Raw genomic sequence first — 57,671 nt, forward strand, 5'->3', positions numbered from 1 at the left:
CGTGTTGATGCCGTTGCTGTTGCTGGTGGTCGTCGCGGTCGGACAGTTTGCTTCAGTGTTGAAACAAATCGACGCGGGCAGTTTGAAGCGGGCGATCGAACGAGGCCGCGAGCAAACGGCTTTGGCGGTGCCGCATCCCGAATATTTCCGCCGCCTGGATGAAATTGTCATCCGGTTGCAGTCCAGTGAGCCACAGCGAATTGAAACGTCGGAGGTCTTGCAGGCCAAAGATATCCTGGGGTCGCTGCAAAACGATGAATCAATCAGCCAGTCGGCACGCGACGCCGCCACACCGGCCGCGGTGTCCGCCGCCGAGTCGCTGGATGAATTGTTGAGCGAGATCAAAGGCTGGCAGAACCGGGAATTTGACGATCCCGTTGCCCGGTCCTATGTCGAAGATTTGGATCTGATGGCCCGTCTGCAACAACTAAGCGACGACGCAGGATCCAAAACCCGACGGTGGATGCAGGAGGTTCTGGGGGGATCGATCTGGGGTCCCATCCGCTTGGCGGCCAACCTGAGTGATGACGAAATCGACCGGATGATTCTTAGCACTCGAGACACGCTGCAACCCTGGTTTGTTCAGTTTACCAGTCGCACCGGCGGGTTTTTGGTGACTCTGGGGATTGGCACCCTGATCATGGTCATCTCGGTCTACTTTTTCTTGATCGATGGTCCAGGGATGGTCCACACGCTGATGCGGCTAAGTCCCATGGATGACAACTACGAACGTCGACTGTTGATGGAATTTGATCGGACCAGTCGTGCCGTCGTGCTGGCATCGGTGCTAAGCGCACTTGCCCAGGGCGTCTTGGCGGCAATCGCGTATTTCTTTCTGGGGTTTTCCGGTTCGGTCGTGCTGCTGTTCTTGGCGACCACGGTCATGGCCCTGGTGCCGTTCCTTGGGGCGGCGTCCGTTTGGGTGCCCTGTGTGGTTTGGCTGGGGCTGGTAGAACGCCAATGGGGGCAAGCCATCTTTCTATTGATCTATGGCACCTTGGTGATCAGTTCGATTGACAACGTCATCAAAGTCTTCGTTTTGCACGGGCGGTCACAGCTGCACCCGCTGTTGGCACTGCTCAGTGTGCTCGGCGGCGTCGGCGTCTTCGGTCCCATCGGAATCCTGGTCGGTCCCATGGTCGTGGTGTTCCTGCAAACCCTGTTGGAGATTCTGAATCACGAATTGGCCAAGGGCGACTTTCACATTCGGCCGAGCGATGGGGCGGACGAAACCACCGCGTAGAAGATTGGGGGGATACGGTCCGCGTCCCTTGCCGGCTGTCCCTCGGCAACGGTGGGGCAGCTCATCACGACTTCAGCAGAATCGCACAGTTACGTTGGCCGGTTGCTACGTTGGCCGGTTGCCGAGCCACGTGCGAAGTTGGCTTCGCAAATTGATAGCGTCAGTTGATTTCGTCGTAGACCAGGGTCTCGCCCATCCAGATACGAAATCGTCGGATCCATAGGAATCGAGAGAAGTCGATTTCCATTCGGCATGATCGCTGTTCGGGATCGACCGCTGGGGGAAGACGGAACTCCGCTTTGCGGTGGATGATCAGCCAGCTGATTCGAAACCAAACCAAGTGTCCAGCGAATTCGATCTTCTGCCGAAACCATCGGCCGTCATACAGCAGTGTTCCCGAGAAGGGGCCCATGACGTTCAAGCGGCGGTAAAGAAAGGTTTTGCCCTCGCATTCCGCCAATTCCGTGAAGATGCCTTGGCGCTCCTCGGGCAGATTGATCGTCGGTGCGAAAGGATTGATCGTCGGTGGTGACATCAGACCGACTCCAGGTGGCAGTAAGAATGGAGGGTTTGGTGTGCGGCAAGTGAGCGTTTTCGTGTTCTGCTGCGGCCATTTTGACCGCAATCCTGAATTGCTGCGACGCCTATTTGTTCACCGTCTAGGGGGTGGCAAAGGCGACGGTGGGAACTCGAGAAAAATCGAGTTTTTGACGAAAATTCAAAGAACTACCCGATGGGGGAATGCATCCAATGAGGCCGATAGTAGCGGTATTTTCGCGTTTTCTGCTCGTCGTCCACCCTCGTGGGGGTGCCGGTTTTCTTCATTATTCCGATTTCGTTGTCATTCGGTCGTTGAAATCCGTTGCGTCGCAGAATATCATCCATACCGCTTACCTATCTTCACAAGAGTTACACCCCCCGCTTGATCGACGATTTCGAGGTAAACCTCCAATGCAACGGCTTTTCTTCGTTCCTTTGCTGGCACTGTTGGGCATGATCACGCCCGCATTCGCAGTGCAGCTGACGCGGAACCATCTGACTTCGAATCAGTGGGTGCGATCCACCGCTGATGGGCACTTGGTCGGACGAATTGTTCTGCCCACCGAGAACGGAACGTCGCAAGCCGTCGAGGCTGCGGCGCTGGCGTTGACCGGACCTGCCGGCCAAACCGTCACGGTTCAAACGGACGAAACCGGACGCTTCCAGTTCGATAACGTCGCCCCCGGCGTTTATGCCCTGACCGCACGCGGCGAAGGCATCTTCGCGGTTAGCGCGATGCACGTCGTTGCGAATGACGCGGCTGGGTATCCCGAAGAAGTTGAACTGGCCGCGGCCAACGTTGACCACGAAATGGTCAAGATGGCGTTGGTTCGGTACTTGCCCGCCAGTGCACAGCGTAACAGCAGCACCATGGACAGCGTCGATCTGGAAAAGCTGGCCGCTCGCGTGATCGGCGAAGGCTTTTCGCGGGTTGCACAGGACAACGGTGGGATGAGCGGTCAAATTCACATGGCAGGTGCCGAAGGCGGCGAGCTGAAGGCCGCACCGTCGATGAACGTTTTTGTTCTGCGTAACGGTGCCGAAGTCGCTCGAGCCGTCACCGACGAGAACGGCCAGTTCCATATTGACGCGTTGACCCCGGGTCAGTACTCGCTGATGGCCGTCGGAACCGCCGGTCTGGGACTGACCGGTTTCGAATTGGTCGACGAAAACGAAATCGATCGCACGACCTCGGTCAGCAGCAACGGTGAAACCCTGGTGGGTCTGCTGGGACATCACTGTTGCCCCCAATTCGAAATGCAATGTGCACCGGCTCCCGAAGTCGTCACTTGTGTCGAGGAAGTCGTTGTAGAAACAGTTCCGGCTTGCTGTGAAGAAGAAATCATCATCAGCGACGAAGTGATCTCCGAAACGCCGATCGGCGGTGAGATTGTTGACTGTGGCTTCGGTACCTCCGCCTGTGGCTGCGGTGGCGGCGGCGGCGGATACGCTGGTGGATACGGCGGCTACGGTGGTGGCGGCGGATACGGCGGCGGATGGGGCGGTGGCCTCGCTGCACTGGCCGGTATCGGTGCGATCGCCGCGATCGCTGACGACAACGACGGGAATAACTTCCCCTTCGTTCCGGTTCCCCCGCCGGTCAGCCCCGCATCGCCGTGATCGGCGATCATCTGGGCCCCTGACGTGGGCCTGATCGAAAATTTGAAATGACGGAACCGCGGCTCGATGAGTCGCGGTTTTCTTTTGTTTTTTTGCTAGCATCCCGAAAGATTGTTGAAATGCCGGTGGGGGGATTTATCATCAATCTGACGAATTTGTGGGCCGGCGGTCTGTTTGCATGCACCCCGTCGGTGGCACCAGCTTGATTGACACCTTGAATATCTGACGTCGTTTCCACCCTGGGAAGGCATGAATCTAATGAAATCCGCATCGTTGGCTGTTGGTGCAGCCTTGTTATTCTGCAGCAGCGTGTTTGCCCAAGGCAGCGGGCTGCGGCAGTGGGTCCGCCTGACCGATGACGGTCGCCTGCAGGGGGAGGTGATGATTCCGCAAAACGGAAACATCGACCAAGCCGTCAGCCGTGCGGATGTTCGCCTGGTCGACGTCAATGGTCGGGTTTGGGAAGCCAAATCCAGTACCAAAGGACGGTTTACGCTGCGTGATGTCCCGCCGGGGGCTTACGCCTTGTCGGCACGTGGTGAAAACGTCTGGGGAATCGCCGCGGTCCACGTGATCGCCTCGGATGCAAGCGATTCGGCCGTGTATCCCACGACGGCCGCCCTCAGCGTTGCATCGATTGATCGCGCATTGGTTCAGCAAGCGGTCGGACGTTACGTCAGTGCCGCGTCGACCGGCCAAGACCCGATGGCATCGGTGGATTTGACGCGTTTGTCGAAGCAAGTCGCCGCCGGAGTGTCGTCGCGAGTCCGCCGTATCGGAGGCAAGCTGCACGGCCGCGTTTATCTTCCAGGGGCTGTTGGCGACAAGCTGATGCCCGCGGTCGACACGAACATCTTTATCTTCCGCGAAGGTGCCGAAGCGGCCAGAGCCGTGACCGATTTGGATGGCAAGTTCGAGATCGAAGAATTGCCGCCGGCTGCCTACGCTCTGGTTGCCGCTCGTTCCACCGGTGTTGCCGTTGTTGGTTTTGAATTGGTCGATGGCAGCGACAAACAGGCACGAAGCAGTGCATCTTCGAAAGCCCAACTGGTGTCATACTTCGCCGAGCCGATCGCGGATGAGTTGGTGGTTCAATTGGCACCTCCCGGCACCATCGACCCGGTAGTCGACACATCGGACGACGGACCGAGCGACGGGACCGATGATGCCATCGAGGATGAAGTCGTTGAGGAAGGTTTCGGTTCGGCTTTGACGATCCCACCGGGAACCTACGTCGCCCCCAGCGGCGCGGGCGGTGGCGGCGGATTCGTCGGTGGCGGCGGTGAATTGATCGGCTTGGCCGCGATTGCGGCGATCGCTGCGGCATCTGACGACAATGACAACAACCAGCCGTTTGTGCCGGTTCCTCCACCGGTCAGCCCCGCGTCGCCCTGATCGCCCGCTGGGTGAGATCGCGGATCTTGGCGATGTACCGAGACTGCCGGTCACCTATCGAAATCACGTTGCCACCGTCGGCTGGAATGTCGTCGGTGGCTTTTTTTTGCCGACGCCTTGTTGGTTCTGTGGGCGGCTGCGGTTGTTGATCGGACGTTCAGCGTTTGGCGACCGCGCGGCTCCGAAGATCATTCACGGTTGAAGGGCGTCGTCGCCGATCGGTCCCAACGCTTCGGGTTTTCTGGTCGCGGCGTTATCGTCAAGTGCTTCCCGAGTCGACATACTGTGTAAGACGTCCAGGGACGTTCCTGCCCAACCCCTTCACCCGCCCTACCCCCGTAGCGAGAGCGTTGATGAGTACTGCCGAATCTGGCGTGGATCCCGAGATCCAAAAGAAGGTGTCTGAAGCCCGTGACCGCTTGAACGAACACACCCTGAAGACTGTTCATTGGCACTTCAGCGACGATACCGGCAGTCCGTTTTGGTTGGAAAAGAAACGCGAACTGAACTTCGACCCGCTGACCGACGTGAAGGGCTTTGATGATTTGAAGAAGTTCCCGCACTTCGAGGACGAATGGTTGCGTGGCGGCCCGGTGACTCGCTGGGTACCCAAGGGCCATCAAGGCAAGCCGACCTACGTTTTCGAAACGGGCGGCACGACGGGGATCCCAAAGAGCCGCGTGGTGATTGAAGACCACTGGAAGGATTACGAGCTGTTCAGTGACACCCTGCCGGAAAAATACTTTCCCAAGGGCGCGAACTGGTTGATGCTGGGACCCAGCGGACCCCGGCGTTTGCGATTGGCCGTGGAGCACCTGGCGCAGCACCGTGGCGGGATTTGTTTCTGTATCGATCTGGATCCCCGCTGGGTGGTCAAGCTGATCAAGAAGGGCTGGATGGAACACCTGGAGGAATACAAGAAACACTGCATCGACCAAGCGATCACGATCCTGACGGCGGGTCACGATGTGAAGTGCATGTTTGCAACGCCAAAGTTGTTGGAATCTCTGGGCGAAGCTCTTGAAGAGCGTGGGACTAGTTTGGGCGAATGTGGCATCACCGGAATTTTTTCCGGCGGCACCGAGTTCACGCCCCAGTGGACGCGATTTTGTGTTGAAGAATTGCTGGATGGGCCGCCGGAAGAAAGTGGCATCTACATGACCCCGACCTATGGCAACACACTGATGGGGTTGGCATGCAGTAAACCGGTCACTGCCAGTGATGGTTACAAGATCAGCTACTATGCACCACAGCCACGTGCGGTCACCGAAGTTGTCCAGTTCGAGGATTACGATAGCGTGGTAGGCTACGGCGAAACCGGTCGCGTGAAGCTTTACACATTGACTGACGAGTTCTTCGTCCCCGGGTTCATGGAACGTGACGAAGGCGAACGCGAAATGCCGTTTGATACGTATCCCTGGGACGGTGTCAGCGGAGTGCGGCCGTTTCATGAATTGGCCAGCGCGACGACCGTCGGCGTCTACTAAACCGCGGTATGGTTTCGCCGGTCGGTCACATCGGATTGGCGTCGTAGCTGCGATGGACTTGTGAACAACGCGTGGCATCGAATCACGCTTTTAAGATCGCTGTGCATTGCAATGCGACCATCGGCCGCCGATGCAATCAATCGACGTTGTTTGCAACGCTGGCGATTGACGGTTTTTTCGCCGTACAACGCCGGCTTGGGATTTGACGCCGGCTTGGGATTTTGGGCTTGTTGCATTTTGTCCCGTGACGCCGGTCCTCACCTTTGTCAGACCGGACCAAGCCGGTCGTCACCGTTCTAACTTCTGACTTTCATTCTGTTTGAGATTGGATCGATCATGATCACGCTTAGTCCGCTGCGTTGGGGGAAGCCGTACGAATCGTTGGAGTTCAACGATGTCGTGCACTTTGATACCGGTGAACCCATTGCCAAGGTCGGAACCGTTGGCGGCGGGATCGTCGGACGCGACATGCGAAAAGCTCACAAGGCTCGTGAAGCGCTCTTGCAACTTTCGCCTGAAGACTTGATTGAAAAGTGTAAGCAGGCGGCGCAGCTGTTTGAAAATGCCGACTTGAAAGTGGGCGACAGCGTGCAGACGGTCGACGACTTTGTGCATCAGCAATCCGCCAGTACCGGACTGCCCGAGCACATGTGCCGTTCGAATATGACCAAGAACAGCTTTGTGTTGTCCAACATGGACCAGATCTTGGATTGCCTGACCCGCGGTCTGGATCTTTCGATCTTGGCACGTGGGTATGGCGAAGAAGGTCGTGGCGTCACCGTCAGCTTTCAGGCACAGACTCCGGTGCTTGGTGCTGTGTTGCCTAACAATTCACCCGGGGTTCACACGCTTTGGCTGCCCGCGATTCCGTTGCAGGTTGGTCTGGCGTTGAAGCCGGGGTCACAGGAACCCTGGACGCCCTATCGAATGGTCGCGGCTTTCATGCAGGCCGGTGTGCCAGCCGAAGCGTTTGGTCTTTATCCCGGTGGCCATGATGCGGGTGGGGCCATCATGACCAAGACACCACGCAGTATGATTTTCGGTAGCGCCCAAACGGTCGCCCAGCACGCCGGCAATCCCCGTGTGCAGCCTCACGGTCCTGGATTTTCCAAGATCTTGATTGCCGATGATGTGGTCGATGATTGGGAACAGTACTTGGACGTGATGGTGGAGAGCGTGCTGAGCAATTCCGGACGCAGTTGCATCAATTGCAGCGGCATTTGGGCCAGTCGTCACACCAAAGAGATTGCCCAAGCATTGGCCGAGCGATTGGGGCCTGTCGATGTCCGGCCGCCCGCCGATGACGAGGCACAATTGGCCGCGTTCACGGTTCCCGCCATGGCGACCGGCACTCACGCGATGGTCCAGCAAGATTTGGCCGAATCGGGCGTGACCGACATGACGGCATCGTTCGGTGAAAAACTGATCGAGCGTGAGCATTGTGCGTACCTGCGGCCGATGGTGGTCCACGCCGATTCGCCCGATCGTGGTGTGGCAGCCAAGGAATACATGTTCCCGTTCGTCAGCGTCGTTGAATGTCCGGAATCGGAGATGTTGCGACGGATCGGACCGACATTGGTCGGGACCGTTTTGACGGGGAACGAAAAACTGCAACACGCCGCCGCGAACTGTGTTGAGATTGATCGGTTGAATATCGGTCCGATTCCAACCAACCGCTTGAATTGGTTGCAGCCGCACGAAGGAAACATCATCGATTTCTTGTTCCGCTCGCGAGCCTATCAAATCGCGCCGATGCCGGTTGCCGCAGCGGGTGCATAGAACAGATTCACGGGATCATTGCTTGCTTCGTTGATTGCCGACAAAAAAACGGCTCGCTCGAAGGTGATTCGGGCGAGCCGTTTTGCGTCACGGTTTGTCGTGCTTAATGCTGCCTGTTTGACATCATGAATCCTTTTCCGGACGCAGCACGGGGAACAGAATCACGTCGCGGATCGACCGCTTGTTGGTCAGCAGCATGACCAGACGATCGATGCCGACGCCCAGTCCGCCTGCCGGCGGCATCGCGTAACGAAGCGCCCGGATAAAGTCATGGTCCATCTTGGCCATGCTATCTTCGTCGTCTTGACCTTGCAATTGCGTTTCGAACAACGCTTGTTGCAGGTCCGGGTCGTTCAGTTCGGTGTACGCGTTGGCCAGTTCCATTCCATTGATAAACAATTCAAAGCGTTCGGCGATCTCCGGTTGATCCGCTTTGCGTTTGGTCAACGGGCAAATGCTGGCGGGATAGTCGATCACAAAGATCGGACCTTGCAGCGTATCTTCCACCTTCTCTTCGAAGATCTCGTTGCGGACGACGTCCGGATGTTTGCCTTCGGTTTCTAAACCCAGTTTCTTGGCCAGTTCGATGACCGCGGATTCGTCCGCCGGATCGACATTGGTGGCCTTGGCGAACAGTTCGGCATAAGTGGCACGTTGAAACGGTGGCGTGAAATCGATGTCCACGTCGCCAAACGGCCGGACGTAACCGCCACCGATCGCGTCGATCGCATCGACGATCAACCGTTCGGTCAGGTCCATCATCGTCCCGTAATCGCCGTAGGCTTGATACGCCTCCAGCATTGTGAATTCCGGGTTGTGCCGCGGGCTAATGCCTTCGTTGCGGTACACGCGTCCGAGTTCGTAAACACGTTCCATGCCGCCGACCATCAAACGCTTGAGATGCAATTCGAGCGCGATCCGCATGTACAACGGCATGTCCAGTGCGTTGTGATGCGTGGTGAAAGGTCGTGCCGCCGCACCACCGGCGACCGCGTGAAGTGTGGGCCCTTCGACTTCGCAAAACTGTTGATCGTCCAGCGTTCGGCGAATCGACTGGATGATCTTGGTGCGGGCCATGAAGGTTTCCATGACGCCATCGTTGAACGCCATGTCGGCGTAACGCATTCGCTGTTTCAGATCCGGATCGGTCAATCCCGCGTGTTTTTCCGGCGGGACTTCCAGCATCTTGGTGTGGAAGAACAGCTTTTCGGCGAACACGGTCAGTTCGCCTGTGTTCGTGCGTCCCAGTCGTCCTTCGGCGCCCACCAGGTCGCCCAAGTCAAACAGTTTGGCGAGTTCAAAATCGTCGCCGACTTGCTTCTTGCCGATGAAGATCTGGAGGCTGCCGGTCCAGTCTTTGATGTTCAGAAAGATCAGTTTGCCGGTCGGTCGCGCAAACTGAATGCGTCCGGCGACACGAACCTTTGGGCCAATTTCTTCGCCCGGGCCGTGATCGGTTTTCCATTGTCGATAGTCCACCGAGTCATCATTGAAATCGGGCAGATCAATCGTTTCGCCTTCCGCGGTCCGGAATTTGACCTGATCGCTCATCGCATGACAGTCGCCGATCCAGGTTCGGTCGTCGAAACGGCCGCCGAACGGATCGATCCCCATGTCCGTCAATTTTTGTAGTTTCGACCGACGTGCCACACGTGGGTCGGTGAAATCATCGCCGTTGTCGGGGTCGGAAGCCGCTGTTTGATTCATCGCTGACGAAGGTTGTGGGGAACGAGTGCCAAATGTCTCAGACTGTGAATTTTGGCGGCTGACGTCGACTTCTGGTAGGTGACGGCACCGCTTCGTCGACTGTCGGTGTTTTTTGCCCGTTGCATCGGCGTGACTTCCACGCTGGGTAGATCAGAAACAACCACGCCGGCAACCGAGCAGATCGCGTTTCGGCGTCTAACTGAACCCTGTCCGCATGGGAGAAACCCGATGAAACGTCTGTTCGCTGTACTGTGTTTGTGTGCTCTGGCTTGGACCAACGCACCGGCCCAGTCGATCGTTTACGACGAAGTCAACCAAATCGTCACGGTGACCGGCACCGATCTGGACGACGAGTGCAAGATCTCGATCGACGGAGATGAATTCAAAATCAAGTTGACCTACGCCGAACCGGACGACTGGAACCACACCGACAACATCAAACAAGAGTTCGAGTTCGACGAATTGGTCTTGGTCATCTTCTTCGGGCTGCGAGGGGACGACGTCTGCTTCTTTGACGACGTCGAGGAATTTGTGGACGAGGGAGCCGACCACTTGGTCAGCGTCCAGTACGGCGGCGAGGGCGAAGACATGCTGTTCGGCGGTCCCGCCAGCGATTATTTGGACGGCGGCGACGACAACGTTGTTGATGTGTTATTCGGTGGTGGTTCCAACGACACGTTTGTTCGCTATTACATCAACAAGAAAGTCGATGCCGATCACGGGACGCTGGAATCGGCAATGCAGAAACCCAAGTTCAGTGCGAAAAAGAGCTTCATGCGTAATGTCGAGCCCGAGCCGGAGGTCAAGGTGATCAAGATGCCGCTGGTCGACAAAGTTGTGGACTTCAATGAAGCGGAATCGGACTTTATCCATTGGCAACTTGCCCAGCCGGAATAGTCCGGGCGGCAACCGACGCCACGGAAAGGACATCAGCCGGCGGTGTCGCCCGACACCCCGGCAAGATTGTAAAGATGGTTTTGGGCGATTGGTTGGGGACAGCTCCAAACCAAAAAAAAGAGAGCTTCGCGGCACCAGCGTCCCACCGGATGGCCTTCGACAAAACCCGCACCCTTGGCCGCGGTCATCGCGGCTTGGGTGCAACGCATGACCAAGTCGTTCGCCCGGCCTCGGATGGCCATCGGATCGCTGGGGATTTTAGTTTCCGGCTGCAGATGTTGGTCTTCGCCCGGCGGGTTGGCGGCCGCCAGCAGATTGTCCAGTTGTGCATCGCATTCACGTTGCAGCTGATCCGCAATCGGTGCCAGGTCGGGTCGTGCGACGGATTCATCGGCCAAGAAATCGATGGCCGCCGCCGCCAGTCCCAAAGCCAGTGCGGATGTTTGCAGCCCGCCGGTTCCCCCGCCCGACCCGGTCTTCATGACGTCTTCGACCGGACCGGCGACGATCATCGATGGTGAAACGACGACGTCATCGAGGCGGACCATGTCGGTGCAGCTTGCCGATAATGCGATCATCGAAACTCCTGGGCCGCAGTGGACGCCTGGCAGGTCGGTGGGCACCGCCACCAAGGCCTCTCGGCCGTCATCCAGCTTCGCACCTAAAACGATCACTTCGGCGTGAGCGGCACCGGTCACCCATGGTGCGACGCCGGAAAGAATCAATCCACCTTCATCGGTTTGGCGGGCCGACAGAATGGGACGGTCCAAGTGGCGTCGGCTTGTGGTCAGATGGCTGATCCCGACGGTTCCGAAGCGATCACCCGACAGCAAGGCTTCCAGGTGCTGGGCACGAACCGCCGCGTTCTCGCTGCCCGCAATGCGACGGCAGGCACCGGCGTACTGGGTCAGGACGAACGTCGTTGTCAGATCGGCCTGAGCCAGTCGCAGGTAAGCCAACAACTGACGGTCCGGCGGCCAATCAACACCGCCATGGTCGGACGAAAGTGTCCATCTTAAGGCACCGGACGCGGCGCACTGGTGAATCGGGCCGCCGGGCCAGTGTTCCGGAGCGTTCCATAGGGAAGCTTGGGCAGCCAAGTCATCACATAGCGAACCAAATTCGGGGTCGCTTAGACGTGTGATGACCGGCGGAGATGTCATTGGGCGCGTCGACGTGCCATGGATTCGGCGTATTCACGAATCGAAACGCGACCGTCGCGGTCGGTGTCCGCACCGGTCGGCTTCATCAGCATCTTCTCATATTCCGATGGCACCAACACCCCGTCACCGTTGGCGTCGTATCGCTTCACAATGCGTTCGGCATAGGCCATGTCACGGTCGCTGACCTCCACATCGCCCGCTGTCGCGGTGGCGGTAGACGACGAACTGGATGATGAACTTGCGATCGACGATGGGGCGGGTGATCCGCCGTCGGAACTGACCGGGCCGCGTTCGACACCGATCCTGGCTTCATCACTCGTGATGGTTCCGTCGCCGTTTCGGTCCCAACCGTTGAATTCTTTGACCACGGCGTCGGTCCATTCATTGGTGTATTCCGACATCAGCACCTGACCGTCCTTGTCGCCATCGCGGTCGATGAACCAGCCCGGCAATCCGTCGGTGCCATCCCCGGCGATGATTCGATACGACTTTCGACCGTCATAACGATCCACCGGTTCGGAATCGTCTCGATCATCAGAGCGACGACGATCACTATCGCGTCTTCGCTGATCGTCTTCGCGGGCTTCGCGACGTCTGGCGTAGCGAACGGCCAATTCATCCAAGCTAAGCTTGCCGTCCTTGTTTCGGTCAAACGCCATGGGATCGCCGGAAAAGCGTTCCATTTCATTGCTGCTAAGAAAGCCGTCTTTGTTGCGGTCGTATCGCTGCATCCGTTCGGTCGCTTCGCGTCGATCCGCGTCGCTGACCGGGACGGCCATCATTTCCGCGTTGGGTCCGAAGCCCAAAATGGGATCGAATTCGACCACGGCGTCGAATCCAGGCACCAACAATTCGACCTCCATTGCATCGTTGGCGGGATCGCTTCGCGAATCACGACGGTCACGCGAATCACCGCCGCCCCCACGCATCTTTTCAAAGGCACTGGTGACCTTGGAAAGTGGAATGGGGGATCCGGGACGAATGCTGGAGTCTTCGCGTTGCAACCGACCGATCAGGAATTGGGCAGGACCCTGTTGTTCGTCGGGATCCAAGACGCCGTTTCCGTTGCGATCCAACCGGCTCAGAAAATCACTCGGTCCGCCGCCGCCGCGACTGCCTCGATCACCGCCGCCGCGACTGCCTCGATCGCCACCGCGGTCCCCAAAACCACCGCCGGGAGGTCCACCGCCGCGTCCACCGAACCCGCCGCGGTCACCAAAGCCGCCACCGGGAGGTCCACCGCCGCGTCCACCGAACCCGCCGCGGTCACCAAAGCCGCCACCGGGAGGTCCACCACCGCGTCCGCCAAAATCGCCCCGGTCACCGCCACGTCCGCCAAAGGGCGGCTGGGCGCAAAGCGTCGTTGCCAGAATCATCGGGGCGGTCAACGCCGCCAGAATTCGGAATGTGTTCATACCATTGAAACCACTTGCATGCGTCAATGTTTCGGTCGGGCACCCTGATGCTGCGGTCTTGATCGCCTGGCAAACCGACCTTCGGCACACACATCTGAACAACATTCTAGATGGCGCCGGAGAAATTGGAAAAAACTCCACACCAAATTGGATCGGCGTTCACGCGGCGATCGGATGGTGTCCGCATGTGGGCAGATGACGATGGCCGCTGGCTCTATGCGCCCAATCGACGCACCATGCCGGGCCGCCGGCAAATCGCAAACATTCAGGCCTTGTCGGAATCCCACGCGGGGTCGTCACCGTATCCCAGTCCGTTCCCCGCCAGTTTTGCGGTGGGCACTCGCCCGTCACGGATTTCGAAGAATTCGCCGAATCCTTCCATCCACCGCTGGTTTCCCTGCGGGCAATATTGGCGACCGTTGCTTTCGATCGCCGTCACGCCCGGAATGTGTGCCGCCAGAGACGCAGAATGCAACAGCGATGCGCCAACGCAAGTCAGGTCTTGGACGCACAGATAAAGGCCTTCGCGAACGGCCACCGCGCCCAACAGGATCGCTTCGCAGTGGCCCTTGCAGGCCTTCAACGCGATCCCCGAATAACCCTGGTCCATCGCCGTCCGCAGACTGTGTAGATCCACCAATGATTCGTCGATCACGACCGGCAGGCTTTCTGCGACACGGTGCATCGTGATCGCCGGTCGCCGCGTTAAATCGCGGTGCGTCGGCTGTTCGATATAGCCCACGCATTTCAACGCGTCGGGGGCCTCCTGTTGCAGCAGGTCCAGCATCCGCAAGACGTAATTTTCGTCACGGCAGCGTTCGTTGAAGTCCAACGAGAACGACCAGCCGTCGCCCAGATCAGGACGTGTTTGCGTGGCCACTGCATGAACGCGAGCGACACGGTCGGCGTCCCACTGCAGATCGTCACCGTCCAGTTTGATCTTCAGGTGCGTCAGCCCGTTTCGCTGAATCCATTGCCCCAGCGTCTCGGGCAACCCATCGCCCACGGGCGTGTCGACGTCAGCGTTGGTCAACGGGTCCAGCGCACCAACGAGGTGGTACAGCGGCAACTGATCCACCGGCTGGGGGCGGATCAGTTCGTCAAGGAACACATTGCGGTAATCGTCACCCAGAAAACGTGACAGATCCCCGGGAAGATGGTCCCGGCCCAGCAAAGCGTAACTGCTTTGCCCGTTGGACTTGCCATGAGCATCGAATATCGCCGCCTCGATGGGCGAAGCGGCCAGCAATATCGCCAATTCTGGGATCGTTTCGCCCAGTCCGCGTTCCATATAGATCTGGTCCGCGATGGCGGATCGCTGTTCGGCCAACTGGTGGCAGATGTCCAGCGGGTGGCCCGCCAAGGCCGAATCGTTGAACAATTCGACCAGACGTTCCATCAACTCCAGAACGATTTCTAGCTTCTGGTCTGCCGTCAGATCGGGGTCGGGCCAAGCCCAGGCGACCCCCATCGTCATCGAACCGAAACCCGTTGCACTGCCGATCGACGTTTCCGCCTGGCAATCGACCGAAGCCACGGTCACGTCATTCACCACCCGGCCGCCGAATTTCATCGGCGTACGGTAATCGTACCTCTCGGTACGCATTGACAGCCGAAACGACCGCAACGCCGTTTCAGGCATTCCCAAATCCGGCATTGTGGAATGCCCTAATCAAAGTGGTGGATCGATCAGACCAAGTTTTTGCGAACGGCCCAAACCGCGGCTTGCGTACGGTCGGAAACGCCGATCTTTCGCAGGATGTGCTGGACGTGTTCCTTGACCGTTTCGTAGCTGATTCCCAGCATCTTTGCGATTTCCTTGTTGGTCAGGCCGAGAGCCATTTGACGCAGGACTTCGCTTTCGCGTTGGGTCAACGGAACTTCGATGTCTTGGCTCATTCGCGGCGTTGCCAGCGCGCCGGTGACGCGTCGCAGTTCTTCGCGGGTCCAAGCCGATTCGCCGGCCAAAGCCATTTGCAGGGCTTCGATCAGGCGGTCGTTCGATGCCGACTTCAGCACGTATCCGGCGGCACCCAATGCCACGGCGCGAGCGATGTAGGTCGGGTTGTCATAAGCGCTGAACAACATGATCGGCAGATCCGGGTGGTCCAGCTTCAAACGGCCCAAGGCGTTAAGCCCATCGCCGCCGTCCATCCGGATGTCCAACAGGACCGCGTCCGGGTTCAATTTTTCAACCGCTGCTAGCCCCTCAGCAGCCGACGCCGCTTCACCAACGATCTGAATGTCGGTGTCTTGCAGCGCAACTTTCAGCCCCATGCGGACGATCTCGTGATCGTCGACGATTAATAGGTTCTTGGTCATTCTCTGACTCCTCTTTCATTTTGATGGGTGACACTCTCACCCCGACATTGGCGGACACTGCATGTTGCGTGCCACCAATAGGGAGGCTTAAGTTCCCCACCAGTCACGGCCACGTGATACCCCTCACACACCTCACCAAGCCATCACCGACGCTTTTCGGACACCCCAAATTTGGAATTGTCCGTGGCACATCACGGTGGCAGGTGAATCACTTTCCTCCAGTGAGGGATCGGATGATCCCCGCGTCGGGTCCCTTAGGATGACGCGGAAACGAGCCGAAAAACAGCACTGAAAAAAAGTCCCCTTTCAAGGGGTAATACAGTTTACGCGAGTAGGGTAGTGCGAGGCTGATAATTGAAGGGCAAAATCCATTAGTAAGTGTAATTATGGTGGGATTCATCCATCTGTGGAACCCCGCCTTGCCCCTTGAATTGGTCTGTCAGTCTGACGGTAGTCCCGCGCCGGTGGATCGTTTTGCGATCACCATCTCGCGAAACTGCTGTCGCAGCCCCTTCAACCAGAAGACCAAGTAAACGTTACCAACGATTGATAGCAAGAGGAACGTGGTGAAGAAAGGTTGCGCCGCGATCAATTTCTTTGCCCGTGGATCGACCTCTTCCACCTTTGACGGTTGTACGTTGGAGGTTCGGTCGCTGGGGCTGGGGGATTGGCCGGCGGCCACACGTGGCGGCAATGCCGAGTCATTCGCGGTCGGTCGGTCACGAGCCAAGCCAGTGCCCGCGTCATTCCGAGACGACGAAAGCCGGTCTCGGTAAGAAGCGTCAGCATCGAAGCGGCTGTCACCACGGTCCAATTGAGCGTATCGATCGCCACGATAAGAGTCCGATATCGAATCGGAATTGTCACGACGGGGGATCCGGCGATCGTCCGAATATCGGGAATCCGAGAAGCGGCTGTCGCGATAGCGATCGTCCAAACGCGGATCGCCGTCGCGGGGATCCAAGCCACGCGATCGACTGTCGGCATATCGCGGATCGGCATCATCACCGAAGCGGTCGGTCGGATAGTCACGATCACGGGCATACCTGGAATCGGCATACCTGCCATCTGCGTCACGCGGGTCGCCGGAGCGTCGACGTGGATCGGTGGTCGTTGCATACGGGTCGCTGGATTGATAGCGATCTTTCGCCGGGTCGGATCCCGGAAATACGGGCGGTGGCAAGATGTCGGTTGGTGAACCGCCATTCGCGTTGGTGCCGGGTCTGGATGCGTTGCCGCCTTGGGCGAACAAGGGATTGTCGTAGCTGGGGACGCGTCCAGCCGGTGCGCCGGTCGATGACGGTGCGCCCGTGGAAACGCCGGTCGCGGGCGTTGCATTTCCGGCGCTGGCCAATCGAGGCGTCACGTATTCCAAAGCGACTTGTTGGTTGGACACCGCTTGGTACTGGGCGTTGATGGGATAGCCCTGCGGATTGACGGGCAACGCGTTCTTGTAGAGATGACCGCCCTGCAAGCGAAACTTTTCGAACGTCTCCGGGGTCCATCCGTGGTTCATGTTCCACTGGATGTCGGTTGGATTCATTCGGTTCCACGTCGCCGAAATTGTGTCCGTGCGATAGGGATTGGGGGCCTCGGTGGCCGTGGTTCCTGGCGCGCCGGTACCAGGGGGATTGCTGTTCGGGTTGGAGCCGGCGCCGTAGCCGGTCTGCGAAGACGGAGGTTTGGGGCCCAGGTAAGGTTCCGTGCTGCGGTAGGTGTAGGCGTCGGCACTGGAATTGGCGGCCGTGTTGCGATAGCCGTTGATGTTCAAGTTATCCGGCACTTGACCAAACGACGAAGCGGAACCGGTCGGCGATGCGGCGCCGGTTCCAGGACCGGTCGATGTGGTTGACGGGGCAGGCGGCAGAACGGGAGTCGTGTTGGAAACCTGCTGAGTCGTTTCTGGGCCGCCTGTTCCGGGGTAACCGGTCGTATTGAAGCCGTTTGACGGTTGGGTGCTGGGTTGCGAGGGACCCGAGGACGTTGGGTTGTTGCGTGGCGTCGTGCCGTCGGGCAGCCAATAGTTATTCGGTCCGGTGGACGGGGCCGTGCTGGGACCGCCGGCGCGGGGCTGGGCCGTTGCGGCGCGACTGGGTGACGGTGGTGGAACCACACCGGAACGCGGGTCGGCGGCCGTATTGGCGTTGTTCGCTTGGCTGTTGGCGGAGGTTCCAGGGAAATTGAAGCCGCCGAACTGTGGATCGGGCTTCATCACCCGAGTCGTCGGATGATCAGACGATTCGGCGGAATCAGATGATGCGAGGTGATCCGTTTGCCCTGAAGCCTTGGAAAGGTTTTCGGATTGGCGATTGCCTGTGCCGAATGCATTGTCCGAAATCGTGGGCGCGGGCATCGCGTCCAGGTCGTCGCAATCGACGACGGTGGGAATCACGGGGCCTTCGCAAACCACACCAAAACCGCCGGCCGGTTTTCGGACGACGACTTCTGGGGTGTCCCGCGGCAGCGGATCATCTCCGACTCGGATCACGACTTTCGTGACACGACCGTGCAATTCCGCCGGCAAGGTACTGGTGATCTCGCCGGCCCGACGCACGTCATCCCACTTGTCCGGTTCGACCTGGATGATGTATTGCGTGTCGCCGTTTTCGTCGCTGCACCAGCCGCTATCCATGCCCAATGCGGCGACCAACAGTAGCACCGGGACTCCGCCCATGGTGAATTCCTTATTCGACCGTCCGTGATTGCCGCGGGGCCGGATCCAGGCCGATCATTAGGCTGATGATCTGTCCACGCGGGAGTTTCACCGCCAATGTTAGCGGCCAGGCCGGTTGGGGGTAAAGACAAGTTTCCCGCGCCGGCGGTTGACCACCTATTTTCCCGAATTTTCCAGCAGCGTCACGAATTCACGCATCCAGGCAGGGTGTGCCGGCCAGGCCGGTGCGGTGACCAGATTGCCTTGAACATGGGCCGAATCCATGGTCGGGGCCGGATCGACGTATTGGCCGCCGCCGACAGTGACTTCCGCCGCCACCGCGGGATAGCAGCTGCACTGACGCCCCTGCAGCACGCCGGCGGCTGACAGAATCTGTGGTCCGTGACAGATCGCGGCGACGGGCTTGTCCGTGTCGAAGAAGTGGCGAACCAGTTCCAACACCCGATCGATCATCCGCAGGTATTCCGGTGCCCTGCCGCCCGGGATTACCAACGCGTCGAAGTCCGCCGGGTCGATCGACGCGAAATCACCGGTGATGGCGAAGCGGTGTCCCGGTTTTTCGCTGTACGTTTGGTGACCTTCGAAATCGTGGATCGCGGTGACCACGAAATCGCCCGCCTTTTTGTCCGGGCAAACGGTCACGACGTCCTGCCCCAGCGTTTGCAAAATCTGCAGCGGCACCATCGCTTCATAGTCTTCCACAAAGTCGCCGACGATCATCAGGATGCGGTGGGGGGCCAGGTTCATGATCTGAATAATCCGTACAAGTCGTGCCAGGGGTGCGGTCGTGACGGTCGGTCGCTCCGCGTGACTCGCCGCCGGGGGGCTTTGATTCGCGACGGGCGACTAAGGCAGTTAGACTACGATCTGGTCAGTCGTCGTCAACGCGTGGCGGAACCGGTTTCGCCATGTGTCGTTCGGCCCGTGTTGTGCGGCCATGGTCGATCCCGTCACGATCGTCTTTCCGCGATTCAACCGGCCAAAGTCTTTTCCATCCCCTTCTTGCCCTTCGTGGATGATCTCGTGCAGTCGATTCCTGCGTTCGGTCCGTCGTTTTGCGTGTCCGCCCCGACCCGCCTTGCCATGCCTTTGCAACGCGGCTTGCTGGTCCTGGCCGGATGGTCGGTTCTGGCGGCGGTTGCCGGTTCATCGGCGTCCGCTGACAACTTGATGCCGCCCGACACGGCGTCGTCTTATGGCTTGGTTCAAGTCTACCAACACCAACTGAGCGTGGCGTTGGGCGTGGATTCGGTCGTCGACCAGAAGCTACACGTCAGCCGAACGGATACTCGTCAGTACGTCGAACTCGTTCAAGTCGACGGCGATGAAGCAACGCCGGCCGGTGATGAAGCCGTAGCGGATGATGGTGGGGCTGCGGCGGACGGCGAAGCGACGGATGATGCCGGCAAGCCATCGGGCAAAGTGGTCGCCCGCTTTGCTACCGACCAGACCAACTTCAGCAATCATTTGACGGGGATCGAAGAGGCGACCCGACAGGCCAAGAATCAACAACGGCGTTTGCGCCGCTTCGGAATCGAAACCGAATTGCGAACCGTTGACGTGCCTCTGGTCCGACTGATCACGTTGACCGATCGCGGTCAGTTGGAAGTCTTGGACGCGGAGTCGGGGCAAACCCTGTGGCGGGAAGACGTCGGCGACCCCGGACGCCAGTACTATTCGATCGGTTGCAGCGACAAGTATGTCGCCGTGGTCAACGGATCTCAGTTGTTCGTGTTGTCCATCGAAAACGGTGCCTTGGTCAAGCAAGCCGAATTGGAGCGGCCACCGTTGTTCGGTCCCGCTATCGCGGGTGAATTGGCAATCGTGCCGGGGTTGTTGGGATCGATCGAAGGCGTTTACGTGACTGACGTTAAACGTGATGATTTTGTGTTGATGGCCAGCGGACCACCTGCGGCACCGATGACCGGAGCGGTCGAGACGGACAAGATTGCGATTCCCACTGAAACGGGATTCGTGTTTGTGGTTCACACCGACGGAAGACCAGGTGCTGATTTTCGGCTGGCCACTTCTGGCAAAGTCGTCGCTCCGCTTGCCGTGGGCACGGGCGAACGGTTCTTCTTTGCGACGACTGCCGGCCAAGTCTACGGCATGCAGGCGACCAAGAACGGGCGCGTGCTTTGGACCGTCCCGCTGGGTGAACCTGTCAACGAACAAGTCTTGTTGGATGGCGACCGCGTGTTCGTCTGCACCGCCTATGGAAACGTTTTCGCACTTGATGCGTCATCGGGCGAATTGCTGTGGGATGCTCCGGCGCCAGGTGCCCGAGAGATCTTGGGCGTTACCGCCGGCCACGTTTACGCCCTTCGCAACGCGGGCGGCACCAGCGTGATCGATGCCAACAACGGCAAGGTCGTTCGCAATCTGTATGGGCTTCAGCCCGCGGGCGCGGTCCACAACAGCCTGACCGATCGGCTTTATCTGGTTTCGCGTCGTGGCACGCTTCAGTGTCTGCGTCCGGAAATCAGCGAGTTGCCGGAATTGAAACAGATGCCGCCGGTTGAAACGAAGCCGGAAGAATCGGAAACCGCCGAATCGGAATCCGAAAGCGAAACGGCTGAGACGCCCGTCACCGGTAATCCGTTCGGTGGGGCGGTGGACGATGATCCGTTCGGCGGTATGGGCGAAGATCCCTTCGGCGATGCCGGCGGCGACAACCCGTTCGGCGGCTTCGACGACGACAATCCGTTCTAACGCGTTGGCGTTTCACTGGAACGAAAGCGGTTCGGGGGTGTCGTGTCCGTCGGCGCCTCGGGATCCATCCATGCTAACGCTCCGCGGACTCCTGCGCTACAATTCCGGCCATGAAACAGGACGGGAACGAAGAAGCCGCTTCGCAATCACGGCCCTCTGACACCGCCGACACGCCGCAGCGAGGCGATGCTTCGTCCGGAATGTCGGCGACGCGACAACGATCGCCACGTGCAAACGCGGCGTCCGATCGGTTGGCGCGTTCCCAGCGGCCACAAAATCCTGGCGTGCGTCAAACGCTGTACGACGTGATCTTCGAAGCCGACACGCCATTGGGACGGTGGTTCGACATTGCTTTGTTGTTGGCCATTTTGGCCAGCATCACCTTGGTCGCCTGGGAAACGGTTCCCGGATTCCGTAACAACCCCGACACCAAGCCCTGGTTCATTACCGGCGAATTGATTCTGACCGGGCTGTTCACGATCGAATACGGCTTGCGTCTGTACTGTGCCCGGCGACCTTGGCGGTACGCATTTAGTTTCTGGGGCATCATTGACCTGCTAAGCATTTTGCCGACCTACGTTGCGCTAATTCCGTCGACCGTGAATTCTCGATCGTTCGTGATCTTGCGCAGCATTCGCTTGTTGCGTGTGTTTCGTGTCTTGAAGTTATGGCGGATGATGAGCGAGGCGGACGACCTGTCCGCGGCAATTTGGCGGGCACGTGAAAAGATCATCGTTTTTCTGGTCGTCGTTTTGGTGGCGGTGACCATCAGCGGCACGTTGATGTATTTCGTCGAGACCGAATTGTGGGAAGAAGCCGGCGCGACGGCGGATCAACAGAGCGATTTCACATCGATCCCCCAAGCGATGTATTGGGCGATCGTAACGATGACCACCGTGGGCTACGGGGATGTGGTGCCACACACCGCACCTGGCAAAGTCATCTCCGCCGCGTTGATTTTGTTGGGATACAGTTTGATCATCGTGCCGACCGGTTTCGTCAGCGCCGAACTGACATCGTCAAAGCAGGTGGAACGGGAATATCATCCCTGTCATCGCTGTGGTGCCGACCGGCATCGTTTGGAAGCCAGTTTCTGTTACCGCTGCGGCGCGGCCTTGCAACAGTGACCCCGCCGGATGCCAAGGTCGGATTCGTTTCGTATTTTCCACATCCGGCACAACACGCCCGACCACATGGCGGTCCTTGACGCCAAGCATTCGGTGCGATCGAAATAGACGCATGGACATCGAACAGCAACGTGTGCAAGACGATCTACGCGGCGTGATCGCGGGCGATGTGTTGTGTGATCCGCTCAGCACGCAACTGTACGCATCGGATGCCAGTATTTATCAGGTGCGACCGTTGGGCGTGATCTGCCCCGCCGGCGTCGCCGACGTTTTGGCCACGGTTCGTTATGCCTGTGAACACGACATTCCGTTGCATCCACGCGGGGCCGGCAGCGGAGTCGCCGGCGAATCGCTGGGACGCGGGTTGATTTTGGATTTTTCCAGACACATGCGTCGCGTTACCGCATCGACCGATGCGGAAACAATCACCGTGCAAAGTGGCGCAGTCCTGGCGGATGTGAATCGTGCCATTCAAAACACCGGTCGCATGTTCGGCCCCGATCCGGCCACCCGCAGTGTGACCACGATGGGCAGCGTCGTGGCGACCAACGCATCGGGCAGCCACTACCTACGCAGTGGCGCCGCACGTGACACTGTCGAATCGGTGCGAGTGGTCACGATGGACGGCGAACTGGTCGAATTAAAACCACGCAAACCGTCCAGCGATGACTTGGCCGGCAAGTATGCGTTGGGCCTGAACGAAATTCGCCATCGCTTTGCCGATTTGATTCAGCAATCCACCCAGTCGCCGCCCTCGCGTGGCGGCTATCGTCTGGACGATGTCTTTGCCGACGACGGGACCGTTCACTTGGGACGGTTTTTCGCCGGCACCCAGGGGACGCTGGCAATCATGGTCGACGCGACGATGCGGACCGAAGCAACGCCTAAGCACCGCGGTGTTGCGTTGTTGTTCTTTCATCGTGTCGATTCGGCGGCACGCATGGCGGTCACTGCGCTGGATCATGGACCGGTCGCTTGTGACTTGATGGACCGGCGGTTGCTGCAAATCGCACGCGAAACCGAACCCGGGTTTGCCGACCTGTTGCCGATCGAAGCCGAAGCAATGCTGTTGATCGAGGTCCAAGGGGACGTGGAGGCGGAACTGGAAGACCGACTGCGGTTGATCTATCGAAACTTGTCCACCGGACACGACGGCGCTTTTGGATTCACCTGCACCACCGACGAAGTCGAACGCAATCGTTACTGGTCACTTTGCCGACGTGTCGTGCCACGCCAGTATCGCGTCCGCAGTTCCGAAGCCCCACTGGCTTTCATGGAAGATTTGGCCGTGCCGGTCGGTCGATTGCCTGCGGTGCTGACCGAAATCCAGGACGCCTTGAAACGTCACCACACGACCGCCACGGTGTTCGCCCATGCCGGACACGGCCAACTACACATTCGACCATTTTTGAACTTGGCCAACCCGGATGACCGTGACAGGTTGATGCGTCTGAGTGAAGAAACGGCGGAGGTCGTTTGGAAGCACGGCGGCGCGATCAGTGTCGAACATGCCGCGGGGCTCAGCCGGTCTTATCTGATGCCCAAACAGTACGGTGAACTGTGGCAGGCGATGGGCCAAATCAAACGCCTGTTCGATCCGCTGCATCGCTTGCATCCGGGAAAATACTTCGGCGCGATTCTGCAAAAGCCCAACGAGAATCTTCGCCCCGCCGACCAAACCATCGAAATCACGTTTGATGGTCGAACGGTTTTGCAGGCCGATACGGGATCGTCGGGACGTTCCTTGGAAGGGGAACCGTCGATCCCGCAACTGGAAGTCATCCAGCATTGGCCGGGCAATGCCACCATCAGTCAGGTCACCCGTGCCTGCAACGGATGCGGGCGATGCCGAACCAATTCACCGGCCGAACGGCAATGCCCGGTGTACCGGGCGTCGTTGAAGGAATCCGCAACGCCACGCGCCAAGGCCAACCTGTTACGGGGCGTGATCAGTGGCCAATTGCCGGTGGATTGTCTGACCGATGATGCGGCCAAGGCGGTCGCCGATTCGTGTTTCAATTGCCACCAGTGCCGTGTGGACTGCCCCGCGTCGGTGAACATCCCCAAGATCGTCGGCGAATTGAAGTCCCAGTACGTCGCAACCAACGGCTTGCCGCTGTCGGATTTGATGATGGGACGAATCGACACCGTCGCCGCGATTGCATCACGGTTGCCTTGGTTGTCCAACCAGTTGCGACGCAGCGTTCTGTTTCGTTGGGTGGCCGAACGTATGTTGGGACTGGCCGCGGCGCGTCCCCTGCCGCCGGTGCAAAGCGAAACTTTCTTGCGATTGGCGTCCAAGCGGCGATGGAACAAGGCCACGCCCAGCGGCGGTTTGAAAGTCGTCTACTTTGTCGATCACTATGCCAACTATCACGACCCAGACATCGGTCGCGCGCTGGCCGAAATCCTACAACAAAACCGCATCGGCTTGTTCGTGCCGACGTCGCAGGTCACCAGTGGGATGCCAAGGATCACAAGCGGTGATTTGAAGGGTGCGCGCAAGATCGCGCGTCGCAATGTCCGGATGTTGGCTGAACATGTTCGCCAAGGTTACACCGTTGTTGCCACCGAACCGGCCGCCGCCCTGTGCTTGAAATACGAGTATCCGAATCTGTTGGACGACGAAGACGCCCACTTGGTTGCCAAGCATTCCTACGAGGCTTGTTCGTATCTGTGGGAATTGCACCAAGGCAATCGTTTGTCGACCGAGTTCAACGACGTGCCGTTGCACGTGGCCTATCATCAACCCTGTCATTTGCGTGTGTTGGATCCGGATTGCACGACACCTAAATTGCTGTCGGTGATTCCCGGTGTCAACGTCCGTCACATCGAAGCGGGCTGTACCGGTATGGCGGGAACGTGGGGCCTGCAACGCAAAAATTATCGGAACAGTCTGCGGATCGGTTGGCCATTGATCAGCGCCATGCGTTTGGCCGATCGCAGCGTGGCAACGACCGAATGCAGTTCCTGCAAAATGCAAATCGAACACGGGTCGGGACGTGAAACCGTGCACCCGCTGAAGTTGTTGGCTCATGCCTACGGCCGCATGCCGAAGATCGCGGAACACTTGGAACAGGCCGAAGACCAGTGACCATCACCGTTCGTTTCTACGCCGGAATTCGCCAAAAGTGCGGGCTGGATCAGGCGGAGTTTGTATTGCCCGAGGGCGCCTCGGCGACCGATCTGTTTTCGGCCGTTGCCCAGCGTTGGCCCGACACCGCCCCGCTGATTTCGTCCAGTCGATTGGCGGTCGATGACCAGTACGTCAACAGCGATCATCGCTTTACCGGCGACACGGTTTGCGACTTGATCCCACCGGTTAGCGGAGGATAAGGTCGATGGTCGATCACCCGAGTTGGTCACAATCACACTGCGATTCCAGCGGTACTGAAATCCATGTTGCCCTAACCGATGATCCGATTGCAACGGAAAAATGGATGAACCGTTTAGGCGGTCCCGATGTCGGGGCGCATGCATGGTTCATCGGCGTGACTCGCGGGCAAACCAAGGCGTCGGACCAGAACGACGATGACAAGACGACGCTGACGTTGTTTTATCAAGCTCAACGCACGATGGCGGTGGCGGAAATGCGGCGTCTGGCTCTGGCCGCGGTTGACCAGTTTGGTTTGCAGGGTTTCGTATTGGTTCATCGTTTGGGAGAAGTCCCCGTCGGCCAAGCCAGCGTGTTGCTGGGATGTTGCAGCCCGCATCGCCGTGGATCGCTGGATGCCCTGCCCTGGGTGATGGACCAGCTGAAAAAAACGGTTCCCATTTGGAAGCAAGAACACTACATCGATGGGGTGACCGAGTGGGTTCACCCCGAAAGCTGAGAATGTATTGACGGACAGCGAGCGGTTGTATTTGGATCACGCGGCGACGTCCTGGCCCAAGCCGGCCGGCGTGATGCAGGCGGTTGCCGATTTTGCGTTGAACTGTGGCGCCAGCGCCGGCCGTGGCGCGTATGCATCGGCGCAAACGGCCGGCATGATTTTGGCAAGGGTACGCCGTGACCTCGGGCGTCTGATCAATGCACCTTCGCCCGACGACATCAGTCTGCACGCCAGCGGTACTTTGGCGCTGAACGCTGCAATCGCCGGCGTGCTGCGGCCCGGCGATCATGTGGTGGCGACCGCGACCGAACACAACAGCGTTTTACGGCCGTTGCATCATTTTTGCACGCATCGTGACGTCGATTGGACCGTTGTGAAATGCGATGCCGCGGGTCGCATCGGTGCGTCGTCGATCATCGATGCGGTGGAGCCGCGGACTCGGCTGGTCGTCGTCAGTCACGTCAGCAACGTGACCGGCGCCGTGCAGGACATCAGTACGGTCGCTGATTCGCTTTCCGGGCGTGACGCATTGTTTCTGGTTGACGCGGCACAGTCGTTGGGCTGGGTTCCGGTGGATGTCCAGGTCGGCATTGATTTGTTGGCCGCCCCCTGTCACAAGGCCCTCGGTGGCCCAGCCGGAACTGCGATGTTGTACTGTGCACCCGCGGTTCAAGCTCAGTTGAACGCGACGGTCTTTGGCGGGACCGGTTCCTATTCGGAATCGTTGGAAATGCCGACACTGTACCCGGATCGGATGGAAGCCGGCAGCGTGAACGTGCCCGCGTTCGCGGGAGTGGCCCACGCGGTTAGCCGATTGCGAAGCGACCACGAAAACAAGTTGATGAACGCATCGTCGATCGGCCGCCAGTTGTCCGAACGACTTCATGCGGGGCTTCACTGTTTGCCGGGGGTCACCGTGCTGGGAACCCCGAGCCCGGTTCCCGTTGTCAGCTTTGCCATTGACGGTATGCCGCCCGCCGATGCGGCGGCCGTCCTGGATGCCGAGTTTCAAATTGAAGTTCGCGCTGGCTATCACTGCGCCGCACTGATTCACTCGCATCTTCCCACCGGCGACCTGGGAACCGTTCGCGTCAGTGCCGGGCACGAAACCACCACCGACCAGATCGACCGGTTCCTGCAAGCGGTGGAGGCAATCGCTGGTTCAATGCAGTCGTAGCGGCAAGATCGGCCGTTCGAAACCTTCAACTTCTCCGTCTTAATCTATGATGAATGTGAAGCGGGGGGCCGGCGATCCATGGAATTTGCCATAACGCCGGCCATGAACCGCAATCAATCCATCACCAGGTGAATGTGTTTTGATGCTTACGATTCGATTCCGACGTCCGATGCGTCGCCCGCTTGCTTGGCTGATGGTCCCGGCAATTTTGGGTGGCGGAATCGTCGTGTCCGCACCGCCGCCGGATTTTGATCCTGATGAAGTTCGCAGCGTGTTCTTTGAATCGCTGGATGATGCGATCCGCGGCCAGCGGCCGAAGTTGGGCGAAATGGGAACCGGGCCATCAATCGCAAAGTCCACGGCAACCGATCGGTCAGCCGACTCGGGCAACGACGACGGCAAGTCGGTTTGGAATGTGGGTGCCGACGCGGTGTCTTTGGAAGACGAAATTAAACGTGTGCGGTTACGGTTCGAACAAGGGATCACCACCCCCGGTGCGTTTCGCAGCGGTGGGTATCAAGACGCTCGGTTGGATTTGACCGTGCTAGCAACATGGTTCGCCGTGATCAACGAATTCGAAGGCGATGTTCGCTGGAAAGACGACGCCGCCGTCGCACGCGACGTGTTGGCCCGCACCGCTCGCAACACCCAAAGCGGGACGATCCAGGTGTACAACGAAGTCAAAAAACGTGCGGCGGATCTGCAGGATTTGGTTTCAGGATCAGGTTTGGCCGCCGCCAAAGCCGACCCGGACAACGATTGGGCCACCATCGCGGATCGAGTCCCTTTGATGACGTACGCCGAACAATTGCTGGACGATCTTTCCGACGCCACATCGGATGTGGCGACGGCCAAAGAAGAAGCCGAACTGGTGTCTCGCAACGCCGATCTGATTGCGTTGCTGGGCGTTGTCTTGACGCGCGAGGGCTTGGACGAAGCCGATGACCCCGACTACGTCGAATTAGCCGACGCGATGACGGATGCGGCGCGATCGGTCAAACAGGCGATTCGGCAAGATCGATTGAGCGACCTTCGATCCGCGGTCGGCGAAATCAGCAAGACCTGTGCGAATTGCCACGAGCAATATCGCTGAATCGGTTTCGCCAAATCGCCGAACTTGGGTTCGCACGCGGCTGATCTTGACTCGTTCCGTCGCTCGGGTGCAAAGGTCTGTGTTTCACCTAGATGGACGTGCTGCTCTTGAGCACCGGAACCAGAAGCGCCAACACGACGGCCAGAACCAAAATCGCCATGATCAGCAGCATCAGCGGTTCCAACAGACGGACGAACAAGTCCAGGCGTCGGAAGGTGCGTTTTTCCAGCGAATCAGCGATCTCGGGCAACACCGTGTCCAGCGAATTGCTTTCTTCGCCCACGCTGATCATTTCCACGACGGCGATTGGGAAATAGCCGCTGCTGCGCAGTGGTTTGGCCAGACTTTCACCGCTGCGGATGTTCTCGGTCGCATCGGCGATCGACTTGCTAAGCAGCCGGTTGCCGGTCGCAGATCGGCTGATTTCCAGCGAACGCAGGATGGGGACCCCGTTGCCAAGCAAGGTTCCCAGCACACGGCAAAACCGCGCGACGGCCAGGTTCATCAGGATACCGCCCAGCACGGGAATCTTCAGCTTGACCTTGTCGGCCATGTCCTTGCCGGAATCCGTGTTCAATTTCAATTTGATCAACACGCCGACGATCACCAACGCCACCAGGATGACCCAACCGTAGTCTCGCAATAGATTGCTGAACGCCAACAGACCTTCGGTCATCGCCGGCATTTCACCTTTTTCACGTAAGCGGGCGAACAGTTGATCGAATTTGGGGACAAAGAAGACCAGCAGTGACGTGACGACAACCGTGCCGACGCAGAACAAGAAAACGGGATACGCCATCGCACTGACGGTTCGCCCTTTCAGGTCTTCCTGCAGTTCGGTGAACGTCCCCACGCGGTCCAGAGCGTCCTCCAAAAAACCGCCTTCGGTTCCGGCGCGGACCATGTTGACCGCCATGTCGCTGAACGCCTTCGGGTGGCGCGCCATCGCATTACCGATCGGTTCCCCGTCTTCGACTCGGTTGCGGATGTCCTTCAGGATTTCGCCCAGCGCCGGCGTCGATGATTGATCGGCCAGCACATTCAGTGCGCGAATCATGGGGACGCCACTACGCAGCAGCGACGCCAGTTGCCCATAGAAGGTCGCCATCGTCTGGCCTTTGACCTTCTTGTTGGATCCGACCGTCAACGATGTCAGTGCACCACCGGCCTTGGCGTCCTTGATGCTGACGGGGAACAATGATTTTTCGGCCAGGATGGAACTGGCTTCACGTTCATTGCCGGCTTCCACTTCACCGGTGATCGATTTTCCCGACATGTCACGGGCGGTGTAGGCAAACGTCGGCATCGCGAACAGTCAGGGTGTTGGGAAAGGAATGTGTCGTTGAAAAGAAAGACGATGGTTCGATCGTCGACGAATCAGATGGCGTCGCCCTTGGTCACACGCAAGACTTCGTCCACGCTGGTGGTTCCGACGACGGCTTTGTCCCATGCGTCCATCCGCAGGGTTCGCATTCCTTCCTTGACCGCTTGTCGCCGGATGTCCCAGCTGCTGGCACGTTCTTGTGCTAGTTCGCGAATCGCTTCGCTTGTCACCAGCAACTCATAGATCCCCATTCGCCCGGTGTAGCCGACGTTGCGACATTCGCGGCAACCGACCGGACGATACAGCGGGCGGCCTTCCAACGCGTCGAACGGGAAATCGCGGGGAAGATCTGCCTGATGCGGTTGGTATTCTTCGCGACAGTGGACACAAAGGCGACGCAACAGACGCTGGGCCATCACGCCTTCGACGGTTCCGGCGACCAGGAATGGTTCGACGCCCATGTCGCCCATCCGTGTGAACGCTCCGGCGGCATCGTTGGTGTGCAGCGTACTGAACACCAAGTGACCGGTCAGCGATGCCTGCGTGGCGTTTTCGGCGGTCTCAAGATCACGGATTTCCCCCACCAGCACGATGTCGGGGTCATGCCGCAGAATGCTTCGCAGCGACGCGGCAAAGGTCAGGCCGATCTTGGAATGCACCTGGATCTGGTTGATCCCGTCCAACTGATACTCGACCGGGTCTTCGGTCGTGATGATCTTGTTCTCGGGGCTTTTGATTTCCAGCAAGCTGCTGTACAGCGTCGTCGTTTTACCCGAACCGGTCGGCCCGGTGACCAGAATGATGCCGTGGGGCAAACGGATCAGTTCGCTGAACCGACCGTAGATCTCCTTGGACATCCCCAAGCCTTGCAAGTCGAACACCATCGACGACTTGTCCAGCACCCGCATGACCAAGCCTTCGCCGTGGATCATGGGGATCACGCTAAGCCGGATGTCGACCTCGCGTCCGTGGACCCGCAACTTGATGCGTCCGTCCTGGGGCAAGCGTTTTTCGGCGATGTTGAGCCGAGCCATGATCTTCAAGCGGCTGATGATCGCGGCTTGGAACCGATTGATCTCCGGTGGAACCGGTTGTGTGTGAAGGATGCCGTCGATCCGGTATCGAATGACCAGACCGTCGGATTGCGATTCGATGTGAATGTCACTGGTTCGCGTTTCGATCGCTTCGATCAAGATTTCGTTCACCAGGCGAACGACCGAGGCCTCCTGGGCCATTTCGCTCAGTTCGCTGCCGTCGGTCTCGATTTCTTCCAGCAGTTCGACGTCGTCTTCGTCACCGACGTTGGCGATCAGGTTTTCCACCGTTTCGCTGCCGACGCCCAAATGCTTTTTCATCAGCCGCGCGATTTCGCCGCGTTCGGCGACGACGGGGATGACATTGCGACCGGTCGCGGCGCTGGCTTCGTCCAGCGGATAAAGATCGAACGGATCGGACGTGGCGACCACGATCGATTCGCCTTCAAAGCCGATTGGGAACAACGACTGGCGATAGATCAGCTTTTGCGGAAAGCCTTCCAGCGCCGACAGATCGACTTCGTGCAGACGAAGATCGACGAAGTCCAGGCCCACTTCTTCGGCCACGGCGCTCAGGGCGTCCCGTTCATCGACGTATCCGAGCGACACCGCCGCTTGCAGCACACTGGGGGAATCGTCGGCGGCACTCTGGCGAAGCTGTTCTTCGGAAATCAGTCCTCGACGTTTAAGAATTTCGCCTGCGTGCATGATCATCTTCGTAATCCGAATGTCAGTGATCCGCGTCGTGGGGACGTGGAGCCCATGTCCGGCGGGCCCGCGTCAGCGGATCGTTGAAGGTGGGACCGTCCATTGTCGCCTATCGCGACGTCGGCGAAACGATCGAACGGTTAAAAAGTTTGGGCCTAGCGACCACCACGACCGCCTCCGCCGCTGGGACGTCCGCCGCCGCCACCGAAACCGCCCGGACGACCGCCGAATCCGCCGGTGCCTCCGCCGCCAAATCCGCCCGGTCGACCACCACCGAATCCGCCGGAGGAACCGCCGCCGAAACGAGATCGGAAAGCTTCGATGCGTCGCCGAATATCCTCGGGCGATGATCCGCTGGATGAGGTTCCGCTGCGGCTGTTCGACGAATTGTTACTGTTGTTGGCCCGTTCTTCGGCTTCCTGTTCGCCCAAGAACTGTTCGATGGCCTTTTGCATGACCTCGGGGTTGGTCGCACCGTCCATCGTATAGACTTCGGCGACTTCCTCGGTCTCCATGCTGCCGTCGTCCAGGGCTTCCACCAATTGTCGCACCTCAGCCAGGTCTTGGCTCGTTGCGGTGACGACCAGCGAATTGCTGCGAGCGTCGACGGCAATTTTCATCTTGGTCGGTTCGCTGGTGGCGCTGTCGGAACCACCGCGTCCGCCCCGTCCACCGCCACGCAGTGCGGCGATGAAGTCGGCCGGGTTGGGCTGGCCGCCGCGTCCGCCGCCGCCGCCACCACTTTGTTCTTCACCGAACTTCTCTGCAAACACAGCTTTGATGATTTCGGCCACATCATTGGCGTCTTGATAGATGACCGGGATCAGGGCCGGTTTCAACACGGTTTCGATGTCTTCGGGACTTTCTTCGACATCCAGTTTCGCCAGGATCGCTTCGATGAACGCCAAGTCGGTCGCGTTTGCTTGAATGATCAGGGCGTTCAACCGCGCGTCGGCCACGATGTTGACCGATCCCGAGGTCGTCAGGATGCTTTTGCTGGCCGAATCCGCTCCACTTCCGCCGATCCCCATCAGGCCGCCCAACATTCCGCCGCCAAGGCTGCCAAGCGCCGAATCGGCCATTGATGTCAGCGACGACTCCGCACCGCCCATCACACTGGCAACCAGTTCCGCCGCGACATCCGCTTTGATGTACTTCAGCCAAAAAATGGTTGGCATTTCCGATGCGGCCATCGACGGTTGAGTGATCGTTTCCAGCAAGGCTTCCAGGTCATCCAGTGCGGCGGCATCGTCCGATGCGATCATCAGGCCGTTGGGCGTCATCTGGATCACGATGTCCGACCCCAGTCCCAGACGATCCTGTTCCTCTGCCGCGGTCAGCTGATCGGATTCCGCAGCGGTGCCCCGGTCGTCGGCGTTGTCTTCGTCCGATTGTTGAACCGGGTTGGTGATGTAAACGAAGGATGGCTGATCCGCCGACCGATGATTCCACCGTGCATCGGTCGGAACATCGTTGCGAGTCTGTGAGTTTGGATAGCTGGTGTTGGATTCATCCGCTCGGCGAATCCGACGTTCTTGCAAGCCGCCGGAATTGCCGTTGTTGCTGGACGGAGTGATCGTGCGGATCGGGTTGTCGCGACCCGTCATCGGCCACAGCGTTCGCAGTTGTTGCAGCGCGTCTTCGGCGGCCCGTCCGGTGTAAGGCAGCACACGAACTTTATCGCCAAAGATGCCGGCCGACTGATCGCCTTCCAAACGCTCGATCAATTCGCGGACTTGATTGATTTCGGCTCGGGTTCCTTTGACCCACAAGCGGCCCGTTGCCGGGTCGCCGTCGACGGTCGGTCCTTCGCCGCCTTCCTCGGTAATGCCGAAGTATTTATTGATCGTCAGCAGGGCTTGGGACGGTTCCAAGCGTTTCAGATCGATGATGTCAAACTCGGTGCCGTTGCCTTCCAATTCGGCAATCGTTTCGCCGATCAACTGTTGAGTTTCCGGACGAGCCCAAGCGATCAACGCGTTACTGTTGGGTTCCACTGCGATACGTGTGTCCGGGGTGCCGGCCAACAGAGTTTGCAGCACGTCGAACACCGTGTTGATCTCCGCCGCTTGTACGGTGTGCGTGCGGAAAACAGGCAGACTGATTTCGGCATCGTCGGCCCCATCGGCGTTGGGCATCGGTTGATCCGCGGTCCGGATGATCGATTGCAACTGGGCCAACTTGGACTGGCTTCCAAAGGCCAAGATGCGTTCACCGTACAGGCCCAGCGAGATGCGGATTTCGTCATTCGTGTTTTCGCCGGGTTCCAAGCCCAACAGCGGACGGGCAAGTTCCAATACTTCCTCGGCACCACGATGCTGCAGCCGGATTTCGACGACACTGCTGTTGGTTTGGTTGGCTTGTTCCAACACCTTTTGAATCGCCCGCAGTCGCGCGACCGTATCGGTCACACGGACCTGACCGGCGCTTTCCAAAATCACAATGTCGCCGAAGGGGCTGATCAGTTGTGGCAATTCCTGATCCGCCGCGTCGCTGGACATCCCGCCGAGCGAAAAGAAGGTGGTGACAATGTCGCTGCTGCCACGACCGGCCAAGTCGTCCGGAGAAACTTGTTCGCTGATTTCCGCGATCAGTTTGTCCGCGTTCTCGATTTCCAAGTCGATCACGGTCAGCATGCGTCCGCGACGGACCAAGGCCCAACCCTTGTCCAACAACAAACGATTCAACAGGTCCAGACTTTCGTTGATCGAATACTGACGTGTCGGATCGATGTAGCTGACTGATCCCGGCGGAAACTGATTCACTTGCAGTGACAAATCCGCTTCGTCGGCATACCACTGCAGGACATCACGCCACGGTGTGCCGTTGAAGTTGAACGAAAGCTGGGGGCCGGCCGCTGCGATCGCTTGACGGATGATTTCTTCCGGCGTGTCGGCACGCATCAGCGCTTCGGCCGCTCTGCGTTGTGCTTCGGGAGACGTCGGCGGCGGGACCTGTGCGGGGGGGCTGGCCGGGGCGGCTTGCGATGCACCGGTTTCACCCGCCGCGTTATTGTCGGCTGCTTCTGGTGACGCGTCGGCGGTTTCGGATTCGTTCTTTGCCGCGTCTGCGACCTGGTCCGCCGACGGTGCGGATTCGGAATCTGGCGTGGGGGTGTCCTGAGCGCTCGTGTTGGAGCCCGCGGCAGTCACCACAGCCAGGCAGACGATCAAAGCCAACAATCGCCTTGGCCGACGCGGAGCGATCGGGCGGCAAGACGTGGTGAAGGATCGACGAATAGAAGATTGGGTCATCGTGTGGGTCGGTCCACTGTCGAGTTTCAAAAGCCGTGACGTGCGAAAAGCCGATTCGGAAACCATTCGTTGGACAGGCAGCGTGGTTTGCCGCCCATTCAGGTCATTGATTCATGGAAAAGCACCCGTCCTTGAGCCGTTTGTTTTTCCCGGTGGGACTTTCGGGTGGCCCGCCGGTTGAGGGGCCGGCCGGCATCCACCCTCCAATTGTTTCAATCGCGTTGGGCGAATTGGCATACTAATCGGGATTTTTCCGGTAAACGGCCCAAAACGGTCGACACGCACAAAGCCGTCGTCCGTCGGGACGTTTGCCTCCAAGCAATCGTTTTAACCCGGCGATTCCGACGAAGTTCTGTCCACCGCCCGCTTTTCAGCCGCGTTTTGATCGGTCCGGTCGCGGCAACGCTTGGGATTCGATCCTGACGCTGATAAGATCGTCCGACGCCTTTGCGAGTCCAGTTCGTCGTCGATTCGGGCATCTTGGCATCGGTCGGTCCGGTGACAGACCACTAAACTGGGAACCGGATGGCCGGTCAGGCTGTGATCCAAGCCAGATGCCGCCCCGCGGTCGTGTCGTGATTGATTTTGCTGCGTCTGGTTTTTGCCTGGTTTTTGCTTCGCCCCGACACGCCGTTCGCGTCAGGTCGGCGGCTCCGCTGATCGGATAAATCAAGCCGCCAATTTGGACTCGAAACCTGATCCGTCCCTCGGATCGGCACAGCGTTCCCTGTTCAACGTTCCCCACGTCTTCTTTCCCATCTCAACGTCGCATGCTGAAAAAGCAAAAACGATTGATTTTGACCGAAGCCCAACGCGACGCGATGCGTAAAGCGGGTCGCGTCAACGCCCAGTTGTTGGATTTCGTCCGCCCTCATGTCAAAGCCGGCATCACCACGGGGCAAATCGATCGTATGGTCTATGAATGGACCCACGACCACGGGCACAAGCCGGCAACGTTGGGGTATCAGAACTATCCCAAAAGCTGTTGCACCAGCGTCAACGAGGTCATCTGTCATGGGATCCCGGACGATTACGTGCTGCAGGACGGGGACATCGTCAACGTGGATATCACGACCATCGTCGATGGATGGCACGGTGACCAAAGCGAGACGTTCTTGATCGGCGAGGTCGACGAGGAAAAACGCAGTGTCACGCAGTGTGCGTTCGACTGCTTGTACTTGGCAATCGAAGCCCTGGTGCCCGGATGTCGCGTCGCCCTGATCGGCGAAACCATCGTCCCCGAGGCTCATCGCCGCGGTTTTACCGTGGTTCGCGAATATGTGGGGCACGGCCTGGGACGACAGTTTCATTTGGATCCATCGATCCCTCACTTCCCGAACCGACAAAGCCGCATCGATCGACTGCACCCGGGCATGTGTTTCACGGTGGAACCGATGATCAATGCCGGATCTCGGTACACCAAGAGCGACAAAACCGATGGCTGGACAGTGCGGACCAAAGATGGCAAGCCTTCGGCACAGTTCGAACACAGCATTCTGATGACCGAAGACGGGCCGGAAATCCTGACGCTGACCGAAGACGGGCCACGACGCGGGCACCGATTCTAAGTACACGCGGATTCCAACGACACGCAATCTTCTTGGCCCTCTGCATTTGGGGCTTCCCTATCTGAGGACTGCCGATCAGGGGCGTCCGCTGATGCCCCCCATGCGCGTGGCGAACTGATCTTGCTCAAGGTGATGACAAATTCCTAGGGTGAGCGACAAACACACCGTATGTCGAACGCCAGCGAGGCAAGGATGCACGCTCGCCCCACCACGAATCACCTTCACTGGTGCTTGATTCTGATCGTCGTCGTCCTTTCGGGATGCCGCGGAACTCGGCCTTTGGGCGGCTGGGTACAGGTCAAAGCTGAACCTACCGGCGACCTTCCTGCGATCGAGCCGCCACCGCAGCGTCTGGCCAAAGCCGCTGGGGCCGCAACCGCAACCACCGCCGAAGCACCCGGCGCGTCGCAGAACCGTCTAGCGTCGGCCAACATGGCCGAACCGCCGACGCAAACGGCATCCGTCAAAACGGCATCGCCGGCGTCACCGACCGGTGTGACCGAACCAAGCGATACACCGCAAAGCAGCGGCAATTTGGCCAATAAGGCTGCCAGTGGGACTCGGCGTACCGAGCGTTTGCTGTATCAAAAACCCGAGCGTCCCCAGAGCAAAGTCGCGGCGGCAACGCCGGTACCCGCCCCGACCGGCGAAGCAGATTCTGGCCAACCGCCGGCCGAGCAAGTCGCAGCCGCAGCGGCAACGCCGACCACACCGGATGCCAAGACCACATCGGAATCGACTGCCACGTCGATGCGGCTGAGCGACCAGATTGTCGAAGATCTGACTCAAGGCGATGCCCCGAAAAAGGTCGCCGCAACCACCGAACTTTCGGGCAAATCGACCACCGAAAACTCACCCGAATCCGGCGATGATTCGGTGGCAAAGAATACCACCGACGATACGTCGTCGAAGATTGCGACGGCCGCAAAAGCTGAGAATGCCGCTGAGGATACCGATGCGCAAAAAGCTGCCGAAGCCGAAGATGCATTGGACGCTTTTGCCAACAGCCCGCCCGAGATTCAGCAACAGGCTTTACGTCACCTGATCACCCTGGCCGTTCGTGACGCGAATCGAACCAGCCAGCCGGCGTCGATCGACGATCTACTACTGCAGGCAATGTCCGACCCGGTGGACTTGCCCGAGCCCCGTCGCACCCCATCGCCGATGCAAACGACTCGAATCGCGTCGCCCGGCACTCAGCCTGCTGCGACCATGGTTGCACAAACACCACCGCAGGCTGACGACGCTGCACCCAAGCCCGATCCGGTCGTTGCACCGGAGTCGTTGGTCAAGGTCGACAACGCCCCGGCGGCTTCGGCAACCCCGTCGGTTCAACCGGTCGGTTCGGTTGATGACAAAGACAGCGTCGATTCAGTTGAACTGGCGGTGGGCAGCCAGCCGATGCCGGAACCAACCAAGAAGTCGGGGAACCCGGCGGATTCCGTTCAGTCTGCGGTCGCGCAAGTCAGCAACGCCCTTTTGTCCGACGACGCCCTGTACGACATGTTGATCCGGCGATTGGGCCAAGCCGCCGACGATGAAACCGAAGCCCAAAAACACCGTCGCGAAATCATCACCCGTCACTTGCTGGTCCTGGCCGGCAAACCGGATGCGGCCGTCGAAGGCATCGAAGGCTTGACCCGCGAGGAACAGGAATACCTGCGTCACCAATTGATGGGGTTGTGGACGATCATCGATCCGGCCGGTCATCCGGTCCCCAGCCGACGCTTTCATTCGGCCCTGCCACAAATGCGCGAAGGCATCAAGCACTTGGCCGCATCGACCGATTCGCTGGAAGTCAAATCGATGGCCTTCTGCACCGCCGTCGATTGGTACGGGCAGTACAAGGAGTTCGATGAAGCCGTCTTCAAGCCCGAGGCCGACGTGATCTTGTACTGTGAAGTGGATAACTTCACCGCCAAACAAGTCGGCGAAGGATACGAGACGCATCTCCAGGGCAGCTACACGATCTACAACGCCGAAAACCGCAAGGTGCTAAGCCAGTTGTTGCCGGCCGACAAGCAAGTGTCGCGGAACTACCTGCGTGACTATTTCATTGCCTATGGCATGAAGATCCCCACCGCGCTGACCGCCGGCAAATACCGGCTGGAATTGACGATGGAGGATCTGAACGGCAAGAAGTACGGTCAGTCCAGCATTGACTTTGAAGTCAAAGCATCAAAGCCCTAGATCTTTCAGCTTGGGTTCGATTGCTTCGGCCCAAAGCCGATAACCTGCTTCGCTCAAGTGCAACTGATCGGGCATGATCGTCTTGCTGATCGTGCCATCGGATTCCAGGAACACGTCACCGATGTCCATGTAGTGCACGTGTGAACCATCGGCCAGTTTGCGGATTCGATCGTTGATCGCAATGTTGTTCAAGCGATAAAGATCGAATGGGTCCGCGCCCCGTGGGAAGATTCCCAGCAACAGAATTTGGGTGTCCGCCCAACGCTGTCGTAAATCTTCGACGATGGCCGTTACACCCTGGGCGACTTGATCGGGCGACTGCATCAAGTGACCGGTGTTGTTGGTGCCGATCATGACAACGGCCACCTTCGGGTTCAACTTGTTGACCTTGCCTTTGTCCAAACGCCAAATCACGTGTTCGGTACGGTCGCCACTGATTCCCAGGTTGATCGGGCGTCGGTCGCCGTAAAATTCCTGCCAGATCTTCTTGCCGGCGCCCTCCCATCCTTGCGTGATTGAATCGCCGATGAAGGCAAGGTCCGCGTTGCCCTGCGATGCACGGCGTGTCTGCGATTGAAAGCGATCGGCCCACCATTTTTCGGTGCCGCGCGTTGCGGGGATGGTCGCCGTGTTCACATCGTACAGAACTCGCAAATCCCAATACCGTTTTTGCATCGCCAGCAAAATCGATGCGTACTGCGGATCGTCATGCACGCTTTTTAATTCCAGCGGATCCTCTTGCAGATCAAACAGATTCCATTGGCGAGTGCGGGCGAAGTACATCAATTTGTACCGATCCGTTCGGACGCCATCGTGGAGTGGCACGTTGTGCACGGCGGCATTTTCGTAGTACGCATAATAGATCGCGTCGCGCCAATCGGATGTCGCTTTGCCTTCGTTCTTCAGCATCGACACCATGCTGCGCCCTTGGATTTCATCAGGGACACCAGCACCTGCGATTTCGAGGAACGTCGGCGCGTAATCGATGTTTTGGATCAACGCTTTGGATTCGACACCGCTTGCGACCTTGCCGGGCCAGCGAATGATGAATGGCATTTGCAAGGATTCTTCGAACATCCAACGTTTGTCATACCAGCCGTGTTCGCCCAAGTAAAAACCCTGGTCGGAGCTGTAGATCACGATGGTATCTTCGGCCAAGCCGGATTCATCCAAGTAATCCAGTAGCTGACCGACGCTGTCATCGACCGCTTGAACACATCGCAGGTAATCTTTGATGTAACGTTGATACTTCCACCGAACGATGTCTTGATCGGACATCGAACCGTCACGGATCGAATTGATAAGTGCTTCGTTTTCCGGGCCATAGGCGGCGTCCCAGTCAGCCTTTTGCTGGTCCGTCATTCGCTGGTATTCACGATTGATGATGCCGGATGCAAAGTGTTCGGGGAACTGGTTTTCGCCCTGGAACTTCATGTCGTGCTGCCAATACATGTGATCGGCGATCGACATTTCGTTTTCTTTCAGCAGTTCGCTTCGTCCCTGATAGTCATCGAAAAGGGTTTCCGGGACGGGAACGTCGGTGTCCTTGTACAGTGAAAAGTGACGTGGTGGTGGCGACCAATTTCGGTGCGGTGCTTTGTGTTGGCACATCATCAGGAACGGCTTGTCCTCGTCACGGTTCTTCAGCCAGTCCAGCGCCTGTTCGGTAATGATGTCGGTGACATAGCCTTCGTATTGCTTGCGGTCACCACCCATCTGCAGAAAGACCGGGTTGTAATAGTTGCCTTGTCCCGGCAAGACTTCCCAGTGATCGAACCCTGTCGGGTCGGTCCCCAGGTGCCACTTTCCGATTAGCGCGGTTTGATAGCCGACATCCTGCAACAACTTGGGAAACGTCACTTGGCTGCCGTCAAAACGGTTGCCGTTGCGTCGGAATCCGTTGATGTGACTGTGCTTGCCGGTCAGGATGCAGGCTCGGGACGGTCCACAAATCGAATTGGCGCAGAACGAATTGCGAAACAACATGCCGTCGCTGGCAATGCGATCCAGATGGGGCGTTTGGTTGATTTTCGAACCGTAAGCGCCAATGGCCTGCGTCGCGTGGTCGTCGGAAAACACAAACAAGATGTTTGGCCGCTTTGCGGTGTCGTCGTTCGCTGTGGCCAGACGATGGCCGAAGGCGGTGGCGGTCAGCAGGGCCAAAATGGCGGCGGTTCTCAGCGCCGGCGGTGTGCCGAGTCTCATGATCAGGTTGGGCTCCCAAGATTCGAAGGAAGGGTTTCAGGCGGGGTGGGAAAGCCAACAGGATAACGGTTGGGACAGCGGGCGGAGGCGACCGGCGGACCAAAGCGTCGCGGTTACAAGGAACTGCCAGAACCTTGCCGCGTTCCAGATCGGCGATTCGTTAGACTTGACGTATTGATGCCCCCGCTTGATTGGACGACGCCCGACGGATTGCGAGATGCCGTTTCGACCTTTGCGCAAGATCTTTTCGCCTAAAAGTGTGGCTGTGATTGGCGCCAGTTCGCGTGCCGGCAGTGTCGGGGAACGAGTGATCGCCAACCTGATCAATGCCGATTTTTCAGGTCCCGTTGTCCCAATCAATCCGGCCCACGATGCAGTCCATGGGCTGAATTGCGTTTCTCGTATCAGTGACGTGCCACACGCCGTTGATCTGGCGGTGCTGTGCACCCCCGCCGATGTGACGCCCGACGTGGTGGATCAGTGTGGCAAGGCCGGCGTGGGCGGATTGATCTGTCTAAGCGATGGCTTTCGAGAGATCGGTCCGATAGGGCGCGGGCGCGAAGACGAACTGAAGACCGTTTTGGCCAAGTATCCGCGGATGCGGATGATCGGTCCGAATTGTCTTGGCGTGATCCGCCCACCGGTCGGATTGAATGCCAGCTTTGCGACCGATGCGGTGCAAAAGGGGAACGTGGCGTTTCTTTCACAGTCGGCCGCCTTTTGTGCATCGATTCTGGATCGGGCCGCCAGCGAAGGGATCGGTTTTTCCTGCGTCGTTTCGGTCGGCAACATGGTGAACGTGACGATGGCTGATTTGATCGACCATCTGGCGTTTGATCCGCACACCGATGCCATCGTGATTTACCTGCAATCCTTGGCCGATGCTCGGCGTTTCATGTCGGCCGCGCGGGCCTTCACTCGGTACAAGCCGATCATCGCATGCAAAGCGGGGCGGTATCACCAGTCTGCGATCGCCGCGGCATCACACACCGGTGCCATGGTGGGAATCGATGCGGTGTATGACGCCGCGTTTGCACGTGCGGGCATTGTGCGTGTCGACCAGGCGGAAGATTTGTGGGGCTGTGCGGAACTGTTGACCCGGTACCCGAATCGATGTGGTTCACGATTGGGAATTTTGACCAATGCCGGGGGCCCGGGAGTGATGGCCGTTGATGCATTGATGCGATGTCGTGGTCAACTTGCAAAGTTAGATCCACAACGCCGAAGTGCGATGGACGATCTCTTTCCCAGCGGTTGGTCGCGTGACAATCCCGCCGTCGTTTTTGGCGACACGGATCCGGTCCCCTACAGCGAAGCGGCCGACGTGATGCTGGCCGATCACGGCGTGGATGCTTTGTTGGCGATCCTGGTTCCGCAACCGTTGACCGATCCGGATCAAACGGCGCGGCGCATTGCGGATGTCGCCAAAGCACACCGGAAGCCACTGATCGCATGTTGGATGGGCGGGTCTCGAGCAGCGTCCGGGGCGAAGTGGCTTCATGACCACGACATCGCAGTGTATTCCAGTCCTGAAAAAGCGGTCACCGCATTTGGGCATTTGGTGCACTACGGACGCCGGTACGATCTGTTGTATGAAACGCCCAAAGCCGCACCGCCGGTCGTGGTCAGTGATGATCGGACGGTGGACGACTTGTTGGGCGGTGAAGGTGATGTCGCGGAGAAAGAATCACCACAGGTTTGGTCGGAACTGCGCAGCAAACGTCTGTTGGCGGCCTATGGGATCGATGTCACGATGCCTCAAGTCGTGCGATCCGCTGACCAGGCGATCGCCGCCGCTGATGCGATGGGGTATCCCGTCGCCGTGAAAGTCTACGCACCGGAATTGACTCACAAGACCGACGTCGGCGGTGTCGTGCTGAATGTCAGCAACGCCGAACAGGTGGCCGAAGCCTACCAGACGATCCATCAACGATCGGCACAGGCACGACCTGACATCCAGGTTCGTGGGGTCACGGTCCAGCCGATGTTGGTCGATCCGCTGGGCCGGGAGTTGATCGTGGGGGCCAAACGCGATCCCGTCTTCGGTGCGGTGTTGATGGTCGGCGCGGGCGGGATCGACGCGGAACTGTTCCAAGATTCGGCGGTCGAATTGCCACCGCTTAGTGAATCGCTGTCACGGCGACTATTGGAACAGTTGCAATGCCGTCCGATGTTGGATGCGTACCGCGGGCGTCCGCCGATCGCCATGGATGCACTTCAGGATGCGCTGATACGTATCAGCCATATGGTGGCCCAGCATCCCGAAGTCATCGAACTGGATATCAATCCGTTGGTGGTGACGCCCACACGAACCATCGCGTTGGATGCGACGGTATTGGTTGATCACGAGTGGAAGCCGATTGCACCTGGCGATTTTCCACATTTGGCGATCCGTCCTTATCCCGATCAGTGGATTCGTGCGGATCGCCTGAGTGATGGCACGGAAGTGACGTTGCGTCCGATTCGGCCTGAAGACGAGGACGCGTGGACACGGATGTTGGCGACATGTTCACAGGAAACGATTCGGTTGAGGTTTCGATATCTGTTCAAGCAAGTCGAACACGAAATGGCGGCACGTTATTGCTTCATTGATTACGACCGCGAACTCGCGCTCGTGGCGGAATACCATCCGCCGGCGCAGTCCGATGATCCGGCCATCGCCGGCGGTGAGTCTTCCTTGATTGGTGTCGGACGTTTGATCGCCGATGCGGAAAATCATGAAGCCGAATTTGCCGTGATGGTTCACGACCAGTGGCAGGGACGACGACTGGGGTCCATCCTGACCGACCGCTGCCTGGAGATCGCAAAGCAACGGGGGCTTCAAAAAATCGTCGCCGAAACCGCCACCGAAAACCGTGCGATGCGGACCATCTTTCAAAACCGCGGCTTTCAGTGCCGACGGATCATTGGCGATGACACCTTGATCTTCACGCTGGACATGGCCGGTGCGAATGCGGACGCAGAATCAAAGCAAGCGTAACAACGGTGAGATGGATCAGCGCGGTTCAATAGCCGGGCAACGTCCTAGGTTCCCCTTCGATGTTCATCATCCATGAAGGTTTCCAAATACAACGTGACACTGTCGGACAACGCCGTCGGGTCGTATCCGCCTTCGAGCACGCTGATGACCTTTCCCTCGCAATGGGTGTGAGCCAAATCCAGGATGGTTTCGGCGATCGTCTGGTAGTCGTCGGTTTCCCAGCCGAGCGAACCAACCGGATCGTTGCGGTGGCTGTCAAAGCCAGCGCTGACGATGATCAGTTCAGGCGGATGTCGGCTTGCGAAGTCTTGCAGCTTGGCGGCAAAAGTTTGCATTTGTGTTTGCCGCGGTGTTCCAAACATTACCGGCGCGTTGCATGTGGTTCCCAAGGCGGGGCCGGTTCCCGTTTCGTCTTCACGGCCGGTGTGGGGATAAAACGGGCTTCGGTGCATTGAAAAAAAAGCAATTTGCTCGTCGTCGTAAAACAGATCTTGGGTCCCGTTGCCATGATGCACGTCGAAATCAACGATCATCACTCGGTTCATTTGATGTCGCGCCGTTGCCTGACGCGCGGCGACAGCGACATGATTGATCAAGCAAAACCCCATCGCTCGATCGGCTAGCGCATGATGACCCGGCGGACGGCTTAAACACATCGCCGTTTTGGCGTCCCCGGCGATCACTCGATCGACCGCGTCACAGACAGCGCCTGACGCCTTCAACGCTGCGACCAATGACTGGTCGCTCATGACGGTGTCTTCGTCCAACCATCCGCCGCCGGCGTCCTGGGTTTGGGACAATTGATTCAGGTATTCCGCCGTATGAACACGTTCGACTTGCAGCCGGCTTGCTGGTTCCCACCCGGGCCGGTCGCATAACGAATCCAGCCCGACAAAGTGCAGATGCCGAACCACGGTTTGCAAGCGTTCGGCGGATTCCGGATGACGTCCCGTGCGATGTTGCATGTAAACGGGATCGTAGTACAGCAGCGTCATCGTCATGATGCTCGGTCAAGGAAATGGTTGCAGCCCCATTGATGCAACCTAACGCATTTGACGCTGGTTTGCCCGGCGATGGCGGACCTTCGGGGCTGACATGCCAGGACGATCGTTGCTTGCCGTGATGGGGCGATTGTCGCACTGTCCTATAGGCAATCCATTTACGATCTTTTAGTGTGGGCGCTTCCTGTCGCTATCTGGACCGTCATGCCCGCTTTGCCACTGCTGATTGCCTACTGTGTCGTGATCGTCTTTGCATCGTTGATCGGTGGACGGTTGTCGGCGATTTTGCGCATGACGCATCTGCGAACCCAGTTGCTGATGAGTTGTGTGGGGGGATTGATGCTGGGGATCGCGCTGCTGGCGATGCTGCCGCATGCGACCGAGATGTTGGTGTCGGCATCACGTGCGTGCACCGGTGCGTTGATCGGCTTGATCGCGATGTTCCTAATGATCCGGCTGTTCCACACACACGACCATGGCGGTCCGGTTTCGTCGCGCCATCACGAGGGTGGACACGACCATCGCCATGGCCACGGGCACGACCATTGGCATGATCCGGGCATCGGACACGATCACGACCTGACTGACAGGCATGATGCGATCGACAGGGCGGCCGCCGATCCGCCGCCACGTCCTCGTGGGACTCTGGAAGACGGTCGAAAACTCGGTTGGTTCGGTATGTTCTTCGGCTTGACGCTTCACACACTGATCGACGGCGTGGCTTTGGCCAGCAGCGTGATGGCGGACCATTCCGGCGACGCATGGTTGGGGTTGGCCGGACTGGGAACCTTTTTAGCGGTGGCACTGCACAAGCCGCTGGACGCCTTCGCGATCCTGTCGGTGATGCAGCGACAGCAATGGTCGTCGCAAGCCCAGACGGTTGCCAATCTCGTGTTTTCCACCGCTTGTCCGTTTGGCGCTTTGGCCTTTTACGTTGGCACGTCCGCCCTGCAGTCACAGACCGAACTTCTGGGGTGGGGGCTTGCCGTATCGGCCGGCTTTTTCATCGGAATCGCCCTGGCCGACCTGTTGCCCGAGGTGGCTTTCCATGATCACGACAAAGGTAAGCTGACCGCCGCGCTGTTGATCGGTGTTGGGATCGCGGTGGGCATCGAGAATCTTCCCGGGCACCAACACACCGAAATCAATTCATCGCGCCCCGAGGTCAACTCGGAAGCGGATTCCTCATGATTTGCCCGACGCGTGATTTGACGCATCGGTGATGGGGTCAGTCCAAGCTGATCGTCGTGCCGGTGTCCAGACTCCGACGCCCCGCCTGCAAGATCGCGGTCACATTGATTGTGTCTTTTGCCGTGGCCAGTCGCCCGTGAAAGTCGTCCGGTGTCGCGTGCCCCCGGCGAATCTTGATTGCAGCCTGCACAAAAGCCTCAATGCTGCGATACCCGTAACCCGTTTGTCCGGCGAAGCGGCCTTCGGCATCGGGTGTGTATTTCATGAATAGCGGATTGACCGACTGAAAACCGCGTCCGTCGGTCGCAACGCCATAGCCGCGATGTGCCTGGTCGACGGTCACTTCGCCTTGGTGCCCCATGTAGAAGAATCGTTGTTGGGAATGCACATCTGATTTTGGCGCGATCCACGACGATGTGAACACCGCGGTGCCCGTTGCCGTTCCGTCCTTCATTGCCCAGTCGACGGTCAGCGTGATCGTGTCTTCAGTGTCAATTCCGTGCCCCTTGGCAAATCCCGTTGCCGCCGATCCAGGAACCGAGACGGGAGTGGCCATCGATCCGATCGACCAGTTTAGAAAATCGATGTGATGGGCGTTCAAGTAATAACTGATGTCGCTTGATTTGCCTGCCCAAGATCGAAACGTGTCTAGCTGAGATTTGGGTTGGCTCATGTAGGCATGGAAGAACCCGAATGACCCAAGGTTTCGAATGCGGTCTCTAGCGTCGGCATAGATCGGGTCCCAACGCTTGTGGACTTCCATCGCCACCAACACCCCCGCGTCGTCGGCGGCCCTGATCAGTTGCTGATGCTGGTCGACCGTCATCACGATCGGCTTGGCGATCAAGACATGGCAACCGTGCCGGATCGCATCCATCGCGATGGCAAAGTGCGTGTCGTCGGGGGTGAACACGGTGACGACATCGCCGGGATCCAGAGCTTTGATCGCCCGCTGGTATGCGGTTGGATCGCGGTCGACGTCATCGGCCGGAAAACACTGGGCGGTCACATCTAGGTCGGCATAAGTGTCGCCGATCACACGTCGCAAATGATCGCGTATGCCCGGCATCTTTCGGCCGTTGGTCCCTGCCATCGACACCTGTTCGACCATGCCACGGCGTCGTAGGTCGAACATCGTCAGCGCAACGACACCGGCAGATTTGTCGGAATCGGAGGCTTGATCGTGGACATATCCGGTCGTGTATTCGCCGGTGCCCACCATAAGAACTTTCATGTGGTGATGCCCCCGATGGCTAGAAGACGCGGTTCACTGGCGGAAATCGCCCCTGTCGGACCGATGGCCATCATGAATCCGCTAAGGAAGCGTCGTGACCGAAGGATGGATCCGCGAGCGATGGACCAGAACTGGCCGCCAATGATAAATCGCACCGAGGCGAGCCGATGGGGACCTACCGGCGAAGACGGCCGAAAGTCAAAAGAGGGTGACTGAGGGGATTCGAACCCCCGACATTCGGAACCACAATCCGACGCTCTAACCAACTGAGCTACAGTCACCGTGAAGAAAGCATGTGGCCGGTTCGCGATAAGTTATCGACGCGGCCGATCCTGGTCAATGACATTCTGGCGACCGGGCGGTCGCCGTCTTTCTACTGCTGCATTTGCAACGTTTGTGCACGGGCCATTGCGTCTTCGGCCTTGCGAATGAATTCCTGGTCTTGCGTTCCCGCCCACGCACGCTGGTACGTCACGCTAAGCGCGGTGAAGTTGAACGATTCATTGGGCTCCAGTTCGCAGGCCTTCTCACCATGCTGGACGGCTTCGGCGTGCTGACCGGTCTTGGTGTAGACCCGCGCCAGGGCCAAGTGCGCCAGGACGAACGAATCGTCTTTGGCGACGATCTCTTCCAGGCCCTTGATGGCTTCCTCGAATTTCTCTTCGTCGATCAGTTTTTCGACGTCGTTGTACTGGGCGTGAATATCGGACATGGCTGAAAAACCGTTTTCGCAATGGACGCGGTGTTGGTGAAGGATCGGTGGTCCCGGACGACCGATCGCTGAAAGCATCGCAGCGACTGGATCCTGTCAACGGATGAAGGCTGCAAGGCCAGAGTGGCTTGGCTGCGGATGGGATCTGCAACGAAACCCTGGGATAAAATTCTAGGGCCGGTTCGTCACGGCGACGACCGGCCCTAGAAGTTGAAATTCAGTGCTCGCCCCGGTTCGTCCGTCGCTGGCTTGGCGATGGACGTAGTTTCGGGGCAAGACGCTACCCGATGGGATTAACCCAAGGCAGCTTGTGCGGCAGCCAAGCGTGCGATCGGCACACGGAAGGGGCTGCAGCTGACGTAGTCCAGACCGACTTCGTGACAGAAGCGGACCGATTGCGGGTCGCCGCCGTGTTCGCCACAGATGCCGACCTTCAGATTCTTCTTGATGCTGCGGCCCTTTTCGACGCCCATCGAAACCAACTGGCCGACGCCGGTTTGGTCGATTGATTGGAAGGGGTCGATCTGCAGAATCTTGTTCTCGATGTATTCCGGCAGGAATCCACCGACATCGTCACGGCTGTAGCCGAACGTCATCTGGGTCAAGTCATTGGTACCGAAGCTGAAGAAGTCGGCGTACTCGGCAACTTCATCGGCGGTCAACGCGGCACGCGGAATTTCGATCATCGTGCCGATCTTGATGTCCAACTTGCCGTCAAACTTCTTGGCGGACTTGGTGGCTTCGATCGTTTCTTCGACCTTTTCACGCAGGATACGAAGTTCGGCCGATGTACCGACCAACGGAATCATGATTTCCGGGTGAGCATCGATCTTCTTCTTGGCGCTGTTGATCGCGGCTTCGACGATCGCTTGGACCTGCATTTCCAGAATTTCCGGATAGGTCACGCTCAGACGGCAACCGCGGTGGCCAAGCATCGGGTTGGATTCGTGCAGGGCTTGAGCACGCTTCTTGATTTCGGCGGGTTTGACGCCCAGTTCCGTCGCCATTTCCTTTTGTGCCGAGTTGTCGTGCGGCAGGAATTCGTGAAGCGGCGGGTCCAGCAACCGAATGGTCACCGGCAGGCCCTTCATGGCTTTGAAGATGCCTTCGAAGTCTTTGCGTTGGAACGGCAGCAACTTCTTCAGTGCCGCACGCCGATCGTCTTCGGTGTCAGCCAAGATCATCGAACGCATGTGGATGATACGATCGGCTTCGAAGAACATGTGCTCGGTACGGCACAGTCCGATGCCTTCGGCGCCGAAGTCGCGGGCACGCTTGCTGTCGGCGGGCGAATCCGCATTGGTGCGGATATTCAACGTGCGGTACTTGTCGGCCCAGGTCATCAGCTTGGCGAAATCGCCGGCCAGTTTTGGCTCTTGCGTTTCGACTTCACCGGCCATCACTTCGCCTGTTGCTCCGTCCAGGCTGATGGTGTCCTTGTCGGTCAACGTGCGACCGTTGACGGTGATCTTCTTGGCCTTTTCGTTGATGTGAATGTCACCGGCACCGGCGACACAGCACTTGCCCCAACCCCGTGCGACGACCGCGGCGTGGCTGGTCGCACCACCGGTGCTGGTCAAGATACCGACCGCGGCCGACATACCTTCGACGTCTTCGGGGCTGGTTTCGCGACGGACCAAGATGACATTTTCGCCGGCTTCAAATCGGCTGCGGGCTTCTTCGGCGGTGAACGCCAACTTGCCGACCGCAGCACCCGGCGACGCATTCAATCCGCGGCACAGCACGTCGGCGGCGTTGCGGGCGGTGGGCTTGAAGCTGGGCAACAGACAGTGGGTCAGGTCGGATGCGGGGACGCGGCGGACCGCTTCCTTTTCATCGATCAGGCCTTCTTTGACCATGTCGCAGGCGATTTTTACTGCGGCGATCCCGTTCCGCTTGCCGGTCCGGGTTTGCAGCATGAACAGCTTGCCCTTCTCGATCGTGAACTCGATGTCCTGCATGTCGGTGTAATGGTCCTCAAGCGTCTTCTTGATTTCCATCAGTTCCTTGTGAGCCTTGCGGTCCCACTTGCCCATTTCCGAAACAGGTTGCGGCGTGCGGATACCGGCCACGACGTCTTCACCCTGGGCGTTGACCAAAAATTCGCCGTAGAACTTGTTCTGTCCCGTGTTCGGGTCGCGGGTGAAACCGACACCGGTTCCGGAATCATCACCCATGTTTCCGTACACCATCGCTTGGACGTTGACGGCGGTACCGATCAAGTTGGCGATTTCCGAGTTGCCCTTGGCGGCTTCGATTCGGCGATAGCTGATCGCGCGGTCGGCGTTCCAGGAACCGAAAACGGCTTCGATCGCCAGTTGCAGTTGCGTGATGGGGTCCTGTGGGAATTCTTCGCCACAGCCCTTCTTGTACACGGCCTTGTAGGCGTCACACAGTTCCTTCAAGCCTTCGGCCGGAACTTCCGTGTCTTCGGTGACCTTGTACTTCTTCTTGATTTTCGTGAAGGCTTCTTCGAACGCTTCGTGTTCGATGCCCATGACGACGTCGCCGTACATGTTGATCAGTCGGCGATAGGCGTCGTAAGCAAAACGTTCGTTCTTGGTCGCCTTGGCCAAGCCCTCGGTCGCGACATCGTTCAGACCCAAGTTCAGGATGGTGTTCATCATCCCGGGCATCGACACGGCGGCACCGCTGCGGACGCTGACCAGCAACGGGTTGGAATCATCGCCGAAGGACTTCTTCAGTTCCTTTTCCAGCAATTTGACGGCCTTATGGACGTCATCCATCAAGCCGTTTGGCAACTTCTTGCCGGCTTTGTAATAAGCGTCGCAGACTTCGGTGGTGATCGTGAATCCGGGAGGAACCGGCAGTCCGATCGACGTCATTTCCGCCAGGTTCTTGCCTTTGCCGCCCAACACGGCCTTGGTCGCCTTTTTGCCTTCGGTCTTGGTTTTGCCGAAGTAGTACACCATCTTGTCGGATGCCGCGGCGCTGCTACGCCGTGCGGTTGCGCGTCTTTGGGAGGCTGCTTTTTTGGCCATGTTTGTTCTCTGGGGAACGGTCGTTAAAAAAAGTCGAGGGTTAGGGAGATGCCCGTGTAAAACGTCATGTTTTGGCGGGCAATTTATTTGTGTCTTGCAATACGGTCAATGAGACAGCTGGTCCAGAACGTGCGGATGCGACCAACGAGCGCGTCAAGCGGAACCAGAGACCGGTTGTCGATCACCCGTCAAACATCTCTCTGACCAGCTGTCTTGGTCGCTCGACCGACCCCGCAGACCTGGGACTTGGGACGTAAATTCGACGAAGCCGATGCTGTCGCAAGACCCGAGAGTTGGAAGCATTTCCGGCCAGGAAGATGTCGAGCCGAAGATGCACGCCGCGTCCCAAAGCGACACTGCCGACCGAAAAGCTGGCGGCGTTGCTGTCTTCCATGGCCAGCGACGACAATCGCCTTTGAGGCAACCACGGGCATCGTCACGCCGAAGCGTTTTTCGCGCGGGATACCTGGGCAATGGCTGCCGCGAAGGAGACCGGTCGGCGGGTCCGGCGCGGCGACAAGGCGTCCGAAATGGGGCTGACAGGAATCGAACCTGCACTTCCGAAGAAACTGGAACCTAAATCCAGCGCGTCTGCCAGTTCCGCCACAGCCCCGCGGTGTGGTGTTTGTGTCTGGTTCACTTAAGGCGAACCGAGAACCGTCGAATTTCAATCACTATGGAAGCGGTTGGTCACTCCGATGCTGAGGCGAATCAGATACGGAGGCGACCCAATCAATCGCACGCCCCGGCCGAACCGATTCGGTTAGGGCTGGGGCAATGCATTCGCGAAACGATCCGGTGATCGCCCCGCGCTTCGTCTTCGGCCGCGTGTCTCGTCCGGATGCATGTCCGGACAAACGAAACACGGTCAACGGCTTGCAATCAGGCTTCGGCCGATTCGGCGGTGACCGTCGGGACGACCCAGACTTTCAGGCTGGCGTCGACTTCGCTGTGCAAGTGGATCTTGACCGTGTACAGACCCAGTTCCTTCAGCGGACCTTCCAAACGGATCTGGTCTTGGGCCAAGGTGAAGCCGGCTTCCTTCAGGGCGTCGACGATTTCGTGCGGACCGACGCTTCCGTACAGGTGACCTTCGTCGTTGGCATTGGCTTCGATCGTGATCGACTGCTTGCCCAGTTCGTCGGACAGGTCTCGCCACTCCTTCAGCTTTTCCAGTTCGATCGCACGCAGTTTGTCGCGGTGCTTTTCCACCATTCGCTTGTGGTGGTCATTGGCGATGGTTGCCAGACCTTGCGGCAGCAGGTAGTTCAGCGCGTAACCGCGTTTGACTTCGACGATGTCGCCCTGCTTGCCCAGGTGTTCGATGTTGTGGATCAGCAACAGTTGGATGCCGCCGTTTTCGCCCTTGGGCAGGCGTTTAAACGTTTGCTTGTGACGGGTCGCAGGCATGATCGTGATCTGTGATGGAAATGGTGAATGAATGAAGTGTTTTGGTTAGATTCGTCGGCCTTGGGCGGCGAGTCGATCAGAACGGGATGTCGGCGTCTTCGTACCCGGCACCTTCGCCGGTCGGCTGCGCGTCACCGCGTCCGGGTGGCGGACCCGAATCATCGCGATGGCTTTGCGGCGGGGGACCGCCCTGGGACGCGTCGCCTTGTGCGGGACGACGACCGCCGCCACCGCCGCCGGATCCGTCACGTCCGCTGATCAACTGCATGCGTTCGCCGATGACCCGCAGTTTGTAATTCTTCTTGCCGTCCTTTTCCCAGGAATCCAGTTTCAGGCGGCCTTCGATAAAGATCGGAGAGCCCTTGCTTAGGTATTCGCTGGCGACTTCCGCGGTTCGTCCCCACAGGGTGACGTCCACGAAAGTGGTTTCGTCGACCCATTCGCCTTCGGCATTCTTTCGTCGATCGTTGACGGCGATACCGATGTCGGTCACGGCACGTCCCCCGGGCGTGTAACGCAAGTCAATGTCTCGCGTCAAGTTGCCCATCAAGACGACGCGATTGTAGCTGGCCATCGGCGAGGTCTCCTTGTTGTGGTTTGGGGGATGTGACGATGAATCGCGGAACGCGGAATCAGGCTTCTGCCGGGGCTTCGGCGGCGGCCGGGGCCGGTGTGTCGCCGGATTCCGAGTCGCCGGCTTCGTCCGAATCCGCTCCAACGACGCGTTCGCCGCGAGCGTTTGCCAGGATCGGTTCCACCAGGCGCGGATCCAAGCGGATGGTCAGGTGGCGAACGACGGCGTCATCCAAGTGGAATCCGCGGTCGGTCTTGGCGACCACATCGCCTTCGCCGGAGAAGTACACCAACCAGTAGGTGCCTTTTTGGTGCCCGTTGATCGGGTACGCCAGTTTCTGTTCCATCCACAATCGGTTGACGTGAACTTCACCACCGGCCGCCGTGACAACTTCTTCCACTCGTTTTGCAACGCCACCGGGGTCGCGTGCGTAGTGGTTGCTGTCCAGGATCAACAGGGTTTCGTAGGTGTTGTTGGCCACTTTTCGGGGTCTCTCGTAAAAAGTGATTCGATGCCGGGGCGATTCGTCACCGGATCGTTTCGTTGTCTGTGCGGCTTTTCGGTCAATCGGCCTTCGCGTTGTATCGGCTCATCACCGCCGTCATGTCGTCCACTGCCCAGTCCATGACGGCCTGAGCGGCACGATCGATCGCCGGATCGATCAACGACTGTTCCTGGGAATCGAAGCGACCCAACACATAGTCGGGCGTTTGCCAACCAGGTGGCGGTCGGTCGATTCCAACCCGCAAGCGGGCAAATTCTTCGCCGCCCAACATCCGAATGATGTCGGCCAGCCCTTTTTGGCCACCCGCACTGCCGCGTGGTCGGATCCGCAATCGCCCGGTCGGCAGATTCAGATCGTCGCAGACGACCAGCAGGTCGGCGTCATCCAATTTGTAAAAATCTTTTGCCTTGCGGACGCTTCGGCCGCTGGCATTCATGTAAGTGTGTGGCCAAAGCAGGACCAGTTTTTGTCCGCCGCTGTGGCCTTCGGTCACCTCGCCTTCGAACTTCGTCTTCGCCCCCGGCGCCGCCAGCAAGCCGGCCAGTTTCGCCAAGACGTCGAACCCGACGTTGTGCCGTGTTCCCTGGTATTTCCGGCCCGGATTGCCAAGCCCGACGATCAGTTTCATAAGACCGATGCGTGCTGTTGGACGTTACGGCGTGGTGGACCGGGTGTGGTGGGATGCCAATGTATCGTGGGACGCGGCGATCGACCAAGCGATGCGACGGACGGGACGCTTGTGCAAACATCTGCCGGTGCCGCACGGCCAAGTCGCGATCGGATCACTCCTCGTCCTTTTCGCCTCCCTTGGCGATGACTTCCGGTTCGCCGCTGCCGGCTTCACCCGCTTCTTCGCTCTCGGTCTTCGGCATTTCGATGTGAACCACGGTCGTCTCGGCCGGAGTGACCAATTCGGCGCCCTCGGGCAGCATGACGTCACCCGCGGTCAAGTGCTGGCCGACGCCCAGACCGTTGACGTCCAGTTGAACCGATTCGGGAATATCGCCGGCCGGACAGCGGATTTCGACTTCGTGCAGATTTTCCAGCAACAATCCGCCTTCGCGAACGCCGGGGGCGTCGCCGACGGTGGTCAGTGCCACGGTGACGTCGACCTTTTCCCGCAAGTTGACACGCATCAAATCCATGTGCAGCACTTCGATCCCCAACGGATCCCACTGCATGTCGGCCACCAAAGCGGTTTCGTTGACGTCACCCTTCAGTTCCACGGTGCGTCCGTGATGACGCAACAGCAATTGGACGTCATCGTTGGGGACCGACAAATGTTCGTTGCTTTCGCCGTGACCATACAGCACGGCGGGCACCCGGCCGCTGCGACGCAGACGGCGGGAATCAGTGGTGCCCAAGTTGGTTCTTTTTTCGACCTGCAATACGTCTGCCATGGCAGGATCAACCTTCCAGTCGACTGGTGCTTGTTTTTTGAAACGGAATCGACACAGGCGAAACACCGGATCGGGTCGCGTGCCAGAGTCCGCAAGCACGTTCGAAACAATTTCGCCAAATTTTAAAGGGCGTAAGTATGGCGAACCGATCGGCGATGGCAAGCCCAAAGCACCGCCGAAAAACACGCTTTTGGCGGGGCCAAAGCGAATCGAGGCCCCCCATGGCGATCCGGGCACCCGGTCCGGCGTGGCGGCCGGCCTACTTTGCCAGCGGATCGGCGTTTCCCAGCGTTTCGTGAAGCTGGTGCCAGATCAGCATCAACATGTCCGAACTGATGTCCAGCCGCTGAAAGACGATGTCCGCCGGCGTGGGCAAGGTGCATTCTTTCGCGATTGCCCGCCCGATCCGACAGCAAAGATAATTGGAAATGACGACACAGCACAGCACCGGATCCAGCGTGTCGAGCGATTGGCCGGACAGATCATCGTGATGTCGTAACGCCACCGATTGGGCCGCATCGGGCAATTCCCAGTGCTTCAGAACCGCCGCGCCCAGCGGTGCGTGGCTCCAACCGTTGCGGTCGAATTCCACCTCTTGGATCGTCGAGAGCCGGTCGACCTCGGCGAAAACTTCCGCCGTTTCCCAGGGATTCAGCGTTGCCGTGACGGCGACCCCGATGTCGTGAAGTGTTCCGACCAGCATCACACTGCCGGGGTCATCGACGCCACAGGTCCGCGCGATCATCGCCGATACCGCGCCGACCCCGACGCTGTGGCTCCACAGCCGACGTGGGTCAAATCCGTCGGCCGGTTTGCACTGCAAGTACCGCCGGCGGACCTCCGCCAAGAACGTCAAACGCGCGATGTCGGCCGAACCGAGGGTCTGGATGGCTTCGGCAAGGTTGGAAAACGGCGTTGATAAGTTGAACAGCGGCGTGTTGCACCAACGCAGCACACGCGATGCAAGTTCGCGGTCCGCCGCGAGCCAGCGGCACATCGACCGGCTGGTTTTTCCGTCCAAGGCACCTTCGGCGATCATCCGTCGCGCGGGTTCGCTTAACGCGTATTCCCACCGCGCCTGTTCGGCACGTTGCGACAGCTGAGGAGTACGGGACGTGGTGGGAGGCATCGATCGGCGGCTTGGGTGTCGGTGTGACATGACCATGCGAACTCTGAACCATAGCTTTCGCAATCCGTCCTGCGGCACTCTTGCGGCTGCCCCATTCGGCGAAGGGCGGGGATGAGCGAAAGGGTGTCAAGAAGTACCGGTTGTTCGGATTGCAAACGCGCGACCCCCACCGCGTCGCGGCGTTATCCATGCCTGCCGATAAATCCGGAAGTCGGAAAGGATTCCAACCATGGGTGCAAAATGAGTTCATCGAATCGTCCCGCCGCGCCGGGAATGCCGTCCGCTGCCCCCGATGCGGATAGCCAGCTGGACGCTTTGCTGGCCAGAATCGAGTCGCTCAGCGGTCAAGCGGCCGAGTCGAGCGATGGTGCCATCCCGACGTCATCTTCGGCATCACTGCCACAGCCCAAACAACCGGCCACCTTGCCGTCCGATCGGACACCGGCGGCACCGCCTGCGACACCCGCCGCGGCGAATCCCGCAGCTGCCACCCGGCCGGCGACAGCAACTCGACCAGCTGCACCCCAACCCGCGGCACCGAAAGTTCGACCCGCCGAAGCTGCGTCTTCCGCCAAACTGGGCTTTCAACCATCGCGTGACGAACCTTGGCGTCCCATCGAACCGGCCACGATGCAGGAAGCGGGCGTCAACGAGACTTTGCTGGAAGCAATCGTCTATCGCTATCTGTTGAACGTCGGCGAATGTCCTGGTCGCCAGATCGCCGATCAGGTGAAGTTGCCGTTCCGCATGATCGAGCCGATCCTGACGCGGCTGAAAATGGAACAGAACGTTGCGTACAAGAGTGCGACAGCGACCAACGATTACGTGTATATCCTGAGCGAATCGGGACGCGCGATCGCGCGGAATCATGCCTCGGATTGCACCTACTACGGGGCCTGTCCGGTGCGGTTGCAAGACTACATCGTCAGTGTCAATAAACAGACGATCGAAGGTCAGTATCCGAAAAAGCGAAACCTGCAGGAAGCATTCCGAGATCTGCTGATCAATCCCAAGATGTTGCTGCGTTTGGGGCCCGCAATCGCCAGCGGCCGCGGCATGTTCCTGTTCGGCTTCCCCGGTAACGGGAAAACGTCCATCGCCGAGCGGGTCACCCGAGCGTTCGGAAAATACATTTGGATCCCGCGGGCGATCGATATCGACGGCGACGTGCTGCGGGTCTTCGATCCGATGAACCACGAACTGGAAATGCCTGATCCGGGATCCGGGTTGCTCAAACAGGATCCGTTCGACCAGCGTTGGGTCCGCATCAAGCGGCCCACCATCGTGGCCGGTGGCGAATTGACAATGGACATGCTGGAAGTCGCTCGCAACAACGAATCGAACATCAGCGAATCGCCGATGCAGCTGAAAAGCAACTGCGGCACGCTGGTCATCGATGACTTCGGCCGTCAAAAGATGAGCGTGGATCAGTTGCTGAACCGCTGGATCGTGCCGCTGGAGAAACGGTACGACTTTTTGAACATGGCCAGCGGAAAGAAAATCCAGGTCCCCTTTGATCAATTGGTCGTCTTCAGCACCAACCTGGAACCTAAGGACTTGGTCGACGACGCGTTTTTGCGACGGATTCCCTACAAGATCGAAGTCGAAAATCCGCCGGAAGCCGACTTCCGCAAACTGTTCGAGATCATGTGCAAGGTGACCAAGATCCCGTACGATCCCGGCCCGATCGATTACCTGATCAAGACGCACTACTTGCCCGTCAATCGACCGTTTCGTAACTGCCAGCCGCGTGACTTGTTGCTGCAGGTTCGCAACTATTGCCTGTACAACGATTTGAAAGTCGAACTGAAGAACGAGTACTTCGACTTCGCCTGTGACAACTACTTCAGCGTGATGTAGTCGCCAGTGCCGCGGGCTTGCTTCGCGGGGCCGCGATGCTTGGTTTATCGCAGTTTGCCGATCCCGGCATCGGGGGTCGTTGCACGGACGATCCGCTTGACCGATTCCTTCATCGGGATCGACTGCGCCGCATGGACCAGCATGCGTTCCAGGAATCGGTAGGTGCGATGGACCTTGCAACGGCTGATGCAGCCGGCCGAAACCTC

42 protein-coding genes and 2 tRNA genes (2 of these 44 cut by a window edge) are annotated in these 57,671 nt (G+C 58.8%); 18 read left to right on the plus strand and 26 right to left on the minus strand.

Annotated features, from left to right (window positions below):
* Window positions 1-1,243, plus strand: partial view of an AI-2E family transporter gene (locus HFP54_RS02780; RefSeq protein ID WP_235951203.1) — the 3' portion only. It extends 401 nt beyond the left edge of the window; the window shows 1,243 of its 1,644 coding nt (coding positions 402-1,644); its start codon lies off the left edge, out of view; the stop codon is at window positions 1,241-1,243.
* Between the two features lie 160 nt (window positions 1,244-1,403).
* Here the strand turns inward: HFP54_RS02780 and HFP54_RS02785 are convergent, their stop codons facing one another.
* Complete coding sequence (locus HFP54_RS02785) at window positions 1,404-1,778, minus strand: hypothetical protein (protein WP_168563968.1); 375 nt, start codon at window positions 1,776-1,778, stop codon at window positions 1,404-1,406.
* 416 nt (window positions 1,779-2,194) lie between these two features.
* Here HFP54_RS02785 and HFP54_RS25150 point away from each other — a divergent pair, with 416 nt between their 5' ends.
* The 3 genes from HFP54_RS25150 to HFP54_RS02800 all read left to right on the plus strand — a co-directional run bounded on the left by HFP54_RS25150 (window position 2,195) and on the right by HFP54_RS02800 (window position 6,285).
* Window positions 2,195-3,403 (plus strand): carboxypeptidase-like regulatory domain-containing protein, encoded by a 1,209-nt coding sequence (locus HFP54_RS25150; protein ID WP_206035963.1) that lies wholly within the window; start codon window positions 2,195-2,197, stop codon window positions 3,401-3,403.
* 258 nt (window positions 3,404-3,661) lie between these two features.
* Complete coding sequence (locus tag HFP54_RS02795; protein WP_168563969.1) at window positions 3,662-4,798, plus strand: carboxypeptidase-like regulatory domain-containing protein; 1,137 nt, start codon at window positions 3,662-3,664, stop codon at window positions 4,796-4,798.
* A 353-nt stretch (window positions 4,799-5,151) separates the two neighbouring features.
* Window positions 5,152-6,285 (plus strand): phenylacetate--CoA ligase family protein, encoded by a 1,134-nt coding sequence (locus HFP54_RS02800; RefSeq protein WP_146412338.1) that lies wholly within the window; start codon window positions 5,152-5,154, stop codon window positions 6,283-6,285.
* On the opposite strand, the gene HFP54_RS02805 is transcribed toward HFP54_RS02800, so the two are convergent.
* Window positions 6,282-6,521: a hypothetical protein gene (locus HFP54_RS02805; protein ID WP_146412339.1), complete on the minus strand. Its 240-nt coding sequence runs from the start codon at window positions 6,519-6,521 to the stop codon at window positions 6,282-6,284. The two genes, HFP54_RS02800 and HFP54_RS02805, sit on opposite strands and share 4 nt — an antisense overlap.
* A gap of 100 nt (window positions 6,522-6,621) precedes the next feature.
* Between HFP54_RS02805 and HFP54_RS02810 the strand changes: the two genes are divergently transcribed.
* Window positions 6,622-8,064 carry an aldehyde dehydrogenase family protein gene (locus tag HFP54_RS02810; protein WP_168563970.1) on the plus strand — a complete coding sequence of 481 codons (1,443 nt, stop codon included), beginning with the start codon at window positions 6,622-6,624 and terminating at the stop codon, window positions 8,062-8,064.
* A 123-nt stretch (window positions 8,065-8,187) separates the two neighbouring features.
* On the opposite strand, the gene lysS is transcribed toward HFP54_RS02810, so the two are convergent.
* On the minus strand, window positions 8,188-9,771 hold the full coding sequence (gene lysS, locus HFP54_RS02815; protein WP_168563971.1) for a lysine--tRNA ligase: 1,584 nt from the start codon (window positions 9,769-9,771) through the stop codon (window positions 8,188-8,190).
* A gap of 228 nt (window positions 9,772-9,999) precedes the next feature.
* Here lysS and HFP54_RS02820 point away from each other — a divergent pair, with 228 nt between their 5' ends.
* Window positions 10,000-10,668 carry a calcium-binding protein gene (locus tag HFP54_RS02820; RefSeq protein ID WP_168563972.1) on the plus strand — a complete coding sequence of 223 codons (669 nt, stop codon included), beginning with the start codon at window positions 10,000-10,002 and terminating at the stop codon, window positions 10,666-10,668.
* 32 nt (window positions 10,669-10,700) lie between these two features.
* Here the strand turns inward: HFP54_RS02820 and HFP54_RS02825 are convergent, their stop codons facing one another.
* From HFP54_RS02825 to HFP54_RS02850, 6 genes are all read right to left on the minus strand, one after another.
* A complete protein-coding gene (locus tag HFP54_RS02825) occupies window positions 10,701-11,831 on the minus strand; it encodes an acyl-CoA dehydrogenase family protein (protein ID WP_168563973.1) in 1,131 nt (376 codons plus the stop codon).
* Complete coding sequence (locus HFP54_RS02830) at window positions 11,828-13,246, minus strand: EF-hand domain-containing protein (RefSeq protein ID WP_168563974.1); 1,419 nt, start codon at window positions 13,244-13,246, stop codon at window positions 11,828-11,830. Before HFP54_RS02830 ends, HFP54_RS02825 begins: the two co-directional genes overlap by 4 nt.
* A 265-nt stretch (window positions 13,247-13,511) precedes the next feature.
* A complete protein-coding gene (locus HFP54_RS02835) occupies window positions 13,512-14,888 on the minus strand; it encodes a mandelate racemase/muconate lactonizing enzyme family protein (RefSeq protein WP_235951204.1) in 1,377 nt (458 codons plus the stop codon).
* Between the two features lie 47 nt (window positions 14,889-14,935).
* Window positions 14,936-15,568, minus strand: a complete 633-nt coding sequence (locus HFP54_RS02840; RefSeq protein ID WP_145300925.1) for a response regulator — start codon at window positions 15,566-15,568, stop codon at window positions 14,936-14,938.
* 439 nt (window positions 15,569-16,007) lie between these two features.
* A complete protein-coding gene (locus tag HFP54_RS02845) occupies window positions 16,008-18,242 on the minus strand; it encodes a hypothetical protein (protein ID WP_168563976.1) in 2,235 nt (744 codons plus the stop codon).
* 156 nt (window positions 18,243-18,398) lie between these two features.
* Window positions 18,399-18,989 (minus strand): DJ-1/PfpI family protein, encoded by a 591-nt coding sequence (locus HFP54_RS02850; protein ID WP_168563977.1) that lies wholly within the window; start codon window positions 18,987-18,989, stop codon window positions 18,399-18,401.
* Between the two features lie 336 nt (window positions 18,990-19,325).
* Between HFP54_RS02850 and HFP54_RS02855 the strand changes: the two genes are divergently transcribed.
* The 7 genes from HFP54_RS02855 to HFP54_RS02885 all read left to right on the plus strand — a co-directional run bounded on the left by HFP54_RS02855 (window position 19,326) and on the right by HFP54_RS02885 (window position 28,184).
* On the plus strand, window positions 19,326-20,954 hold the full coding sequence (locus HFP54_RS02855; protein WP_168563978.1) for a BamB-related PQQ repeat family beta-propellar protein: 1,629 nt from the start codon (window positions 19,326-19,328) through the stop codon (window positions 20,952-20,954).
* A 110-nt stretch (window positions 20,955-21,064) separates the two neighbouring features.
* On the plus strand, window positions 21,065-22,081 hold the full coding sequence (locus HFP54_RS02860; RefSeq protein ID WP_235951205.1) for an ion transporter: 1,017 nt from the start codon (window positions 21,065-21,067) through the stop codon (window positions 22,079-22,081).
* Between the two features lie 112 nt (window positions 22,082-22,193).
* The gene (locus HFP54_RS02865; RefSeq protein WP_168563979.1) at window positions 22,194-25,175 is read left to right on the plus strand and encodes an anaerobic glycerol-3-phosphate dehydrogenase subunit C; all 2,982 of its coding nucleotides are present in this window, start codon (window positions 22,194-22,196) and stop codon (window positions 25,173-25,175) included.
* The gene (locus tag HFP54_RS02870) at window positions 25,172-25,417 is read left to right on the plus strand and encodes a MoaD/ThiS family protein (RefSeq protein ID WP_146412375.1); all 246 of its coding nucleotides are present in this window, start codon (window positions 25,172-25,174) and stop codon (window positions 25,415-25,417) included. The genes HFP54_RS02865 and HFP54_RS02870 overlap by 4 nt, the downstream gene beginning before the upstream one ends.
* A gap of 5 nt (window positions 25,418-25,422) precedes the next feature.
* The gene (locus HFP54_RS02875) at window positions 25,423-25,914 is read left to right on the plus strand and encodes a molybdenum cofactor biosynthesis protein MoaE (RefSeq protein WP_168563980.1); all 492 of its coding nucleotides are present in this window, start codon (window positions 25,423-25,425) and stop codon (window positions 25,912-25,914) included.
* A 7-nt stretch (window positions 25,915-25,921) separates the two neighbouring features.
* The gene (locus tag HFP54_RS02880) at window positions 25,922-27,091 is read left to right on the plus strand and encodes an aminotransferase class V-fold PLP-dependent enzyme (RefSeq protein ID WP_168563981.1); all 1,170 of its coding nucleotides are present in this window, start codon (window positions 25,922-25,924) and stop codon (window positions 27,089-27,091) included.
* Window positions 27,092-27,233: 142 nt separating this feature from the next.
* Window positions 27,234-28,184, plus strand: a complete 951-nt coding sequence (locus HFP54_RS02885; RefSeq protein ID WP_168563982.1) for a cytochrome c — start codon at window positions 27,234-27,236, stop codon at window positions 28,182-28,184.
* 88 nt (window positions 28,185-28,272) lie between these two features.
* Here HFP54_RS02885 and HFP54_RS02890 read toward each other — a convergent pair whose 3' ends face one another.
* From HFP54_RS02890 to HFP54_RS02900, 3 genes are all read right to left on the minus strand, one after another.
* Window positions 28,273-29,490 (minus strand): type II secretion system F family protein, encoded by a 1,218-nt coding sequence (locus HFP54_RS02890; protein WP_146412383.1) that lies wholly within the window; start codon window positions 29,488-29,490, stop codon window positions 28,273-28,275.
* A 71-nt stretch (window positions 29,491-29,561) separates the two neighbouring features.
* Window positions 29,562-31,256: a GspE/PulE family protein gene (locus HFP54_RS02895; protein ID WP_146412385.1), complete on the minus strand. Its 1,695-nt coding sequence runs from the start codon at window positions 31,254-31,256 to the stop codon at window positions 29,562-29,564.
* Between the two features lie 149 nt (window positions 31,257-31,405).
* The gene (locus HFP54_RS02900; RefSeq protein ID WP_168563983.1) at window positions 31,406-34,504 is read right to left on the minus strand and encodes a secretin N-terminal domain-containing protein; all 3,099 of its coding nucleotides are present in this window, start codon (window positions 34,502-34,504) and stop codon (window positions 31,406-31,408) included.
* Between the two features lie 698 nt (window positions 34,505-35,202).
* On the opposite strand from HFP54_RS02900, the gene map reads away from it, so the two are divergent.
* Together map and HFP54_RS02910 are read left to right on the plus strand one after the other, a co-directional pair.
* Window positions 35,203-36,072: a type I methionyl aminopeptidase gene (gene map, locus HFP54_RS02905; RefSeq protein WP_315853842.1), complete on the plus strand. Its 870-nt coding sequence runs from the start codon at window positions 35,203-35,205 to the stop codon at window positions 36,070-36,072.
* Between the two features lie 192 nt (window positions 36,073-36,264).
* Window positions 36,265-38,262 carry a hypothetical protein gene (locus HFP54_RS02910; RefSeq protein WP_168563984.1) on the plus strand — a complete coding sequence of 666 codons (1,998 nt, stop codon included), beginning with the start codon at window positions 36,265-36,267 and terminating at the stop codon, window positions 38,260-38,262.
* Here HFP54_RS02910 and HFP54_RS02915 read toward each other — a convergent pair.
* Window positions 38,251-40,467, minus strand: coding sequence for a sulfatase/phosphatase domain-containing protein (locus HFP54_RS02915; RefSeq protein ID WP_168563985.1), 2,217 nt, complete (start codon window positions 40,465-40,467; stop codon window positions 38,251-38,253). The genes HFP54_RS02910 and HFP54_RS02915 overlap by 12 nt on opposite strands.
* A 217-nt stretch (window positions 40,468-40,684) precedes the next feature.
* On the opposite strand from HFP54_RS02915, the gene HFP54_RS02920 reads away from it, so the two are divergent.
* Window positions 40,685-43,447, plus strand: coding sequence for a bifunctional acetate--CoA ligase family protein/GNAT family N-acetyltransferase (locus tag HFP54_RS02920; RefSeq protein WP_168563986.1), 2,763 nt, complete (start codon window positions 40,685-40,687; stop codon window positions 43,445-43,447).
* Between the two features lie 44 nt (window positions 43,448-43,491).
* Here HFP54_RS02920 and HFP54_RS02925 read toward each other — a convergent pair whose 3' ends face one another.
* Window positions 43,492-44,448 carry a histone deacetylase family protein gene (locus HFP54_RS02925; protein ID WP_235951206.1) on the minus strand — a complete coding sequence of 319 codons (957 nt, stop codon included), beginning with the start codon at window positions 44,446-44,448 and terminating at the stop codon, window positions 43,492-43,494.
* Between the two features lie 204 nt (window positions 44,449-44,652).
* On the opposite strand from HFP54_RS02925, the gene HFP54_RS02930 reads away from it, so the two are divergent.
* A complete protein-coding gene (locus HFP54_RS02930) occupies window positions 44,653-45,639 on the plus strand; it encodes a ZIP family metal transporter (protein ID WP_168563987.1) in 987 nt (328 codons plus the stop codon).
* Window positions 45,640-45,676: 37 nt separating this feature from the next.
* On the opposite strand, the gene HFP54_RS02935 is transcribed toward HFP54_RS02930, so the two are convergent.
* The 11 genes from HFP54_RS02935 to HFP54_RS02985 all read right to left on the minus strand — a co-directional run bounded on the left by HFP54_RS02935 (window position 45,677) and on the right by HFP54_RS02985 (window position 55,605).
* A complete protein-coding gene (locus HFP54_RS02935; RefSeq protein WP_168563988.1) occupies window positions 45,677-46,873 on the minus strand; it encodes a Gfo/Idh/MocA family protein in 1,197 nt (398 codons plus the stop codon).
* A gap of 207 nt (window positions 46,874-47,080) precedes the next feature.
* Window positions 47,081-47,154 (minus strand) — tRNA-His (locus HFP54_RS02940).
* 92 nt (window positions 47,155-47,246) lie between these two features.
* On the minus strand, window positions 47,247-47,585 hold the full coding sequence (locus tag HFP54_RS02945) for a tetratricopeptide repeat protein (protein WP_146412414.1): 339 nt from the start codon (window positions 47,583-47,585) through the stop codon (window positions 47,247-47,249).
* A 293-nt stretch (window positions 47,586-47,878) separates the two neighbouring features.
* Window positions 47,879-50,518 carry a pyruvate, phosphate dikinase gene (ppdK, locus tag HFP54_RS02950; RefSeq protein ID WP_168564187.1) on the minus strand — a complete coding sequence of 880 codons (2,640 nt, stop codon included), beginning with the start codon at window positions 50,516-50,518 and terminating at the stop codon, window positions 47,879-47,881.
* A gap of 600 nt (window positions 50,519-51,118) precedes the next feature.
* A tRNA-Leu gene (locus HFP54_RS02955) sits at window positions 51,119-51,200 on the minus strand.
* Window positions 51,201-51,469: 269 nt separating this feature from the next.
* Complete coding sequence (gene rplI / locus HFP54_RS02960) at window positions 51,470-51,997, minus strand: 50S ribosomal protein L9 (protein ID WP_146412418.1); 528 nt, start codon at window positions 51,995-51,997, stop codon at window positions 51,470-51,472.
* Window positions 51,998-52,073: 76 nt separating this feature from the next.
* Window positions 52,074-52,571, minus strand: a complete 498-nt coding sequence (locus HFP54_RS02965; protein ID WP_168563989.1) for a single-stranded DNA-binding protein — start codon at window positions 52,569-52,571, stop codon at window positions 52,074-52,076.
* A gap of 58 nt (window positions 52,572-52,629) precedes the next feature.
* Window positions 52,630-53,052, minus strand: coding sequence for a 30S ribosomal protein S6 (gene rpsF, locus HFP54_RS02970; protein ID WP_146412422.1), 423 nt, complete (start codon window positions 53,050-53,052; stop codon window positions 52,630-52,632).
* 82 nt (window positions 53,053-53,134) lie between these two features.
* Entirely contained in the window at window positions 53,135-53,704 is a 570-nt protein-coding gene (gene pth, locus HFP54_RS02975) for an aminoacyl-tRNA hydrolase (protein WP_146412424.1), read from the minus strand.
* 154 nt (window positions 53,705-53,858) lie between these two features.
* Entirely contained in the window at window positions 53,859-54,476 is a 618-nt protein-coding gene (locus HFP54_RS02980) for a 50S ribosomal protein L25 (RefSeq protein WP_146412426.1), read from the minus strand.
* A gap of 259 nt (window positions 54,477-54,735) precedes the next feature.
* Window positions 54,736-55,605 (minus strand): HDOD domain-containing protein, encoded by an 870-nt coding sequence (locus HFP54_RS02985; RefSeq protein ID WP_168563990.1) that lies wholly within the window; start codon window positions 55,603-55,605, stop codon window positions 54,736-54,738.
* Between the two features lie 240 nt (window positions 55,606-55,845).
* Here HFP54_RS02985 and HFP54_RS02990 point away from each other — a divergent pair, with 240 nt between their 5' ends.
* Window positions 55,846-57,465, plus strand: coding sequence for a DUF8689 domain-containing protein (locus HFP54_RS02990; RefSeq protein WP_235951208.1), 1,620 nt, complete (start codon window positions 55,846-55,848; stop codon window positions 57,463-57,465).
* 44 nt (window positions 57,466-57,509) lie between these two features.
* Here HFP54_RS02990 and HFP54_RS02995 read toward each other — a convergent pair whose 3' ends face one another.
* Window positions 57,510-57,671: the 3' portion of a GNAT family N-acetyltransferase gene (locus HFP54_RS02995; protein ID WP_168563991.1), read on the minus strand. Its footprint extends 1,119 nt past the window's final position; the window shows 162 of its 1,281 coding nt (coding positions 1,120-1,281); its start codon lies off the right edge, out of view; the stop codon is at window positions 57,510-57,512.

The organism is Crateriforma spongiae (assembly GCF_012290005.1).
Taxonomy (GTDB): domain Bacteria; phylum Planctomycetota; class Planctomycetia; order Pirellulales; family Pirellulaceae; genus Crateriforma; species Crateriforma spongiae.

What these genes read in the sequence shown, in the direction of transcription:
- HFP54_RS02925 (WP_235951206.1), bottom strand. Translation starts at nt 44,448, where the DNA reads ATGACGATGACGCTGCTGTACTACGATCCCGTTTACATGCAACATCGC.
- HFP54_RS25150 (WP_206035963.1), top strand. Translation starts at nt 2,195, where the DNA reads ATGCAACGGCTTTTCTTCGTTCCTTTGCTGGCACTGTTGGGCATGATC.
- HFP54_RS02830 (WP_168563974.1), bottom strand. Translation starts at nt 13,246, where the DNA reads ATGAACACATTCCGAATTCTGGCGGCGTTGACCGCCCCGATGATTCTG.
- pth (WP_146412424.1), bottom strand. Translation starts at nt 53,704, where the DNA reads ATGAAACTGATCGTCGGGCTTGGCAATCCGGGCCGGAAATACCAGGGA.
- HFP54_RS02965 (WP_168563989.1), bottom strand. Translation starts at nt 52,571, where the DNA reads ATGGCCAGCTACAATCGCGTCGTCTTGATGGGCAACTTGACGCGAGAC.
- HFP54_RS02810 (WP_168563970.1), top strand. Translation starts at nt 6,622, where the DNA reads ATGATCACGCTTAGTCCGCTGCGTTGGGGGAAGCCGTACGAATCGTTG.
- HFP54_RS02930 (WP_168563987.1), top strand. Translation starts at nt 44,653, where the DNA reads ATGCCCGCTTTGCCACTGCTGATTGCCTACTGTGTCGTGATCGTCTTT.
- HFP54_RS02985 (WP_168563990.1), bottom strand. Translation starts at nt 55,605, where the DNA reads ATGCCTCCCACCACGTCCCGTACTCCTCAGCTGTCGCAACGTGCCGAA.
- HFP54_RS02805 (WP_146412339.1), bottom strand. Translation starts at nt 6,521, where the DNA reads ATGCAACAAGCCCAAAATCCCAAGCCGGCGTCAAATCCCAAGCCGGCG.
- HFP54_RS02840 (WP_145300925.1), bottom strand. Translation starts at nt 15,568, where the DNA reads ATGACCAAGAACCTATTAATCGTCGACGATCACGAGATCGTCCGCATG.
- HFP54_RS02865 (WP_168563979.1), top strand. Translation starts at nt 22,194, where the DNA reads ATGGACATCGAACAGCAACGTGTGCAAGACGATCTACGCGGCGTGATC.
- HFP54_RS02885 (WP_168563982.1), top strand. Translation starts at nt 27,234, where the DNA reads ATGCTTACGATTCGATTCCGACGTCCGATGCGTCGCCCGCTTGCTTGG.
- lysS (WP_168563971.1), bottom strand. Translation starts at nt 9,771, where the DNA reads ATGAATCAAACAGCGGCTTCCGACCCCGACAACGGCGATGATTTCACC.
- HFP54_RS02875 (WP_168563980.1), top strand. Translation starts at nt 25,423, where the DNA reads ATGGTCGATCACCCGAGTTGGTCACAATCACACTGCGATTCCAGCGGT.
- HFP54_RS02855 (WP_168563978.1), top strand. Translation starts at nt 19,326, where the DNA reads ATGCCTTTGCAACGCGGCTTGCTGGTCCTGGCCGGATGGTCGGTTCTG.
- HFP54_RS02990 (WP_235951208.1), top strand. Translation starts at nt 55,846, where the DNA reads ATGAGTTCATCGAATCGTCCCGCCGCGCCGGGAATGCCGTCCGCTGCC.
- HFP54_RS02845 (WP_168563976.1), bottom strand. Translation starts at nt 18,242, where the DNA reads ATGGGCGGAGTCCCGGTGCTACTGTTGGTCGCCGCATTGGGCATGGAT.
- HFP54_RS02825 (WP_168563973.1), bottom strand. Translation starts at nt 11,831, where the DNA reads ATGACATCTCCGCCGGTCATCACACGTCTAAGCGACCCCGAATTTGGT.
- HFP54_RS02980 (WP_146412426.1), bottom strand. Translation starts at nt 54,476, where the DNA reads ATGGCAGACGTATTGCAGGTCGAAAAAAGAACCAACTTGGGCACCACT.
- HFP54_RS02785 (WP_168563968.1), bottom strand. Translation starts at nt 1,778, where the DNA reads ATGTCACCACCGACGATCAATCCTTTCGCACCGACGATCAATCTGCCC.
- HFP54_RS02850 (WP_168563977.1), bottom strand. Translation starts at nt 18,989, where the DNA reads ATGAACCTGGCCCCCCACCGCATCCTGATGATCGTCGGCGACTTTGTG.
- HFP54_RS02795 (WP_168563969.1), top strand. Translation starts at nt 3,662, where the DNA reads ATGAAATCCGCATCGTTGGCTGTTGGTGCAGCCTTGTTATTCTGCAGC.
- HFP54_RS02910 (WP_168563984.1), top strand. Translation starts at nt 36,265, where the DNA reads ATGCACGCTCGCCCCACCACGAATCACCTTCACTGGTGCTTGATTCTG.
- HFP54_RS02820 (WP_168563972.1), top strand. Translation starts at nt 10,000, where the DNA reads ATGAAACGTCTGTTCGCTGTACTGTGTTTGTGTGCTCTGGCTTGGACC.
- HFP54_RS02945 (WP_146412414.1), bottom strand. Translation starts at nt 47,585, where the DNA reads ATGTCCGATATTCACGCCCAGTACAACGACGTCGAAAAACTGATCGAC.
- HFP54_RS02860 (WP_235951205.1), top strand. Translation starts at nt 21,065, where the DNA reads ATGAAACAGGACGGGAACGAAGAAGCCGCTTCGCAATCACGGCCCTCT.
- HFP54_RS02900 (WP_168563983.1), bottom strand. Translation starts at nt 34,504, where the DNA reads ATGACCCAATCTTCTATTCGTCGATCCTTCACCACGTCTTGCCGCCCG.
- HFP54_RS02835 (WP_235951204.1), bottom strand. Translation starts at nt 14,888, where the DNA reads ATGCCTGAAACGGCGTTGCGGTCGTTTCGGCTGTCAATGCGTACCGAG.
- HFP54_RS02895 (WP_146412385.1), bottom strand. Translation starts at nt 31,256, where the DNA reads ATGATCATGCACGCAGGCGAAATTCTTAAACGTCGAGGACTGATTTCC.
- HFP54_RS02800 (WP_146412338.1), top strand. Translation starts at nt 5,152, where the DNA reads ATGAGTACTGCCGAATCTGGCGTGGATCCCGAGATCCAAAAGAAGGTG.
- HFP54_RS02920 (WP_168563986.1), top strand. Translation starts at nt 40,685, where the DNA reads ATGCCGTTTCGACCTTTGCGCAAGATCTTTTCGCCTAAAAGTGTGGCT.
- HFP54_RS02935 (WP_168563988.1), bottom strand. Translation starts at nt 46,873, where the DNA reads ATGAAAGTTCTTATGGTGGGCACCGGCGAATACACGACCGGATATGTC.
- ppdK (WP_168564187.1), bottom strand. Translation starts at nt 50,518, where the DNA reads ATGGTGTACTACTTCGGCAAAACCAAGACCGAAGGCAAAAAGGCGACC.
- rplI (WP_146412418.1), bottom strand. Translation starts at nt 51,997, where the DNA reads ATGCCTGCGACCCGTCACAAGCAAACGTTTAAACGCCTGCCCAAGGGC.
- HFP54_RS02915 (WP_168563985.1), bottom strand. Translation starts at nt 40,467, where the DNA reads ATGAGACTCGGCACACCGCCGGCGCTGAGAACCGCCGCCATTTTGGCC.
- HFP54_RS02890 (WP_146412383.1), bottom strand. Translation starts at nt 29,490, where the DNA reads ATGCCGACGTTTGCCTACACCGCCCGTGACATGTCGGGAAAATCGATC.